Source organism: Actinoplanes sp. NPDC049599 (genome assembly GCF_044465625.1).
Lineage (GTDB): Bacteria > Actinomycetota > Actinomycetes > Mycobacteriales > Micromonosporaceae > Actinoplanes.
The window spans coordinates 1-51,875 of the sequence record NZ_JBITLX010000022.1; the positions used below are offsets into that span (position 1 = coordinate 1).

The window sequence follows — 51,875 nt, forward strand, 5'->3', positions numbered from 1 at the left end:
GATAGAAGCGTCAGAACTCCTATACTTCCAGCTCAGAGGGCATCTTCTATCTCCGGCACGCCGACGCGAACGCTATTCATCGGTGGATCCAGGCTGAGATTCATCTCCTCCAGAGCCCTCATCGACATCAGACTCTAGCCATCCCCGAGGCACAGCGCAGCAACGAATTCCGTCGCTGTCGGCGTTGACTCGGCCGACGTGGCCACACTGGTCGCCCCCATGAGGATCACCAAGGGATGTCCACCGGCACGGTAGCGAGCATTTCCAGAAGAACACGGTCGCCGACCACCCCAGTGGCCGGATCGGCGGGAACCTCCCTGACCACCCTCTCGGCCGACCCTGAGCTGACCCAGGCTTTTTGCTCGCCGACCGCTCCCCGCCCGTTCTTCCGACCAGCTGCAAACACTTCACCCACGCCCCCGGTCGCGATACGGGCGAGCTCCCGGACTGTACGGTCATTGATGTCGACGCCTTCGGTAGCTCGCCAGTCGATCGTCAGGCGCTCCGACCGCGGATGGATCAACGCCGCCAGAATGGGTGACTCCTTGCCAGATGGAATTTTAGTTCCCACGGCGCGGAAACGAAATCTGTGCACTACATCTATATGCTGCGCCCACTCCTCGAACGAGGCCTTGCTGTCCAACTGCTCCACGTTCCACTGCTGGGTTGAGTTGACGCTTCTTAGCATGTGCCGAAGGCCCCGAATGAACTCATGATCTGACATCGCTGCCGATTGGCGCTCATACACGACTACGAGATCAGTAAGCCGTACGACCAGGTTGACGGCCCGCCCCTTTCGTACTGCTTCTTCCCTGAAGTCCTTGGCGGCCGGGTCATATACGTTTTCATTTTTCTTTGTTTGGTAGCCGAGCCGGGCAAAGACGTGGTCAACGTCCGGCCGGACGCCGCCGAACATCCATGTACGAGTCCGAGCCAGATAACCACCCTCGTTCAGCAGCGTGTGGCGAACGGCATCCGACGGTGTTTGAAGCATGTCCATCTGCGCCGGCGGAAGGATCCGGGCTGATGCAAGCCGACTCACCGGAGCAGAGTCCATACCGACACGGTAATCGATAAGTAACGATGAGGTTACCTTCGGTAACTGACAGATATTGGACACGGGCCGTGGTGATTGAACAGCCCATGGCTACACCTGCACAAACCGTGCAGGCTGCCGCAGGATGGCAGCCGCGCCGTCAAGGTCAGCGAGCCGAGCAGCCAACGTTGCCATCGCGAGCCGTTCTGGCAAGGCTTGGCTGAACTTGAGCCCGTCAAGTGCCTTCTTGTTGACGTCGGGGAGGCAGAGTCGCTGGCTGGCGTCGGCGATGAGAGCCCGCCACTCGGCGGGGGTGACGTTCTCACGGAGCCGGATGTGCCGGTCGTCGAAGCGTTGGATCGGGTCGACGACCTCGGTGAGAGTGGCGGCGAGTGTGGCGTTCGCGCGGAAGCCTGCCCAGGTCCACCATCGGAGATCGTCGCCGCGGCTGTCACGCAGGATGACGCTGCCGCCCGGGTGTACCAGCGACGATCCATCCTCACGCACTTGAGCGAGACGGTCGATGGCTCGCCGGGTGAGGTTCACCGGCGGATCGGCGCCGAGGAGCACCTCGCGCATGGCGCGGCTCAACTCGAAGCCGAGCCCGGACCAACCACCGCCTCCCGTTGACCAGCGGGCCTTGCCGCCGCCGTCGGCGGGTTCGACGAAGCAGCGCCGGCGTCGCCAGTCGATGTAGGTGACTCGCCAACTGCGTCCGTTGAGCAGGAGCCGACGGTCGCCGCCCTTGACCTCTTCGGTGAGTAGCGCCGGGTCGACTCGGCCCAGTTCGTCGCGGCCTACCAGCACGGTGAATTCGGGTGCGCCGGTGAATACGGCGGTCATGCCCATGAAGTGCCGGTGCCCGAAGCGCCGTTCGGCCTCGGACCCGATGAACAGCATGCCGCTGTCGCTGTCGAGGTAGCCCTGCTCGATCAGGTAGCGCAGGATCGGGTCGGCGCTCCGGTCGAATGGGGCGAGCCCGTTCCACCATTGCGGCCAGGTCTGGTCGCCCACGCGGTGCTCCTGCAGACAGAGCGCAAGCAACTGCTGGGCGGCGATGTGCCGAGGCTCGGGCGGCGCGACCACGGGTTCCACCCACCCACGACCCCAAAGCAGCAGCAGCGCGGCGGCTTCGAGCAAGGAGTCGCCATCTCGGGTGAGGAAGAGGCAGTTGCGGGTGATGCCAGGCCGTCGGCCGGTACGACCGAGCCGTTGAAGGAACGATGCCACCGTCGCGGGCGTGTCGATCTGAATGACCCGGTCAAGGTCGCCGACATCGATGCCGAGTTCCAGGGTACTCGTGGAGACGATCACGCAGTCGCGAGCTTCGGCGAACGCCTCTTCCGAACGGCGCCGCTCATCCGCGGAGAGCGATGCGTGCGACAGGAAGGTCGTGATGCCTCGGCCTCGCAAGAGACTGCCGAGTTCTTCGACCGCCTGCCGGGACTCGCAGAAGACCAGGCGCTTCTCCCCGGCATGGAGAGCAGCGAGGACCTTGGCAGCGTTCTGGAGGGAGCCGACGTAGTCGAGCTCGATCTCTCCGGGCGGCACCGAGGAAGCCGATTTCCCCGGTACGGAGACAGGCACATCCGGCGCGACGACACGCGCCGGGCGGGTGCCCGCGCCTGAGCCCTGCAACCAGGTCAGGAGCTGGCTCGGATTGCCCACGGTCGCCGACAGACCGACCCGCTGGACCGGTCGGCCGATCAGGTGGGTGAGCCGTTCGAGTACGGCCAAGAGGTGCCAGCCCCGGTCGTCGCCGGCGAAGGCATGGACCTCGTCCACCACGACGGCTCTCAGGCCGGCGAAGAACGCCCGATGGTCGACGTTCTGGCTGACCAGCATCGACTCCAGCGATTCCGGTGTGGTCAGCAGCAGGTCCGGGCGGGCGGCCAGGATTGCCCGCCGTCGGGAAGCGGTGACATCGCCGTGCCAGAGGGCGGCCTTCCGGCCGAGCCAGTCGGCATACCTTTCCAACCGGGGGTGGAGGTTGTTGAGCAGGGCCTTCAGCGGGCAGAGGTAGAGCACCGACGTACCGGACCAGCCCTCGGCGGTCATCCGGGACAGCAGCGGAAACGCCGCTGCTTCGGTCTTGCCCCCGGCGGTGGGCGCCAGCAGTAAAGCGTCCTCGCCGGCCAGCAGGGGTTCGACCGCATCCTCCTGCAGCGGCCGCAGGCCGGGCCACTGCAAGGAATTGACAATGTGGTGCAGCAGGACCGGGTGCAACAGGTCAGCGGCGGGGGTGGTCACAGGTCGAGAGCGATCTCGTCAGCGCTGGCGGCGTTACGCTCCACGTCGGTCATCTCGGCGGAAGACATCGTGGGCGCGTAGTGCTGGCGGGGATCGAAGTCGGGGAACTGGTCAACCCGGTCCAGAACGTCACTGACCAGCTTCTTCAGGTAGAGACGAGGCACGATACCGACCTTGCCACCCAGTCCACCGGCAACGGCGCGGGCCAGCTGACCGAGGTATGCGTCATCGACGAGATCGCGGACCCGCGCGGCGGCGGATGATCCATCGGCGTACAGGTCGCGGACCCGGCCACCCAGCTCAACCAGCGAGTCGACGGTGAAGCCTGGTAGCCGGATCTGCACGGCGCGAGGGTTGTCGAACCGTGGGTCCGTATCGAAATCGACGGCAAGACGCTGTGCCAATGGTGCCAGGCGCTGCACCCCCTGCTGCCCGTCGTAGAAGGCGGGTGTGCCGGTAATGACCAGGTACAGCCCGGGGAAACGGCCGGAGTACACCTCGTCGATCAGTTGTCGCAGTGCGTTGAGGGCCTTGTCCCGGGCGTCGGAGCGGACTCGTTGCAGCGTCTCGACCTCGTCGAGCACGAGCAGCAGGCCTGGATGACCGCTGTCGCGCAGGACTGCGAGCAGTCCCTGGAGGAAGCTGAGGGCGGCGAAATGATCAAGATTGCCTTTGACGCCGGCCACTCGTCTCGCGGCTGCCGCCACGTGTGGTTGGCCGCCCAGCCAGGCCAGCACAGCATCAGCGGTCGCGGCGTCGCCGGACAGGCCGGCAGTGCGGTAGCCGCGTAGGGCGGCGGCAAAGGCTGGTGCGCTCCGGCTGACGTCGGCAAGTCGCTGATCCAGCAGGACACCCACCGCACGGTCGAGAGCCGCCGCGTCGTCAGAGTCGACCTTTCCGGCGGCCAGCACGTCCTCCTCGAGCGCGTAGAACCAGCCGTCGACGACCGGGCGCAGCGCGCTGGGCGGAAAGGTCGTGGTGGTGAGCCGCTCGGTAAGCCTGCGGTAGACCGTCTCCAGCCGGTGCAGCGGAGTCTCGTTCTCGGAGACCTGCACCTCGGCCGTGGCCAGGTTGGCGCGCTTCGCCCGTTCGGCGATCCACCGTACGAAGAAGGTCTTGCCGGAGCCGTATTCGCCGCGGACGGCTTTGAAGACCGAGCCGCCGGCAGCGACCGCTTCGAGGTCTTCGTCGATCGCCCGGTGGAACCGGTCGAGACCGACCGCGAGCAGGTCGAGGCCCGCCGAGGGTACGGCGCCACGCCGCAGCGCATCGATGACCTCTCGGCGCCGCAGGGGGCTGACACTGCTCACGACGTTTCTCCGGAAAGCCGGAACTGCTCACGCAGCAGGCGGATGTCCAGTCGTACGGTGCGCCCGTCGTCGATAAGGGTCAGCACGGGATAGTTGTCCACGTTGAAGATGCGCTGCAGCGTGCTGACGAATCCGGTCGCCCGGGCAGGGATCTCGCCGGCGCGTTCGGTGAGGACGGCAGCCGGAAGCACGCCCTTGGCCTCCACGAGCGCACGCAGTGCTGCCTCGACCTTCTTGACATCGAGACGACGGGGCGTCAGCGCATGCTGGGCAGCGAACAGCTCGCTTTTCTTCAGTTCGTCGACGAGGTCGGCCCGGTCGTCCTGCGTTGTGGGCGCCGCCGGGGGCTGGGGAATATCGAACAACGTCTCCCCGGCCGCGACGGCGGGCCTTCGGCGTGGCTTGGGAGTGGGCGATGGCACCTCAGCGGCCGTTGTGGTCGGCGCGGACTGCGGCTGCCACCACAGCGGCCTGCGCACCTCGACGGCAGACCAACCGGCCGGTACGTCGGTCACGTGAGGTAGCAGGAAAGCCAGCAGCGGAATGGTGACCTCGGCCAGTGAGGCACCGCCGTGGTAGCCGGCCTTGCTGGACTGGTAGCGCAGCAGCGGATCCCACAGGGCGATGATCCGGTTCTCCGGGGCGACAACCCTGGGACCGGACAACTCGACCTCCCCCGGCTCGGCTGGCCCCACGCCCGTCCGATGCCGGGCGGAGGCAACATCTGCCGCCCGTACCTTCTCGCCCCCGCGTTCCAGCACGTGCCCGTGGTCGCTGGTGATGATGACGGCTCGGCCCGACGAGCGGGCGAGATCCAGCAGGCTACGCAGGAAGCCGATGTCGCCGAGCTGCCATCCGGCTTCGCTGCCTTCCCGCCCGTGGGCGAGCGACTCGTCGACCGTATTGATCACCACAGCGACCAGGGAGCCCGAGTCGGCCACCGCGTCGGCCAGCTCACCGGCGAACATCTCGCCGGCCCCGCCACGCGCCGGCCCCTTGTGGAAGATCTTGGCGTCCTTGCCCCACCGGCCGCCCGCGAAGAAACGCTTCTCGTTGTCCTGAGTGCCGCTGCGCAGCGCGCCGGCGAACAGAGACGTCCGGGAAACCGCGGTCAGCGTGGGAAGAGCCGCCACGACGCCGCGCCGCCGACCGGCTTCCGGGCCTGCGAGCGGGTCGTACTCGACCCAGTGCTGCGACAACTCGTCGGCAAGTTGGATGGCGACGGCTGCGCTCATGCCGTCGAGCACCACGAGCAGGACCCGGCGATCGGCCCGGAGCAGCGGTTCCACGACCCGCGGAAGCAGGTTCTCGACCGTGAGCAGGCCGCCGTCGTTGCCGGGACCCGCGGTGGCCCAGGCCTGCAGCCTGCCCGCGAACGCTTCGTCCATGGCCCGCCGCCGTTCTTGGGCCCGTCCGTAGATCGCCCGGAACGCAGCCTGCAGCTCGGGGTGTGCGTCGTCGCCGGCCCAGACGTGATCGATCGCCACATCCGCCCAGCCCCAGTCGGCGATCTGCCGGTCCACGCCGTCGGCCACGCTGGCGGGAGGCTGGACGTCTGCACTGAGCCAGCGCACAAGTCGCTGCGCCATCTCGATCCGGCGGACCCGCTCCGATTCCGATGCGGCTAGTTCGTGTTCGGCCAGGCTACTGACAGCGGCGTCGAGCGCCTGCTCCGCAGGGTTGCGCAGCGCTGCCAGCAACGCGTGTGCCGCTGCTCCGATCCGCCGGGTGAATCCGGTACGCAGGATGGGGCTGTCAGCGGCGCTGGAGACGGCGCCGAACTGGATGAGGAGTTCTTCGGCCCGGTCCAGCACGGCGTGCCCATGCCGCCGGCCCTCCGGCTCCGACAGCATCCCGTGGACCACCTGTACGACGGCGTCGGCGAAACCGGTGATTGTCGTGTCGTCGTCGAGCTTGCCGAAGTACTGGTCGATGCGTCCCCGGGCGCGAATGGCATCGGAATCGCTGGTGCGCCAGACCGCGTGACAGACGAGGCCGAGGGGCAGGGCTTCATCGCCGTGTCCGGCGGCGACGAGTGCGAAGAGCGCCCGTGCTGGACTTCCATACTGGCTGGTGAGCCATTTCGTGAGGCCGTCGCGTTCCGCGGCACGCAGAAGCCCGAACGCCTCCACTGCCCCGGGTTCGGCACTCCACCGCAACAGCGCCTCGACGTCGAGATCGTCGGGGCCGCCGCCACGCCGGTCCAGACCGAGACGTACGGCAGCGAGGTGCCGTAGTGCGACGTCGCGGGTCAGCACCGGCGTCGCGAGTTTCGGCCAGCCGGAGGGCGGCATAGCGTCGACGAGGGCTTCTCCCGCCCACACCTCTTGTTCCAGTGCGCTGTCGGGTTGCCGGGCGCCGAACGCGTCGACGACAAGGTCCCACGGTTCCACAGCGATGACCCGGTGACGGAAGACGCGGCTTCGGACGCCGTCACCGAGGGCAGACTCGGCGAGGTCGGTGAGCAGGACCAGCACCTCGTCGGGCCGGTCGGCGACCAGTTGGTCCCAGATCGCCAGCGGCGACTCGCAAGCTACAACGTGGGCGGTACGCCCGTCCGGCAGCAGGACGATCGGGTCGTGTGGCCAGACCGGCTCCGCCCTGAGCAGCATCACCGGGTACGCGCTGCCGTTGCGATGCCGCTCAAGCTGCTGCGTAACCTTCTGCCGGAGGGCGACCGGGCTGATCCGCAGCGCCCGGGCAGGCACGGAAGCCTGAGTCACGGCACGATTCTCCAGGTCACCTCGATGGTGCCGGCACTGTGCTCGGCGGCGAACGCACGCACCTGCTCCACCGCTTGATCCACGTCGGCTGCCGACACCATGACACCCCCGGTGGACGCAGCGCCATCGCCACCGCCCGGCCTGGGCGGCTGGATGACAGGCGGCAACGGCGGCGGCGGCGGCGGTTTGCGGGTCGCACGGCGCAACAGTTCGGTGGCTGCGCTCCGAGCGCGCTGCAGGACAGGTGCCAGCGGGATGGTCAGTTCATCGGCTCGCGCAGCGGCGCGTATCTCCGAGATGATCACCGTGGCCTCGCTGGCGTGCGGATCTGGCAGGCCCGCGATGATCTCGAAGGTGTCCCAGGGGGCGCTGGACAACGCGGCGGCGACCTGGGCCGCGCTCTTGACGCTGCGGCCGGTGCGGTCCGCAGGGCCGCCGAGGTCGGCGCGGGCCAGACGTTCGATGACCTCCACCGCGGGCAGCCGCTCTTCCAGCGCGGCGAGCAGATCGGCTGCGGCACGTGCGGTTGCCAGTCGTCCGGGGCCGGCGTCCAGGTCGATCTCAAGCCACTTCGCGTGCTGTTCCAGATGCGCGACGAGATCGGCTGCGGCGGCCCGGTGCTGGGTGGCCTGCCGGGCGAGGTCCCGCCCGAAGATCGTCATCAGCCGGCCCCGCCGCAACGCGAGCGAGCGGAAGCCGAAAATCGCGGCGGCGCGGCTCTGCGCCAGCTCCCACTCCTCCGGACTGGGTAGCCGCTGTTCCCGGAGCGTGTAGTCGGCGCTGATGCGTCCTGGCTCGGGTGGCGGCGTCACCTCGCCGCCGTGTAGGAAGAACGCTCGGTCGCCCTGCTCGGCGAAGGTCGCCACGACGAGCTGGGCCACGATCGGATCGAGCCCGCGCGGATTCGGGTCGTCGATCCAACGCAGCAGGTCACCGACCCGGATCTCGCCCGGGATGCCCTCGCTGGCGGCCTTCTGCTGGAAGTGCTGGGACCAGCGTCCCTCGATGACGAATGCCGCTTCGTGCATGGTGCCGAGTTCCAGCGGGTTGGCGATGCGGCGCATGACCTGCCGGTGCGGGCGGTCCACCTCGGCGCGGCCCTCCGACGATTCGACCGCCCGGCGGACGTAGTCGAGGACGATCTTGACGTCGGCCGCCTTGATCAGGTCGCCCTTACGGTCGGGGTCGAAGTCGGGGTGGGCCGGGTACTGCTGGGTGAGCATCTGGTCGCCGAGGCTGCGCAGCGCGTCGGCGAACGCCGCGCCGATCGGGAGCTTCGGTTCCAGGACCCGGGTGAGCGAATGCAGATGGTCGTCGAACCCGAGTCGGACGTCCGCCGGTTGCTTACCCGCCAGGCCGTACGCCTGGCGCAACACGTTCTGCATCTTGGTGAGCAGCGCGCTGCGCTGGTTGGTGAGGGCGGCGTGGGCGCGGCGCCGATCGTCGGGGTTGAGGTGCTCGGCATGGCTGTCGAAACGCTGACCTTCGAGCAGCTTGTCGATGATCACAAGCTTGCCGAGTTCGTTGAGGCGCTCCACGGTCAGCGCGGCCGGGATCCAGCACACCGTGCGGGAGGTCATCCGGCTGAGCAGGCCCTGCACCCGCTGCCGATCATCGGCCGGGCCATGGCTGCCGTCGTCGAACGGGTAGTCGACGATGATCCGCCAGTTGTCAGGGTTGTCCGGGTGGAACGACTCGTCGCGAATGTCGTTCGGGTCACGCACGTTGCCGTAGACCAGCTCGATGGTGCGCCGGCTGCCCCGCCAGGTGAGACCGGCCTCGGCGAAGAAGGAGTCGGTCCACGGCACGCCGAGCTGCTGCCACAGCAGCCGCTGGACGATGTGCTTGCGGGCACCGTCGTTGTCGTAGTGCTTCGCAGTGGACAGCACACTGCCCACGTCGACGCCGACCAGCTCCAGCGAGACGACCGGATCGTCTCCCTCGCCGATCCGGACCTCCGGGAATTCACCGGCCCAGTCGCCCAGCTTCCGGGCCACCTGCGCAACCTCGCCACCGGGGATAGGGCTGGTGATGCTGCCGTGGTTGAGCGCCGACAGCCGGCGGGCGGTGAGGTTCCGCAGTGCCGGCACGCTGGGCGCCAGCGAGGCCAGGAGGAGCGTCTTGATCAGCCGGTCGTCGCCGGTGAACGCACGCACCCGCCCGGTCACCTCGGGCGGCTGGACCGCGCCGCGGCGGGCCGCGTCCAGGTCGTCGTCGGTCAGGCCGTACTGGCCGAGCAGATGCGGGCGCATCTTGAGGGCGTACAGCTTCTGAGCCATCTCGAACTCGGCCTTGAGCTTCTCGGTGAACGGCTGGTCACCACCACTGCTGATCACGTCGTAGAGGTCACCGATCGGCACCAGCTGGCCGAGGCGCAGCGTGTCGCGGCGGTCAACCAGCAGCTGGCGCATCAGCTTCAGGGCGGTACGGGACCGCTGCAACGCACTGGAGACATGCACCAGGGTGGAGAGGAAGGCCGGGCTGAACGGGTACGTCGACCGGAAGGCGTCGATGTCGGCGCCGCTAGCCGCGTCGGTGCCGAGCAGAGTGTCGAAGACCTCCCGGCGCACCTTGGTGGTGGCGTCGAACGCGCGGGAGATCGCGGCGGCGGCCTCGTCGTCGCGGGGCTTCAGGATGCGCCGGCGGGCGATCTCCGGCAGGTTCCGGTCTTCCAGCTTGATCGTGTCGAAGCGGCCACTCGCCAGGTTGAGGGTGTCCTGATAGCTCAGCTCGTTGGCGCCAGTGACCTCCTCACCGACGAGTTCCCGCAGGTCACGCTGCCGGGCGATGAAGCTGACCACCGGGATCGGCCGGCGGGTGTCGCCACCCTCGACGAAGTTGGTGATCTTCTGGATCTCCCGGGAGACGAACTGCTGGTCGCCGATCGAGTTCGCCAGCCACAGGATCAGCTCGTCCAGGAACAGGATCAGCCCGTCGTACCCGAGTTCCTTGGCGTGCCGGCTGATCTCGGTCAGGCCGCGGTCCAACGAGATGAACGCCTCGGCGTCCTCTCGAGCGTTGCTGAAGAAGCCCTTGTTCCAGGTCGTCAACAGATCGTTGACCAGCTTGCGGCGCAAGCTGTCCGAGTACGCCCCGGCGAACGCCTGGTCCAGCCGCTCACCGGTCCAGAATTTCTCGCTCTCGCCCCACTCGTCCTCGTCGTCACCCCCCGGCAGTCCGTCGATGAACTGCGGGTCACCGATCCGAGCACGCAGGTCGGCGGCCTGTTCCAGCAGTGCGTCGGTGCGGTGCACAGCCGGAATTGGCGCCTCCGGGTGCAGCGCACGCACCCGATCCACATAACCGCCGAGAACCCGCTGCTCCAGGGAACGGGCATCCAACAGGTGGTACGGCACCAGCAGGAACCGCCGCCCGTCGAGCCACATGCTGTGCTTCGCCAGCAGCGGAGCGAACTCGTCGCGGCTGCGGGCTGCCTGCTCGCCCCTCAGCAGCGCGTGCAGCACCGCCATGAAGTGCGACTTGCCGGAACCGAACGAGCCGTGCAGGTAGGCAGCCTTGGAGGCGTGCCCTTCGACAGCAGAGCGGATGAGCCCGAGTGCCTCGTCGAAGTTGCCCAGCAGCCGCTCGGTAACCACGTACTCCTTGAGCGTGGCATCGACGTCGGAGACGCTGTCGGCGAGGTGGAGCACGAAGTCGCTGGTGCTTGTGCGCTCCGGAATCTCGATGACCTCACGGAGCAGCGGCATGACGCTGGGCTGTGACATGCCGCTTACCGTACCGAGCTGTAAGGCTCAGGATGGGTTCGGGCGCGCGACGCGCACACCGGACGACGTTCCGCCACCGCAAATCGCCTATACCTGTCGGGGTGACGTGTTGGAGGCATGGTCAACCCGATTTCGGGGTGGACAGGATATTACCGGCCAGGTAGACATCAGTCGGTTCGCGTTTGCAGATCCGCACCGGCCCAGCTGGCATTCCAGACCGTCGCGACGAAGAGGCTGCCTCATGCACGTCGACCGGATCGAGCGATCCATCGGCAAACTGATCGACGAGATCTCGGACGCCGAGATCCTGCTCCCGGAGATCCAGCGGGAGTACGTCTGGAAGCCGACCCAGGTCGCCAAGCTGATGGACTCCATCTATCGCGGCTACCCCTTCGGCTCGCTGCTGTTCTGGGAGACCGACGACGCTCCGGAAACCCGGGCGATGTCCGTCAACGGCGCCAGTGCGGAGCCGACGAAGCCGCCACTCTTCCTGCTCGACGGCCAGCAGCGCCTGACCTCGCTGCACCGGGTGTTCACCGACCACCCTGATGCCCAGGTCGTCTTCAACGTGGAGAGCCAGAAGTTCCAGAACCAGAGCGCCGCCACCGGACGCGACCCCAAGTGGGTCAAGGTGTCCGACGTACTGAACCCGAAGGCCAGCATGCTGCGCCTGACGCAGCGCCTGCTCGACGCCGGCTCGGCGCTCGCCGATCACGAGATCGAAGAAAGACTGAGCAAGATCAAGGCCCTGCGTGACCGGCGCTTCGTCATGGAGGTCCTGAAGGGCTTCCCGTACGAGGAGGTCGCCGAGATCTTCGTCCGGGTGAACAGCGGCGGCCGCCGTCTCGGCACCCTCGACCTGGCCATGGCCACCCTGTCGACCCGTTGGAAGGGGGTGCTGACGCAGCTGCAGAGCGAGTCCGAGCACTGGCTCCGCGAGGGCTACGGTGGCATCGACGTCAACTTCCTGTCCCGCGCGTTGGCCGGCGTCGTCCTCGGCCGCGGCCTCTCGGTCTGGTCGCACAGCAAACTCCGCCAGACCCGCGACGATGAGCTCGAACGTGGGTGGAAGGTGGTCCAGCGCGGGCTCCGGCGGCTGATCCCGCTGTTGCAGAGCCGTCTCGGGTTGACCCGCTCGGACCCGCTGCCCTCGATGATCGTGCTGATCCCGCTGGTCGTCCTGCTCGGCGAGCGCAGCGGCGACGACCTGGATCAGGACACCTCCAACGGCGTCGTCTACTGGCTGCTGCTGGCCACCATCCGCACCCGCTACAGCGGTTCCACCGATACCCGGCTGAGCCAGGACATCCGTGCGGTCCGCCAGGACGACCCGATCCGATCCCTGCTCGAAGGTCTCGACATCGACACCTCCCGGGCCGAGGTCACCGAGCGCGCCCTGCGCGGCCGGACGAAGGAGAGCCCCTACTTCTTCCTGAGCCTGCTGGTGTCACTGGCAAACGGCGCACGCGACTGGTGGTCGGGCGCCGAACTGCTGCCGCCAACCGACGAGCTGCCCAAGCTCGAACACCACCACGTACACCCGCCGACCACGCTGGACTCGACGCGGTTCGACAAGGCGATGGTGAACGATCTCGCGAACCTCGTCTTCATCTCCACGCAGGCGAGTAAGCGGATCAGCGGGCGCAGCCCTCGGGAATACTTCGCCTCGCTGAGCGAGGCCGACCTGCGCGCACACCTGATCCCGCTGGACGACGCGCTGCACGACACCGAGAACTACGCGCGGTTCCTCAACGCTCGCCGCGCGCTGCTGGCCGAGGCGATGAACGCGCTGCTGGAACGCTTCCGCCCGAGCTTCCTCGACGAGGGGCCGGCGGAGAACGCCGACCCGAGCGCCGGGTTGGCCCTGGACCTCGCGCTCTACGGCACGTTGCGCGACGGTGGCCGGATCGTCTTCTCCGCCTCCGGTGAGGGCATTTCCTGGGCCGGGTGGGCCGCCATGGCGGAGCTCGACAGCGCTATCGAGTCTGCCCGGGTCGCTGGCCTGGACAGCGACGTGACGATTGCCGGCGAGTCCATGCCCGTCGAGATGATCGAGGAGTCGCTGCAGGTGCCGATCGGGCCGTTCCTGGTCACCGGCACCCCGGAGGAATGGCGGGCGGTGTTCGACCGCGAGCTGGAAACCGCACGGCCGCTGTCCGCTTTCCCCACGATGGAGACGAAGCAGTGGCACGGCGAGGTCACCAAGTTCCCCGTCACCAGCACCGACTGACACCGCGGCCACGGAGGACAACAAAGTGACGACAGCATGGGTCGTGCGGGCCGGCCGCGACGACAGCTACGACGAACTCGCCCTGGAACGAGAACTGATCGCGCTCGGCTGGTCCGCGGCCGGCGACCTGACAACGGTCACCACCCAGGCCGAGACCCGCGAGCGGGTGCAGGCGGCCTACCCGGACGTCGACCGGCGCACCGTGGACAACTACACGATCCAGTTGATCGCGTTCCGCTCGAAGATGGCCGTCGGGGACATCGTGCTCTTCCTCCGGCGCACCAGCCCCGACGTGGCGGTCGGCCGGCTGACCGGGGACTACCGCTACCGGACCGACCTGCCCGCGGGCATCCGGCACACCCGCCCCGTGCAGTGGGCCCGCACCGACGTACCACGCGCCTCCCTGGAAGCCGAGGTACGCGCGTTGCCGTCGCTGACCACCGTCTACCGGATCACCCAGGCGGAGAGCGTCGCCCGGCTCGAACAGCTGCTCGCCGCCGGCCAGCCACTGCCGTCGCCACCCGAGCCGTCGGTCGCGACCGACGGCTCCGCGCCGTTCACCGGCCTGCAGCGCAACCTCAGCTACGCGCGCAGCCTGGCCACCGCCGGTCAGCACCTGGATCAGCTCAAGGTCGGATCTTTCGAGGTCTCCGACGTCTACCGGGCGGCCTGGGTGCAGAGCGTCGCGGCTCTCGACCATTGGGTACGCCAGGAGATCCGCTGCCGGATGCTGGCCCTGGCAGCCCAGCCGGCGACACCGAAACCGCGCGCCTTCTCCGCGTTCGAGATGCCGCTCGGCCTGGTCGAGCAGGTGCAAGCCGGCGAGAAGACCCTGGTCGACGCCCTCGACCAGCGGCTCCGCGAACAAGGCCACCTCGTCTACCAGAACCCCGACAAGATCCGCGAAGGATTCGCGCTCGTCCACGACACGAAGGACTTCTGGAACCGGGTCGCGCTTGTCCTGACCCGGCAGAGCGACGACGGTGTCGCCTTCACCGGCAAACAGGTCCAGCTGGAACTGCGCCAGCTCGTGCAACGACGACACAAGATCGCCCACGAGTACGACGAGGACCCGGACGACGCCACCCGCAAACGCCCGATCGACGGCGCCACCGCCACCCAGGCGATCGACTACATCGAACAGGTGGCGGCGGCGATCCTGATCGTCCTCGATTCACCGGCCGCCTGACCCAACCGGCGGGCCGGACCACCGTTCGGCCCGCCGGTCACGCTGCTTAGGCTCGGGCACGCCGCCCGCGGGTAGGTTTCGGCGGGCGCCAGGAGGTCAGCGCCTCGTCGGTGAGGTGCAGCCGCCCGGCGGTCTCGGACAGGAAACCGGTGTAGGTGTCAGCCGGGGACTCACCCCAGGTGGGATCGAACTCGCCGTGCCACTGCCGCACCCACGGCAGCACCTCCCGCAACCCGGCCACCAGGGGTGTGAGCCGGTCGGCGGCCCAGCCGTCCTCCTGCTCGCGGGCCACGATCAGGGTGGCCAGGGCCTGCGCCTGCTCCCGGTGATCCCAGCCGGCCCAACCGATCAGCAGCGACGGGTCACCGTCACGCCCGGCCCCCGGATAGGACACAAACCGCTCCTTGGGTACGTCTAGCTTGCCCCGATGCCGCCAGTAACTGGTCTTGATGAAGTCCGCGGAGGCGTACTTCGGCGGCACCGGGATCTTCTTTCGGAACTCCCGCTTGGTCGCCTCGTCCGGCAGCGTGTCCTCCTGCCGCTGCAGATCCCACACGTGCTCCCAGTCAGCGCGCTTGGCCAGCCCGGAGTCCTTGTACCGCAACGCCGCCAGATGCGGCACATGCTCGTCAGCGACCAGGTCCGCGATCACCTTGCCGAGATCCTGCCCCGGCGCATAAAGACCAGCCACCGACAGTACGTCTTCGTCGCGACGTAACTCGTCAGCGAGCTGCGCGATGGTCAGCGGGTGCGGCTGCTCCAGCCCGTCAACGTGGTGAAACCACAGCTCCCGGGCCTCACACCGGTCCAGCAGCCAGTCCCGCAACGCCTTGGCCTGCATAGCGTCCCAGCCCTCGGTCGCCCAGCGGCGTTTGCACTCCGGCCGCTCGATCAGCGCGACGTTCCGGTTGCTCTCGATGACTGCGATCCGCCGCTTCACGACCGACCGGTACTCCGCTGTCCAGTGTTCCGGCAGTTCGGTAATCGGCGTCGAACCGTGCCGCGCGAACCACTGCGTCGCCAGGCCCTCGTCGCGCATTTTGCGGGCAAGCACAATCTCGAACGCCCGCTCCCCCAGACTCAACTCCGGCACCGAGTCGGTCGAGGCTGTCAACTCCTCATCCAGCAGCCCATAAAGCGAGTAGACCTGCCAGTCCAGCTCCTCCTGCAACGCGATCATCCGCCTCCGGACCGAGTGCCATTCTTGCTCGCCGGCATACAGTCGCTCCCGGTTGAGCACGCCGGAAGCCGTGATTTCTGCGGGCCTCACCGCAGCAAGCCGCTGCGCCAGATCGTCGATCTCCCCACTCAACTCCAATGGGAACGCCGGAGGAAGCGGGAATTCCCGCAGCTTGGTGCCGGTGAACTCCCAGTTCCAAGACCAAGGCTGGTCGGGCATCCCACTCGATGCCGTGGCATTACCCTTACTGTGGCTGACCTGCTTGAGCCAGAAGCAAGCAATCGAACTATTGAGCACCCCTAGCAGCCGCAGATAATCGTCCTCCGACGCCCCTCCTGGGAGCTTGATGACCGGCGCGGTCCGATTAAAGACTCTTCCACCTCGGTCCAGCACGAAGTGATTATGCGTAGCAACAAAAGCGAACGTTATCGATAGCGGGCTTCGATGCCGTCCAGGGAAATACATGCCGATGTCATACCAACGGATACCTCGCTCGCTAGGCGTCCTCCCAAAGTACAAACGCCGTGCCAAATTCGTTCGAGAACCCCAGAGGTAGCGCAAGGTCTCAGGTAACAAATTCCGCTGAGTTCCGTCAGTCTCATATGGCATTACGCTTACGTAAGGTGCCGCCAGAACGAAATCACGCACTTCCTCTCCGCTAGTTAAAGGCGTAACATCCGGAATCAACTGCATCCGCCGAGCAGCGCTCTTCGGCAACAGAAATACGTCGTCCTCAAGGGTGAGCGCTGTCATTCCGATGTCAACGCCTTCTCCAGAGAGCGATCCACCGAAGGCCTTGAGTAGGTTGGTGACATCGCCAGCTCCACCCCCCGACAAACTCCAGGGATAGGAAGCAGTATCAATCCGCGGCGTATCGGCTGCACTAACCCACGCGCTTTGAGAACCGGGATGATCAACCTGGCCGATGATTGCTTGCCATACCAAACCCTGGCGTGGATTCGGCGGGGCACCCGACTCCCCGCGAATACCCAACACGGTACGAATTGTGCCTGCTCGGCTTCGGTTCGTGTTCCGGCCGACAAGGATGATGGTTGGAGTACTATGGCCGGGGATGTACGCCCCTGAGGTGTCGATGATATGCGTCAGATTAACGTCGAGCGCAAACAACTTCTCGATCATCTTCTTGCCAAATTCGCGTTTCATGAACGAATTGGCGGTGATTTGTCCGACGTATCCGGCACCTATACCTTCTCCGTCACCCGGCTTCGCGAGCTGGAAAAAACGCTGCGCGAACGGCACCGACAAGGCGTACTTGCCTGAGCAGGCGTCGTACATCTCGCGGTATGCCTCGTTGAGGCCCTTGTCCTTGACCGTAATGTAGGGCGGGTTCCCGACCACGACGTGGTAGCTCCCGGCAGTCAGGATTCCTGAATGCTCGGCGACATCCTCAGTCGCGTAGGCGAACTCGGTCATCGGGTCTCCGCCGAAGAGCGTCCCCGCCCGGTGCTTGATCAGTGAGTCGCCAACCGCCAGATGCATCGGGAAGACGTAATCGGCCGCCTCGGGCAGGGTGGTGATACCACTGGCACGCAGCGCCGCCACCAGCAGCCGGAACCGGGCGATCGCGACCGCGAACGGGTTGATGTCGACGCCGTGCACCGCGTCGAGCGCCAGCTTGACTTGCTCGTGGGCGTCCCGGTTGGGGGCGTGCCGCTCCCACTGCTTGAGCAGCCGGTCGAACGCGCCGAGCACGAAGTGGCCCGAGCCGCAGGTGGGGTCGATCATCTTCACCTGGTCGTGGCCGAACTCGTCGATCGCCGGGGTCAGTGTCAGGTCGAGGATGAACTCCTCGACGAACTCCGGGGTTTGCAGCAGGGCGTAGGTCTTCTTGGCGTACTCGGAAAGGTCTTGATAGAGGTCACCCAGGAACCGGGTGTCCCACAGTTCGTCGCGGAAGCTGTGCACCAGGCCGCCCTGCTCGCCGCGACGGCGCCAGAATCCGATCAGTTCCTTGGCCGCGTCGTGCGACAGGGGGATCTGGTAGAGCGGGTTGTGCCGCTTGTCGAAGAGCGACTTGCCGGCTTGGGTGCCGCCGATCGCCTCGAACCCCTGGTGCAGCCAGTCGCGCAGCGTTTTGTCCGGCTGGTCGCGGAAGAACTGCGCCTCCGCCTCCTCGGCCAACACCAGTCTGTCCCCCGGCCCGGCCAGGAACGGCTCCGGTAGCAGCCCGTTGTCCTCGCAGAAGCGGACGAAGACCGTGCCGAGCACCCACGCCACCGCGGCCTGCGTGACCCGCTCGTCCCGCCACACGACCCACGTGCCGGAAGTGCGCCCGACCTTGAAGGCGCGGTCGTACTCGCCGCGCAGCCTCAGGCGCACCTCCTCGACCGACTCGGCCTGCTCCCGCAGGTCCTTTTCCAGGGTTTTGACCTGCTTCTGCAGGTCACTCAAGAGCAGTTTGCGGTCGATCACCCGATGACCTTATCGGGCGCACCGGCCAGCCAAGAGGAACCTTTTGGTCGGGATGTCCGCCGATCGGCGGAAGATGCCACCATGGCGTGGCAGGCAATGCCGGGCGGCAGGAATCAACTCGCGGCGTACAGCTGACCCAAGTCGACAAGTTGGATACCAAGTTCGGTGGCAGCCATGGCGCGCAGATCGTCGGAGAAGCCGCCGCCGCTGAACAGCAGCAGCCGGCACCGATCCGCGTGGATGTCAGCCCGGCCTGTGAGCAGGGTGCGGATGTGGGCAAGGCGCTGCAGGTGGCCGATGCCGACAGTCTCGTTCCACTTGGCCTCGCCGATGGCGAGGAGTTCCTCCCGGTCCTGGTCGTCACGGCCGAAGACGGCCACGTCCACCTCGTGCTGGGTCCGGGCGGCGGGATCGTTGACGATGCCGGCCGCGACCCTGGTCGGGTAGCCGCCGACGATGGCCGGGTCGGCTTCCCACCTGGCCCAGTTCCGGCAGATGGTTTCGAAGTGTGGGCCGACGACCTTGCTCAGGAAGGTGCGCTGCAGGCGAGGCCAGACCTGCCGGGCGCGACCGGAACGTTCGAGGTCGCCCCACGCCGGGCGCATGACGGCGTGGTAGAAGGTCAGTAGCGGTTCAGCAGTCCGGTAGACGCCCCTGTTGCTCTTGAAGGCGTCCTCCTCGCGCACCACCAGTCCGGCATCTTCCAGGACACCCAATGCATGGGCGAGGTCGGACGGCTGCCGGCCCAGGAAGTTGGCGATTTCGCCGCGGCGGGTACGTCCGTCGGCGATCGCGGCCAGGACCGAGTGGTACATGGCGGGATCGCGGATGTCGGGTTCCTCGGCGAGCAGATAGCGGGCTTCCCGGAAAAGTGGGCGGGCCGGGTTCAGCACGGCACGGACGACCCAGTCGTCGAAGTCGTCCGGCCCGTCCGGTGTGTCGTCCTGAGTGAACTCGTGCCGGTAGGCGGGTGTGCCGCCGACGATCGCGTTGACGAGCAGCGCGGTGCGCGGGTCGGCGATGTCCCAGAACCGGGCGGCTGCTCGGTAGTCCAGCGTCCGGACCACCAACTCCAACCCTGCCCGTCCCCGCAACGGCGCCGTCCCGGAGAGCAACCCGCCCATGAATGACAGCGCCGAACCACACAACAGCAGCCGTACCTGCGTGTTCAAGCGCTGTCCAGCCGGATCGAGGGCACGCTGAATGATCGAGGGCAGTGCGGGGCTGGCACGGGCCAGGAACGGAAACTCATCGATCACCACCGGCATCGGTCCGCGCTGGGCCACCGCCATTGTCCGCGTGATCGCTTCGTCCCAGTTGACGAACCGCAGCGGTGTCGCCTCACCGAGGTGGTCGCCGAGGGCCTGCCCATACTGCCGCAGCGCATCGGCCTCGGACGACTCGGTGGCGGTGAACATGAATCCGCCACCCGCCCGGACCAGCGCGTCGAGCAGGAACGTCTTGCCCTGACGCCGACGACCAGAAACCACACCCAGTGTCGCTCCAGCCTGCGGCAGGCGAGCGAAACGGACCAGTTCGTCCCATTCGACGTCCCGGTCGAAGATTTCCGTCGGCTTCTGCACAACCATCTCCATGTAAGTGTAGTTACTATAACTATACTTACATGGCCTATTACGCGACGGAAGCGCTGCGGTGCGTGTTCTCCACCCAGGCGTCGGGCAGAGCGATCCACTCGTTGTCGCCGACCCGCACCACGGTGCCGTCCAACTTGGGCAGCAGGTCCGGGTCGTCCATCGGGCAGAGCAGCCACACGTCGCCGTTCCCGGCGCGCGCTGCGTCTGCCAGTTCGTAGAGCCGCTCCATCGCCCGGTAACGCGCGAGCACGGCCGCGTCGTGCAGCAGGATCGGGCCGCTGCCTGACGCGAGTTCGGTCAGCAATGCGGGGGCGGCCAGCGACCACGCCTCGTCGACGTACTCCCCCAGTTTGATCGCCGGGCGGGAACCGGGTTCGGCGATGTCGGCGCCGAGCACGGTCTCCCACGTCGGTTTCGGGCGAGCATCAACCAGTCCGTGCAGGTGAGTCAGGAAGCGGGACGCCACGTTGACCGGCCTGGCCGAGAAGCGGCGGACGAGTTCCTCGCGGGCCAGGGCGTACCGCGACAGCCGTACCGTCAAAGCCCGGAACCCTCCGGCCGAGGCCGCACCGGTCAGGCGTTCTTCGGCGCGCAGCGCCGAGGCGAGAACCGGGGAGTCGGCGGTCCACCGGGTGGGTGGCGTGGACGCCGACGACCGGCGCCGCACGATGGTCATCGACGAGGACGCGGCGGTCCGCGCCGGCGCCGCGTAGTGGTCCCGGTTCCAGATCAGCTCGAACCCGGCGTCGGTCAGCAGGCCGTCGAGGCGGGGGTGGCCGGGTAGTGGGGCGAGGTCCGGGAAGCGGGCCGCGACCCGGTCGGCGATCTGCGCCGGGGTGAGGCCGCGTGGCTGGCCGGGCGGCCCGGCCGGGGGCAGCACGCCGGCCTGCGCCAGGCGCAGTGCCCGCACCGGGTCGAGGTCACGCGGGTAGATCTCCAGGCGGGCGGTCGCGGCGGCGTTCTCCGAGGCCACTGCGGCGAGCACGACCCGCCGGCGTTCGTCGATGGCGTCGGCGGCTCCGCCCGGCGCGGTTACCGCGCCGAGGGTACGCAACACGGTGGCGGCACTGGGCAGCACCTCGTTGCCGGCCAGCCGGTCAGCTGCCTTACCGAGCGCGTCGGCGTAGTCGAGCAGGGCCGGCGCGGCGGGGGTGTCGGGGGCGTCGTCCTCAGCCGCCTCCAGCGCCACCAGCAGCCGATCGCCGTGACGGCGCAACAGTAGCCTCGGCTCGTCGGCCAGCGCGTCGATCTCGACGGCAGCGCGTACCGCGGCGAGCGCTACGGTGCGCCGCAGGTCGTCGCCGGTGCGCATCGACCCGCGGCTGGTGAGCAGGGCGGTAGCCAGCTCGTCGACACCCATGACCCGGCCGCCGTCGCGCAGCAGCTCGATCAGCTCGGCGCGCACGCTCGACACCACCGGCAGGTCGTTCCAGCGTTTGCGCTGTTTGCCGAGGATCTGCGCCACCCGGCCCGGGGTGACGCCCAGGGCGGTGGCGACCTGAGGCTGCTGCGGCCACGGGGTCAGGCCGGGCAGCGCACCGGTGTCGTCGGGCAGGCGTAGCAAGATCCGGGTGCCCTCGACTTCGGTGGCGTTGCGGCCGTTCTTGGCCGGGATCAGCAACGTGGCGATGGCGTCCAAACCGACCCGGATCAGCTCGGCGTCGGCGGAGTCGCCGGTCGTCTCGGTGGCCGCCTCCGCGGCGGCGCTCCTGCGGGCGTTCGGCGAGGTTGGCAGGGTTTCCCGCTCGCCGAGTCGGGCCCGCCACTCCTTGACCCGCCGCTGCAGTTCCTGGCGGGTCTTCGCGCCGAGGCCGGGCAGGTGGGCCAGCTTGTTAGCCACGGTGAGCAGGTCACCGACGGTGGTGGCATCCAGCCGGTGGGCGGCGGAGACCGCTCGGGGCGTCAGCCCGGCCGCCTCCAGCGCGGTGGCCCGTGTCGCCTTGGCAGCGGCCTCATCTCGGGCGGCTTCGGCACCCTCGGCATCCGGCTCCTCCTGAGGCTCCGGATGGTCGGTGCCGACCGGTGCGCTGGCATCGGAGCGCCGGAACACCTTCTGCCAGGCGTCGCGCATGTCCTTGAGCGAGGCGAACCGGTTCCGGCTGTCGCGGTGCAGTGCGAGATGGAAGAAGTCGACCAGGCCGTCGCGGATTGCCGGGTCGAACGCCTCGGCGGCGAGGACCGGTGGTCCGTCGGAGAACTCCGGCAGGACAGAGCCGTCCTCCCAGTCCGGCAGCTCGCCGGAGGCCATCTCGTGCAGGGTGACCGCCAAGGCATACCACTCGGCGTGCTTGTCGTATACCGGACGGTTGACGCTGCCCAGGAACGGGTCCAGATAGCGCGGCGTGCCCGCGGTGATCTCCTTGACCGAGACGCCGGCCAGGGAGAAGTCGAACAGCACCAGCTGCCGGGTGCGGTTGGGGCGGATCCGGATCGCGATGTTGTCGGGCTTGATGTCGCGGTGGTAGACGCCCTCGCCCTCCAGATAGTCGAGGGCTCCGAACAGGTAGTCGCTGTAGGTCTCCAGCTCGTCGACGGTGAGCCGGCCGTCATCGCGGAGCTTGCGGGCCAGCGTCAGGTCGCCGGCGTGTTCCAGCACCACGATGGTCCGGTCCGCGATCCGCACCGGCTCCGGCCGGGCCAAGCGGATCACCCGGGAATCGGTCAACGGCCCCAGCACTCGTGCCTCGTGGCGGAGTCGGTTGTCCTTTTCGTCGGAAAGGCCGACCTTCAGCACCTCGGCGCGGCCGGTCCGCTCGTTGTCGGCGAGGAAGGCCCGACACGTGGAACCGGTACCGAGGCGTTTCCGGACGACCCATTCGCCGACCCGGTCACCGGGGCGTGCTTCCAGCGGGTCCGTCGGCTCCGGTTCGTCCGCCGGATGCACCGAGGGTGGCGTGGTTGGGGCGGTCAGCTCCTCCTCGATGACCTCGATCATCTCCACGAACTCGGCGACCGTAGTCAGCCGCTGCGCCGGCACCGGGGCCGTCGCCGCCTGCACTAACTCGTCCGCAAACTCTGACACCGAGTCGGCCACCGATGCCGCCCGCAGACCGTTGTCACGGGCGAGGCGGGCCAGCAACTCGGGCCGCTTTGTGGCAGGCGGCTGACCGGTGAGAATCAGGTACGCCAGCGCGCCCAGCCCGAAGACATCCATCGCTACCGGGTCGGGCCGGGGCGCGATCATTTCCGGCGCGAGGTAGGCCTCCGCCGACCGCTCCAGGTGCGACGCCGCGTGTGACGACAAAGCGACTGATCCACCACTGCCGTCGCTACCGGCCGCGGAGTCCGTTCCACGGGTGGCCGCCTGCCAGTCGCTGATCTGCAACTGCGGAAGTAGCCACGCCTCCTCGTCGGTGCCGCCTCGCCGTTTTTGGCCAGGGTTGACCAGGACGCTGCGGGCTGACAGCGCCCGGTGATGGAGGCGACGGCCGTGCGCGTATGCCACCGTCTCCGCCAACTGGCGGATCATGGTGAGCCGGACGGGCGCGTCCAGACGATCACCGAACTGGGCCATGTAATGGTCGAGCCGCATCGCCCGCGGGTCGTACCGGAAGATCAGCGCCGGGCCGGCCTCGTGCGATTCCATCGAGTCGACCTGGACGATGCCGGGGTGGTTGATGCCGTGCAGCACCAGCATCTCCCGCTTGGCCGCCCGCTCGATGCTGGCCCGCTCGGCCTGCACCGCGTTGCGCTCGACCAGGTAGATGCGCACCCGGCGGCGCTCGCGTTCCAGGTCCCGGTGCTTGGCCAGATGGTCCTGCCAGGTCGGGCCCACATCGAACGGGCGGGTCTCCAGCTCCCACGACCCGACCTGATAATGCCGGCGGCTGCGGGCGATGCCGACCTCAGCCAGCAGATCGGGCAGGGCTCGGGATGTCTCGGCGGTGAGCCGCTGACGCTCGTCCTGCGGCGGGCGTTGCAGCAGCGAGCCGATCGTCGGCAGCCGGTTCGGCCGGTTGGTGCCCACCGGTTCCGGCCCGTAGACCCCGTGCAGGTGATGCTCGGAAAGCTCCACCTGCAGGCCAGGCTTCGACAGGAACACCGCCGCCTGCACGAACGGGATCCGCACCGGCGCTCCCCGCCGCCGGGAAGCAGCCACCTGCAGCAACGACTTGAGCTTCTTCGCCTTCGCATCGGCCAGATGCAACGGGTTGTCGAATGTGCGCGTAGTGCTGGGCCCGTGCTGGATCCAGTTGGAGCCGCTGGAGACCAGCCGCCCGTTCAGGCTCTTGATCTCGATAAGGTAGAGGCCGCTCGGCGCGGCGACCAGCAGGTCGACCTCGTACGGATGCCCGGTCTGCGCGGTGAACGTGAAGTTCGACCACGCCCGGTACGGCTCGGTGTCCGGCAGCAGCTGCTGTACGTACGCCAGCGCCTCGCGCTCAGGCGCGAACTGCGACGGTGTGATCGTGGTCCACCGGCCTTCCTGCATGCCAGGATCCTATTGGTAGTAAGTACCCTGGACGCGGACGGTGCGCGATGTCGGCCGACGGCGACGACTACCACCGCGGCCTGCTCGACATCCATGCCGATCTCATCGGCCGCGGCCACGAGCAACCGGAGAAGGCGCTTGCGGGTGCCATGCGCGTACCGGAAGAAGCCGTGCACGCCCGCCTGCGAGTAGCGCGGCAGCGGCTGAACCCTGGCGCGTGATCGCGCCCCAACGTCCAACGATCGCCGTCTTTCTCGGAGAATCCTTGACTATGACTTCCGCCCTCGAGCTCGTCTACGGCCACGCTGAGCTGCACGATTGTCTTGCCTTCGCCGATGGCGACCTCATCGACACCCTCGACGGGCGCACATTCCAGAACTGACACCGCCGCGGTGTTTCGACCACTCCGCCATACGGTCTGACATCAGCTACGAACGACCGTCACCGGCAGCCCGAGCCTCACTCTAAGTTCGGATCAGCATGCGCATCCGTAGCGGAAGGAACACTTTGTCCGTCGTCTCAGCGAGCCGCCTCGATCGTGCGGTCCGCCTGTTCGAGTTCCTCGCCCGGGTGCAGCAGTCAGCCATCTCGACGCCGCGGACGTACGACCGCTATTTGCAGGTCGCATGGGCACACAGCATGCCCCGACATCGCGCCGTGCATTTCGCCCACTGGGGCGCGACGCCCGAGCCGGGCGAGGAGATCGGCCACGTCGACCGGCTGGACCGGGTGCCGCCGCCCCAACCGTACGAGGCGCTGACCTTGTGGCTGATCGGCGCGCTCGACGATCCGGACGTCGTGCCGGAACTTGCGCCGGACATTCCGGACCCGGACGCCGCCCAGGACGACAGCGAGGACGACGACTCAGCGGTCTTGGTCCTGCTGCTCGAGGATCACCCCGAGGTGACCCGCGCCTATCAGGACTGGCTGCCGAGGTGGACCGCATGGGCCGAGCGTGACCGGGCCGAGCGGCCGGTCCGGGAAGCGTACGGCCTGCTCTTCGAGATGCACGCCCAGGCGGAACTGAACCCGGAGGAACTCGAGCTCGTCCTCGCGGTGGGGTGCCTGGCGTGGACGCCGGCCGGCCACTCCCCGGTCCGCCGACACCTGATCACTACGCCGGTCACCATCGACCTGGACGCGGCCAGCGGCAGACTACGGATCATCGCCGTCGAAGCACCCGACCCGGTGCGGCTCGAACTCGACATGCTCGATTCGCATCTGACGAACTCCCGGCACATCACCGCCGTACGGGAGGAGGCTCGCGACTACGAGGCACACCCGCTCGACCGGCCCGCCGTCGGCGAGCTGCTGCAGCGAGTCGCGCACAGCCTCGACCCGAACGCCATTTACGAGGACTCGGAGAAGCCGGCCCAGGGAACGCCGGTCACCGCCGCCGTCACCCTGGCACCGGCAATCGTGCTGCGCAACCGCGACCGCTACGGGCTGGTGCGGCTGCTGGAGCGCATCCGACAGCAACTGATCGACACCGGCGTCGTGCCCGACGGTGTGCTGCCGCTCGTCGATCCGGATCACCGGCCGGCGGTGGTGACTGATCCGACACCCGGAGCGCTGGTCACCGTGGACGACGAGACCTACCTCCCGCTTCCGGTCAACGAGCGACAGCTTCAGGTTCTCCGGCAGGTGGACCGGCACGCTCAGACTCTCGTACAGGGACCACCGGGCACGGGCAAGACACATACGGCCGCCGCGTTGCTCAGCCACCTGCTCGCTCAGGGCAAGCGGGTGCTGGTGACAGCGCAGACCGACCGGGCACTCAAGGAGGTACGGGCCAAGCTGCCCGACGCGATCCGCTCCCTGTCGGTCGCGGTGGTCGGCGCGTCACGAGAAGACATGGCGGACCTCAAGGTCGCGGTCAACACCATCTCTCAGCGCGCCATCGACTTCGACGACGACGAGTCGCAGGAGGCGATCGACGGTCATCTCCAGGCCATCGACCGCCTACGGCGGCAGCGAGCCGAACTGCGCAAGCGCCTCGTGGAGGTACGCTCGGCCGAGGTCACCCAGCACGATCCGGGTGCCTACCGGGGCACCATCGCGGCCATCGCTACAGCGCATCAGGGGGACGAGCCGCTCTTCGGCTGGCTGCGCCCGCTGGCCGACCGCGGCAGCCGGCCACCGATGACCACGGCGGAGGTCGCGGAATGGCTTCGTCTGCTGCGCGACGTCACCCTGCAGGCGGACCAGGAAGCGGCTCGCGACGTCTTGGGAGAGCCCCGCGCGTTGCCCGCGCCCGCCGACTTCGCCGCGGCCGTGGTGGATGAGCAGGGCGCGTACGCGACACTGCAGGCTCACGCGGTCCAACTCCAGCACCCGGCCTTCGGCGCGGTCCGTGCCTTGCCCTCGGCCGAGCGCACCCGGCTGCAACAAGATCTGCACCGGCTGGCGGACATCGCCGACGAACTCGCCGGCCGACGCGAGGCATGGATGTCAGCGGCGGTCGCGGACGTCGTATCCGGTCGCGGCCGCATCTGGCAGGACCGCGCCGCGCAGGTACAGCAGCTCATCGCCCAGGCCGGTGCCCACGTCCAGCGCCTCGGCCTCACAGACGTGACCGCGCCCGCGTGCGACCTGGCGGCGTCGGTATCCGTGGCCCTGCACCTGCACCAGCACCTGGCCACCGGTGCGAAGATCAAGGTCGCGCCGGACGGCACCCCACAGGTCTCCATGCTCGCCGCAAAGCCGGTGAAGGCGGCCAAGGACCTTTTCGCACAGGTACGCGTCGACGGCCGCCCGCCAGCCACCATCGATACGGTCGAGCGGTTCTTGGCCTGGGCCGAGGCAAACCGGTTGCTCACCGGTCTCGACCGCGCCTGGCCCGCCACGACGGCGATCCCGGCGGAGGACACGCCGCAGGAGCGGCTGGCCTGGCACATGACGGAGCTGGCGGTGCTGCAGCGCGTGCTCGGCCTCGGCGCCGCCCTCGCCGAGCAGGACCAGCGGCTCACTCGGCTGCGTCTCCCGCGCCCGCAGTGGGCAGACCTGCAGGCCGTACGCATGTACGCGGCCCTGGCGGACTCGGCCGCCGCCCAGGATCAGCTGGCGATCGCCCGGTCGCAGGTCGACGCCACCGCCGCACACTTCGCGCACCTGCTGCACGATCCGGCCGCCTCTCCCCTGCTCGGCGAACTCGCCGAGGCGGTCACAGCTCGCGACATCGCCGCGTACAGCCGGGCGGCGCACCGCCTGGTCCGTCTGGACGAGGTCCGCTGCGCAATCGATCGTCGAGACAAGCTCGGCGCACGTCTGCGGCTCGGCGCACCTCGCCTGCACGATGCTGTTCTCCGCACTCCTGCCGACAACGCGTGGGATCAGCGTCTCGCCGCATGGGACGACGCCTGGGCGTGGGCAGCTGCCGGCGATTGGCTGGCCGACCGGCACATCATGGACCTGAACAAACTGCAGGCGGAGATCGCGGAGGCGGAGCGTGCCATCCGGCACCACGTCGAGGAACTCGCCGCCGAGCGCGCCTGGCGGCACGCCGCTTCCCCCGACCGCATCAGCGGGTCGGCGCGGGCCAACCTACAGCAGTACGGGCAGCTGGTGCGCCGGCTCGGCAAGGGCACGGGGAAGTACGCCGTCCAGCGTCGCGCCGAGATTCGTCAGGCCATGGACCGCTGCCGTTCGTCGGTACCGGTGTGGATCATGCCGATCTACCGCATCGCCGAGCAGTTGGAGGTCGAACCCAACATGTTCGACGTGGTAGTCGTTGACGAGGCGTCGCAGGCCGGCCTGGCCGCGACGTTCCTGCAGTACCTGGCGCCGAAGATCGTGGTGATCGGCGACGACAAGCAGGTGTCCCCGTCCGCGGTCGGCGTCGACCAGCAACATCTTCGCAACCTGGCCACGCAGTACCTGCACGACGACCCCTACCGGGCGTCCTGGCTGGACCCGCTGCGCAGCCTCTTCGACGAAGCCAAGATGCGATTCAGCGGCCTCATCCCGCTCGTCGAGCACCGGCGCTGCGTGCCCGAGATCATCAACTTCTCCAACCGGATCGCGTACGAGCCGGAGAACATCCGCCTCATTCCGGTCCGTCAGTACGGTGCCGACCGCCTCGATCCCATCAAGCCGGTCCTGGTCGAGGACGGGTACGTGCGCGGCACCACGTACAAGACCAACCCGCCCGAAGCCGAAGCCATCGCCGGCCAGATCGTGGCGTGCACGCAGGATCCGCGCTACGACGGTCTCAGCTTCGGCGTCATCTCCCTGCAGGGCACGCACCAGGCCAAGCTGATCGAACGCCTTCTGCTTGAACGGCTCGACCCGGCCGAGTGGGCACGGCGTGATCTACGCTGCGGCGACTCGGCCGACTTCCAGGGCTCGGAACGCGACGTGACCTTTCTCAGCATGGTCGCGGCAGTCGAGCCGGAAGTGCGGTTGGGTTCGGCGACGACGGACATGTACGTGCAGCGGTACAACGTCGCGGCATCGCGGGCGAAGGATCAGATGTGGGTCTTCCACTCAGTCCGGCCCAGCGACCTGAGTAACCCGACCGACATGCGGCATCAATTGCTGGACTACTGCTACGGGCTGGCGGCGCGCCCGGAGACGTACGAGGGCACGGTACTTCCGACCGCGGTTTCGGAGAACGAGCGCGTAGCGCCCTTCGATTCACTGTTCGAGCAGCGGGTGTTCAACCGGCTGGTCGAACGGGGGCACACCGTGGTCCCGCAGTATCCGGCGCTCGGCTACTCCATCGACCTGGTTGTCGTGGGCCCGCACAGCCGGCTCGCCATCGAGTGCGACGGGGACACCTGGCACGGACCAGAGCGCTACGAGGCTGATATGGCGAGACAGCGCGAGCTGGAGCGTTGCGGGTGGCAGTTCTTCCGGATTGCGCAGTCGGCGTTCACCGTCGACGAGGCGTCCGTTCTACGGGATCTCTGGGCGGCATTGGAACGTCGCGGCATCCACCCTTCCGACTGGGCTGACCCTGCCGAGGTCGTGCCCGCGCACCAGGTCGCAACCGTCTCCGAACCGGCTGCTTCCCCGCCAGTTCCCCTGCAGATCGCGACTTCGCCGGCGGCAGAGACACCACAGCCGGCCATCAGCACGACGGCAACCGAGATGGTTCCAGAAACTCCTCCCGCCAATGATCTTCCATCACCGGCCGAATCCCACACGCCGTCGCCCGGTCTCAAGCCATACGAGACCTACCACGGCTCGGCGCCCCGCCCGTCCGAACCCGCGCCTGCCGGCATGCGAGAGGCGCTGCTCGCCATAGTCGACGCTGAAGGGCCGGTGCTGGGCGCGCGGTTGCAGACCGCGTACGTCCGGGCATCCGGTGGGCAGCGCGTTACCCGGCTGTCCGCGAGCGCCATCAACAAGGTGATCAGTGCGGCGGTCCGTCGAGGCCTACTCGTTCAGGACAACCCATTGAACGAGGCCGGCGTCCAACCGACAACTTTCCGCTTGCCATCCCAGCCTGACACGCTTACGCGCGAGCTAGGACCCCGGACACTCGACGAAGTGCCGCCGGGCGAACTCGCCGCCGTGATGGCCCGGCATGCGAAGTCTTTGGGCTGGCAAGATCGAGAGCACGTCTTTCGGGCAACGCTGCAGACTTACGGGCGTAAGGCCTTGACCGAGGTTGCCGCCACTCGGCTGGCCAAGGTGGCTTCGCTCGCAAGTCTTTGAACTGAATCTCGACAAAGAGTTCTATGCCTCGCCGGGAGGAAATCGTATGCAGGACACATCGGACTCGATGGAGATCGCGGAGCCTGAGGAGAACGGCCAGGTGCCCAACGCGGACGGCTCAACTGCGGCATCGTCGGTCCTGGCGGAGGTGCTCCCTGGAATCGCCGTTGTCTTCGGTGAAGTTCCGGAGGAACTCAAGCTCGAATTGATCGACTTCGGGCTCGTGTCAGCCGCCGACCGCATGCAGATCTCAACAGTCCTCGCCTCGATCGGAAACACGGCGACCGTGGCCGGCAACCTCGGAAACGCATTCGCCAGCGCGCAAGGGCTCTACCGGGTCAGCGACGCGACGCTAGGTCTACTGAGGAACGGCGCAACGCTCGCCGTCAAGGACGGCGCGAACCTCGGAGCGGTGTTCGCTCACGGCCGTATCGTCGCCCAGGCCCGCTTCATCCCCGTGACCGCGGTGAGCGCGGCGCAGACCGTCGCTGCGCTCGGGCCGGCGCTGGCCATGATCGCCCTTCAAATGCAGCTCAGTGAGATCACTGGCCTTGCCAGAACCAACATCGCGCTGACAAGCCAGGTACTCACGACTATCCGTCACGGGCAGTGGGCCGAACTGACAGCGCTCGTCGCTACCATCGATCGCGCGGTCGAGAAGGCGCGAGAGGTCGAATCAGTCCCAAGCTCCCTGTGGGACAGCATCGCGGGCAGTGAAGCGTCACTGCGTAAGCAGCGTGACCTGTACCGACTGAACGTTGACGATCACATCCGGCAGATCCATCGGCTCGACGCGCGTGGCCGCCGTCAGTACTTCGAGACGAACGCCGAGGCGATGCTTTTCGACGCCCACGCCCTCCTGTCCTCGGTCAAGGCGTGGACCGGATATCAGGCGCTGCACGCCGCGCGAGCCCGAGCCGCTGGCCCGGAAGACGCCGGCGAAGCCCGGCTCGTCGACGCCATCGCGCGAGACACCGGGAAGGAGCTCACATCCGCTCTCGCCGAGACGACCAGTCTCGTCGACTCACTGAGGCGGGAGCTCCGAATCATTGCCGAGTTCCCCGGACGCGACGCACTGGCTCTGCCGGGAAAGCGAAGGGACTCGAACGCCGCCCGCCAAACCTCAGCTCGCCTGCTGGAAGCACTCGAGCCTCTTGCCGATGCTCTCCATCCGCCGATCGCTCCGCTTGAGGCCCCGAACGTCGTCTGCGCACCCAGATCGCTGGACTTCCAGCCATGCCTCCGTATCCTCCGCTGGTTCCTCGAGGACGGTGAGACACTCCGCGTCCTCGGCTTCCCCGATCAGGTCGACGGCTCCGGTTCAATCTCTTCGATCGTCAGCGGAGCGAAGGGAATGCTCGGAGCAGGGAAGGACAGAATGGCGACTAAGGAGCTGGTCGCAGTCACGGATCGCCGCATCATCACCGCAAAGGCGAACGCGTTCCTGGAGCAGGGCGAAATCCGCCAGGACATCCCGATCGACCTGGTGCGATACGTTCGGAGCGCGGCCCCGCAGGACAAAGAGGGGCGTTTCGTGATCGACCTGATCACGCGCGACGAGAACATCCGATGGCTCTTCCCTGCCGACATCGACAACACTGAAGTGGATACGCTCGCCGCCGTGCTCGCTGAATCGATGACGATCCCGGACGTTGAACGCGATGAGCTTCAACGGCGGCGCTCCGCCACGATCAAGGCGAGCACGAAGGAGCGCAACGCACGGATCCAGGGCACCGAATGAAGTAGGCCGCGGCCAGTCCCTGATCCAGTACGAGCCCCTGATGACCAGTGCCGCTTGACCTTGTGGTTACTGCAAGGGCCACCATGATGTCGTGTTGTCGATCAGCGATTTCAGCGAAATGTGTCTTCTGTCGCCGCAGACCCTGCGGTTCTACCACTCCGAGGGCCTGCTCGTCCCAGCTTCGGTAAACGAGCAGACCGGCTACCGCGCGTACACGTTCGACCAGGTCGAACGCGCCATGCTGATCACCGTACTGCGCGGCACCGGAATGAGCGTCAAGCTCGTCCGACGGGTGCTCGACGAGCCGGATACGGCGACCGCCCTCCTGCAGGAGCACAGCAGCGACGTGCAGAGCCGGCGACGAGCCCAGGACGAGGCGATCCGCGACGCACGCGTGCTCCTCACCTCGTGGCCGGAGGTACGCCTGCGCCACGCACCCGAGATGACCGTGGTATCGAGGCTGGTTCCCGGCCCACCGGCTCGGCACGATCAGGACGAGTGGGTGGAATCCGAGGCCACCGCCACTGTTCAAGACCTGGTCACAACCGTGAAGTCGTACGGCGCCGCCGTGGCCGGCCTCCCGTGGCTGGCCCCGGCCATCGAGACCCCGGAACAGAGACGGCGAAACATCAGCGGCGAGGGGCTGCACTGGATCGTGAAGATACCCATCACGGCGGATGCAGAAGCGGTCGCCGCCCTGTCCCGCAATATGGAGGTGCAGACCTTCGAAGCCCGGGACGAACTGTCGATCTTCATCCCGGGAAGGCCCTCGATGGCAAAGCACGCCACGGCACTCTCACGCCTGATGACACATCCCCTCGACGCCGCCTACCCCGACCTCTCCCGTACCCGTCAACTGCTGCACGACAACGGCGTCGAGACCACCGTCGCCATCTGCGAACTCGACGCGGTGGAGGATGGTCAGGTGACCTGACCGGTATCCGGAGCCCCGCAACCCGGCGGCACCGGCCGGCCGCAACCACCGGTGGGGACGGCTCGGTGAGCGAGGTCGTCCTGCACCCCGGTTCACCTCGTCGGGCCGCGGGTGATGCGCTCGTCGAGCGTCCTGCCGCGACGCAGTCGGCATGGGCGTTCCGGATGATGTCGAACGCCCGATACCGAGCACGGCGAGGTCGTCCGCCAGGTCCGGCGCGCGATCAAGAGCCCGGCTGGCGTCCCGGACGCCCCGGACATGATCCGGTAGCGGTGGGGCCGGCGCTGAGCGAAACCCAGGTACGCCGTACGGATGGCCCGGAGGCGTTCGGAACGGGTCCGGGTGGTGTTCCAGCGGGTCTCGGGGGCGCGGACGATCGCGTAGACGATGTCGAGAGATCCACGGCGGTGCCAAGCCGCGCCTCAGGGGCTCACGTCTGCTCGCCGCCGGACACCGTCCGCACGAGCAGGTACTGCTCGATGCCGAACCGCCGCCAGGTCCGCTGCAGCCGGGCCGGGATCAGCGGGAACGCCTCCTGCGCGTCGGCGATGCGCGGGTCGGTGATCACGTAATGGTGCCCGTGCACGTCGATGTTCGCCTGGCCGGCCGCGCGGATGTTGCGCAGCCAGTCGACGCCCGTGCCGTACGGCAGTGGGATCACGAAGCCGCCGCCGGCGACCGGCTGGGCCACGATCGGGGTGGTGTACGCACGGCCGGAACGACGGCCGATGTGATGCAGCGCGGCGGCATACCAGTACCGCCGGCCGGCCAGCAGCAGCATCGCCGGGTTCAGCACGTGCTTGTTGAAGGTGCGCAGAGCGTCACGCCTGCCGGACGCGGTTCTGGTCATGGTCCCTCCTCGGCAGGGTGCGGGCCACGCCGGCGGACAAGGGACGGGTCTCCGGCGCAGCACCGGAACGGGCAGCAGACACCCACCGGCGGGGATCGGCCGGCCACCGATGGCGGATGATCCATCTTGACGATGGCGAGTCAACGGCACGGATGCCGCCCATCCTGCTCCGCCACCGAGGTGTTTCACCTCTGCGCCGGTGGGCTCACCACCATCGTCGCGCCGCGCCGGAACCCGCTCCAGGGCCGAACGGCCCGGTCTGCGCCGAGCCACCGGGCCCGCCGGCTGGCCCAGCGCCAGAACGCCCGTGTTCACCATCAACGACGATGCGCCTTGCGGTACACCCGCGGATCGGGATCGGGGACGCGGACCGGGCGTCCCGGGGTCGCGGACCTCGATGGTCGTGGAGTGCCCGGCCGCGCGCCGCCGATTCTTCCGCGGGGCGCCCAGTCCATTGCCGCTGGTACGGGTCAGCGCGCGAGCGCGAGACCCTGCTTGTCCGTGAACTTGCCGACCGCGATCATGATGAAGTCGATCAGCGCCCAGAGGCCGAACCCACCGAACGTGATCAGCATGAGGATGCCGGTGCCGATCTTGCCGACGTAGAAGCGGTGGATGCCGAGCACGCCCACGAAGAAACTGAGCACCAGCGCGACGATCCAGGACTTCGAGCCCGTGCCGGTGGGGGTTTGGGTGGCAGTCATTCTGATTGAGGCTCCCTGTCAGAGATGTGTCAAAGCCGATGCAAGATAGCGGACATGGCATCCACAGGCAAGATCCATGACCGTACGGGTTCCGCCCGACGCGGCGTGCGGTAAGGACCTCGACGCCGCGACACCCTGTCCGGGCCCCGCACCTCCGCGCTGACGCGACTGGGCTGCCGGAGCGGGCTTATGCAAAAGGTCTCATGACTGCCTGCAACCTTCCGATAACACTGAGCGACCAGGTCGGCGGTTTTTCCGTCGCTGTGACCACCAGGGAGCTCTCATGCTGATCCAGCTTGCCAGTGTCATCACCCAGCACATCCGGTCTGCCATGTCGGCGCCGTCCAACGACGAGGGGGCCACCGCCGTCGAGTACGGGCTGATGGTCGCGCTCATCGCCGTCGTCATCATCGGTGCCGTAATGGCCTTGGGTGACAACATCAGCGCCATGTTCGACGGCGTCTCGGATGAAGTTTCCACCGTGACCCCATGACCTCATGACGCGGGAAGGACGCCGTGGCGGGGTTCGGTCCGGCGTGATCTCGTCCGGGGCGAAGGGGTCGGAGCCGCAGCGCTCCGATGGCGGCTCCGCAGCCGTGGAACTGGCGCTCGTCCTGCCGCTGATGCTGTTGGTGGTGTTCGGCGTCATCGACTTCGGCCGGATGTTGAACACCCAGATCACCCTCACGGAAGCGGCCCGGGAAGGCGCCCGTGCGGCTGCACTGGGCTTCGATCCGGCGGCCCGTGTCAACCGCACGGTCAACGGCATGCCGCTGGTCTCCACCAGCGTCACCGCTTGCCCGGAGGACGACCTGACCGCGGACGCCGTGGTCACCCTGACGCACGCGTTCCGGCCGGTGACTCCCCTCGGCTCGGTCATGGGCTTCTTCGGCGGCGATGGGGACAGCTCCGTCGTCATCACCGCCAGGGGAGTCATGCCATGCGTCGGTTGATCCGGCCGTCCGAGGACGACCGCGGCGCTGTCGCGGCGCTGCTCGCCGTCATTCTCGGTGGTGGCGTGCTGCTCGGCATGGCGGCCGTGGTCGTGGACGTGGGAAGGCTGTATGCCGAACGCGAGCAGTTGCAGACCGGGGCCGACGCGGCCGCTTTTGCGGTCGCGGAGACCTGCGTGCGGCTGCCGGAAAGCTGTGCCGACCAGGGCGCGGAGGCCGAGCGATACGCCGCCGCAGTGGCGGCCGACGGCGCCGCCGGGATCGCCGAGATATGTGGGCGCGGACCCGGACTGGCCGACTGCTCGGCGCCCGCCACCAACCGAACGGCCTGCCTGGGAACCGCCCCGGAGACCGGGAGCTACGCCGAGGTGCGCACCCGCACGTTGGGCCGCGACGGCAGCACCCTGCTACCGCGAACGTTCGCCAGGGCGTTGGCCGGCGATGACATGGGCACCTCGGTCGGGGCGTGCGCGAGGGTGGCCTGGGGCCCGCCCCTGCGAGCCGCCGGCACCGCCGTCACGTTCTCCACGTGTGAGTGGGAGGCCTTGACCGACGGCGGACTCACCTTGTGGCCGCCGCCCTCGGACGGGACCCCACCCGCCTCGGCTGAACGGGTCGTGCGTCTCAAGGGATCCCCGTCCGCCACGACGTGTCCGGCCGGGCCATCCGGCTGGGACCGGCCCGGTGGGTTCGGCTGGCTGGACGATACCGAGCGCAACTGCACCACCACCGTGGAGACCGACGGCAGTTTCGGAGGAGACACCGGCAGTTCGGTGTCCTCGGCATGCCGGACCGCGTTGGCGGCGCTGCGTGACGAGCGCCGGCTCATGCTGATCCCGATCTACGACGGGGTCACCGGCACCGGCTCGTCCACGACCTACCACCTGGCGGGCTTCGCGTCGTTCGTGCTTACCGGCTATTACCAGTCGGGCTTCACCGCGCCGTCCCGGCTTACCGGGCTGCACCACTGCGAGGGCAGCGAACGCTGCCTGTACGGCTACTTCACCAGGGCCCTGGTTCCGACCACCGGCGTCACCATCGGCGGGCCGGACCTGGGCGTGTCCGTCGTCAACTCGATCGGCTGAGAAAGAAGATGGGTCGCGGATGAGACGTCGATTGCTGGCGGTACTGGTGGCGGCGGTGCTGGCGGCGGCGGGCTGCCTCGCAGTCGTCACGTACGTGCGCGGCGTGGACCGGCGGACGCTGGCCGGCCAGGAGGCGGTCTGGGTGCTCGTGGCCACCCAGCGCATCCCGGCCGGGACCACCGGCGCGAAGATTCAGGCCGGCGGGTACACCCGCCGGATCGCCATGCCTGCGGCCACCGTCCCGGCGGACGGCGTCGAGGCCATCGACGACCAGCTCGCTGCCCTGTCGATCACCGCGGACGTGCAACCCAGCCAACTGCTGCTCCGGGGGATGTTCGGCGAGTCCACCCGGATCAGCGGCGGCTTGGCGCTGCCCGAGGGCAAGGTGGCCGTCAGCGTGGAAACAACCGCGGCCTCCCGGGTCGCCGGCTTCGTCCGGCCGGGGTCCAAGGTGGCGATCTTCGACACCTTCACCGTTCGCGACGGCAAGGGCCGCGTGCCCTCCGGCGCCCGGCTGTCCGACAACTACGAGTACAACCACGCCACCCGGGTCCTGCTGCCGCGCATCGAGGTCCTGGCCGTCGGCGAACGCGGCACCGCCGGTGCCGCCATCTCCACACCGTCCGCCGAGGGACAGCCGGCCAAGGACACCGCCAAGGCGGGTCAGACCGTGCTCGTCACCGTGGCCGCCGGTCAGGACGAGGCAGAAAAGCTCATCCATGCGTCGCTGACCGGCACCCTCACGCTGGTTCTGCTCGACGACACGGCCACCATCGCGCCGGGTGCCGGCGTCGACAACAACAGCCTGTTCCCGTGAGCGCTGCCATGATGACGGTCTACTGCGAGCCCGCGGACGGCACGGCATACCCGGGAACCCAGTCCCCGCGGACGGTGCCGGAGCCGGGCGACCTGGCCCGTGAACTCGCGGCACACCCGGCCACGTCGCTGGTCGTGCTAGGCCCCTCAGTGACGATCAGCGAGGCCGTGGAATTCGCCGCGGATCAGCGTTTGCGCCGCCCGGCTCTGGGGGTGGTGCTGCTACGCCACGAGGTGGCCATGGACGTGCTGTCCGAGGCGATCAGGGCCGGTGTGCGCGAGGTGGTCGCGGCCGACGATCCCGCCGGTGTCGACGACGCATGCGCCCGGTCGCTGGAACTCTCCCGCCGGCTCGGCGCCGGCCCCGCCGCGGCGGAACCGGCGCAGGCGCGCATCGTCACTGTGTTCGCCGGCAAGGGCGGCGTCGGCAAGAGCACGGTGGCTGCGAACTTGGCCGTCACCCTCGCCGACGGCGGCCGGGCGAGGGTCTGCCTGGTGGACCTGGACCTCCAGTTCGGTGACATCGGCATCCTCCTGCAGCTGGTTCCGGAGCACAGCATCACCGACGCGATCACGATGGCTGGGCGGCTTGACACCGACGCCCTGCGATCCCTCATCACGCCGTACCGGCCAGGCCTGGACGTGCTGCTCGCTCCGGCGGGGCCGGCCGAAGGCGATCACGTCGGCCGGGACGTGGTCCGGGAGGTGCTGACGGTGGCCCGTTCCGCCTACGACTTCATCGTCGTCGACACCGCCCCGTACGTCACCGACCATCTGCTCACCGCCCTGGACCTCACCGACTGGTTCGTCCTGGTCGTCACGCCCGACCTGCCGACGCTCAAGAGCTACCGGCTCACTCTCGAGATGTTCGACATGCTCGAATATCCCCAGCAGCGCCGGCTCACCCTGCTCAACCGGGCCGACTCCGATGTGGGGCTGAGCGTATCGGACATCGAAAAGGCTGTCGGGTCGCCGATGTCGGTGCTCATGCCCTCCTCGCGCGACGTGCCGATGTCGGTGAACCGTGGCGTACCGCTGGCGGTCGACAAGCCTGGACACCCGGTGTCGCAGGCGATCCGGCAACTGGCTGACCGATGCGCCGGCAACGACACCGGTCAGGCACCGAGCCGACGCCGGCTGCGGATGTTCAAGAGGAAGGGCTGACACCGTGGGTCTGACCAAGCACCTCTCCCTGCGTCAGAGCGTTGCCGATGTCACCGTGGTCCCACCGGCCGCCGACGCGGCGCCGCGCGACTCCACCACCGGGCGAACCGGCGGCGATCGTTACCGGGCCGCCGGCCGGCCCGTGGCCGACCCGGTGAACGACGTACGCCAGCGCATCCAGCGCAGCCTGGCGGAGCTGCTGGGCCCGACCCTGTACGACGACATCGCCGACGCAGACGAGTTGGAGCACCGGGTCAGGCAGACGCTCGGTGAGCTCCTGTCGCGCGAGGAGACGCCGCTGACCACGCCGGACCGGACCCGGATCGTCCAGCAGATCGTCGACGAGGTTCTCGGGCACGGCCCGATCGAGCCGCTGCTGCGCGACCCCACGGTTACCGAGGTGATGGTCAACGGCCCGCACCGGGTCTACGTCGAACGCTCCGGACAACTTGTCGCGTCCGGTGTCGAGTTCGCCGACGAGGCCCACCTGCGACGCATCATCGACCGCATCGTCTCCCGGGTCGGCCGCCGCGTCGACGAAGCGAGCCCGATGGTGGACGCCCGACTGCCCGACGGCAGCCGGGTCAACGCGATCGTGCCCCCGATCGCGTTGGACGGCTCCTCCCTGACGATCCGGAAGTTCTCGCGCGACCCCTTCACCGTGCACGACCTCATCGCCTTCGGCACACTCACGCAACAGACTGCCGAGCTGTTGAACGCCTGCGTCCGCGGTCACCTCAACATCGTGGTCAGCGGCGGCACCGGCTCGGGCAAGACCACCACCCTCAACGTGCTGTCCAGCTTCGTACCGGTCGACGAGCGCATCGTCACCGTCGAGGACGCCGCCGAGCTGCAGCTCCACCAGGACCACGTGGTTCGGCTGGAGTCGCGCCCGGCCAATGCCGAGGGCCGCGGCGCGGTGACCACCCGCGACCTGGTCCGTAACGCGCTGCGGATGCGACCGGACCGGATCGTTGTGGGTGAGGTCCGCGACGGTGCGGCCCTGGACATGCTCCAGGCGATGAACACCGGACACGACGGTTCGCTGACCACCCTGCACGCGAACAGCCCGCGCGATGCTCTGGCCCGCCTCGAGACCATGGTGCTGATGGCCGGCATGGACCTGCCCATCCGGGCGATCCGTGAGCAGGTGGCCTCCGCCGTAGATCTGATCATCCAGGTGAGCCGGCTGCGCGACGGCAGCCGCCGGATCACCCACATCACGGAGGTCCTCGGCATGGAGGCGGAGGTGGTCACGTTGCAGGATCTGTCCGTCTTCGACTTCCGGGCCGGTATGGACGCCGGTGGCCGCTTCCTCGGCACCCTTCAGCCGACCGGCCTGCGGCCGCGGTTCCTCGAAGGGCTGGCCGCCCACGGCATCACCCTGCCGCCGTCGACGTTCATGGCGGGGCCACGATGAGCCTGGCTCGCCGTCGCGTCACCTCCCTCGTCCGGCGCACGCTGGCGCTGGCGGCTGCCGGTGCGGTGCTGATACCCGCGGGTCCGGCGGATGCCGCACCGGCCCAGCCGGTGGATGTCGTGGTCAGCGGTGTCCAGCCCTCCGTGGGCGCGGTGGAGTTCTTCGTCGCCGCCCGGGGCCTGCCGGCCGGGCAGACGCTGAGCGCAGCGCAGATCAGCGTCACGGCCGCCGGCACGCCACTGCCTGCGACGGTGCGGTTCGGGGCTGCCGCCGGCCGCGACAGCCCGACCAGTGCGGTGGTCCTGGTCATCGACACGAGCGGATCCATGGCCGGTGAACGCTTGACGGCGGCACGGGCCGCGGCGGTGGACTACGCCGCGACAGCACCGAAGGCAATGATGCTGGGGCTCGTCACGGTCGCCGACCGGCCGACCATCGTGCTGCCCCCGACGGCTGACCGGGCCACGTTCACCGCAGCAGTGGCCCGGCTGTCGGCAGGGGGCGGCACCGCGCTGTATGACGGGATCCAGGCCGCCGTGCAGTTGCTCGACCCCGCGATGCGGCCGGCCGCCGCCGACTTCGTCGAACGCCGGCTGGTGGTGCTCACCGACGGCGCCGACACCGCCTCGAAGATGACCGGGGACCGCCTCACCAGAGCGCTCAAACGGTCCTCCGCCGCGACCATCGACGCGGTGGCCTTCGGCGGCGGAACCGACCGGACGCGGCTCACCGACCTCACCGCGATGACCGGCGGACGGGTCTTCGACGCGGCCGATCCGGCGGCGCTGCGATCGACGTTCATCACCCTGGCCGCCGGCCTCTCGGCACCCGTGGTGGTCACCGCCACCGTGCCACCGTCACTGAGTGGCCGCAGCTCGTTGATGTCGGTGCGGGTGTCCGTGGGCGGGGTCGTGGCTGATGCCGACGTCCCGGTCGTGTTCCGTCCCGATCCGAGGGCCGCGCCGCCACGAACGTCGTTCACCGCCACGCGCGCAGGCAACGTCGGCCTGCTGGCCACGCTGAGCCTCGTCGCCGCTGCGTTGCTCGCCGCAGGCTTTCTCGTTGTCTCCCCGGTCACCGGGCGCAACCACGTGCGACGCCGACTACAGGACCTGGACCGCTTCACCACCCGCGGAGTCACCGCTTCGGCCGGACGCGACGACACGGGCAAGATACTGCGTGCCGCGCTGGCCGTCTCCGAACGGGCCGTCACGCAACGCGGGCGGCGGGCCCGGATCGAGCTGGCATTGGACCGGGCCGGCCTGCAACTGCGGGCCTCGGAGTGGCAGCTGATCCAGATCGGCGCGGCTGCCGCAGGGGCGGCGTCGCTCGCCTTCGCGCTGCCATGGTGGGTCGGGCTGCCGACGGGCCTGCTGCTGGGTTGGTTCGCCGCCGGGTTCTACCTACGGCAACGCGCCGGCCGGCGCACGCGGCTGTTCGCCGAGCAGCTGCCCGACGCACTGCAGCTCGTGGTGGGCTCCCTGCGCGCCGGCTTCTCCCTGCCGCAGTCCATCGACGCCCTGGTGCGGGAGGGCAGCGAGCCAGTGGCCGGTGAACTGGGCCGCGCACTCGCCGAGACCCGTCTCGACGGCGACCTGGAGGACGCCCTCGAACGGGTGGGGCAGCGCAACGACAATCAGGACCTCGCCTGGCTGGTGATGGCCATCCGGATCCAGCGAGAGGTCGGCGGCAACCTCTCCGAGGTCCTGGAGACAGCGGTCGACACGATGCGCGACCGGGCCCGTCTGGGCCGGCACGTGCTCGCCCTGTCCGCCGAAGGCCGTCTGTCGGCCCGCATCCTGCTCGCCATGCCGATCCTGCTCGGCGGCTGGATGTTCGCATTCCGCCGCGAGTACCTCGAACCGCTCTACACCCAGCCGCTGGGAATCCTGATGCTGGGCACGTCGGTAGCGATGATCGGCGTCGGCGGGCTCTGGCTCCGCAAAATCGTCCAGGTACGGGTGTAGCCATGACATCGTCAATGGTCCTCCTCGCCGGACTTGGCAGTCTCGCCGGCGCTGTCGTCGTCCTTGTTCTGACCTTCCTCGGCGGCGACCGCAACCGCGCCGACGTGACTCAGGCCCTCGCCGCGCTGCGCTCCCCCGGCCCGGCCGAATCTGTCGCCCCCCGCGACCGCCCGCTGGGCGAACGGCTCGGCGCCCTTGGTCAGCACCTCGGTCGGATCGGTGGCGCGTTGACCCCGGCCGCCGCAATCGCCCGGCTGCAGCGGCAGCTGGACTACGCCGGGAACCCGGCGGGCTGGCCGGTGCAGAGGGTGGTTCCGCTCAAGGGCATCGGACTGGCCGCCGGTGCGGTGGCCGGCGGGCTGTCCGGCCTGCTGTTCGGCGGTGCGGAAGGGGCACTCTTCGGCACGCTGCCGGGCGCGGCCGCCGGATTCCTGCTACCGGATCTCCTGGTCTACAACCTGGGGCTCAAGCGACAGCAGGAACTCTTGCTGTCCCTGCCGGACGTGCTGGACACGCTGGTCATCAGCGTGGAAGCGGGACTGGGCTTCGATGCCGCGATGGCGCAGGTGGCACAGCACGGAAAGGGGCCGATGGCGAGAGAGATGGTGCGCGTCCTGCGCGAGATGCAGATCGGCGCGGCTCGGGGCCAGGCCTTGCGGGCGCTGGCGGCACGGACCACGGTGGCGGAATTGCGAACCTTCGTCACGGCGGTGGTGCAGTCCGGGGACTTGGGAGTGCCGATCGCCGGAGTGCTGCGTGAGCACGCCCGGGAGATGCGGTTGAGGCGACGTCAACGAGCGGAGGAGCTCGCCCAGAAGGTTCCGATCAAGATTCTGTTCCCCGTGTTGTTCTGCCTTTTCCCCTCCCTGTTCGTGGTGATCCTGGGACCGGGGGTGCTGCAGATCATGGATGCCTTCGCCCCATGACTTCGCATCGGGCCGCGCTTGGTCGTCCGCCTCATGTGCTCGGCGCCCCACCCGATAGGAAGCCGCGAGGACCGGGGCCGACGCCACCGGCATCTATACCACCGATCAGCCAGAACATCGCAACGAAGCTCGAGCCGCAGAGCCCTGCGCCGTGCCGCAGCAACGAGGGAGAGGCACCATGGCAAACATCCTGGTCATCGACGACGACGTCGCGATCTGTCAGCTGCTCACCGACGTTCTCGAGATCGACCAGCACGAGGTACGGGTGGCCATGGACGGCAACGAGGGCGTACGCGCCTTTGACGTGCTCCGGCCCGATTTTGTCGTCCTCGACGTGATGATGCCCGGCCTCGACGGGCACGGCGTCCTGCGAACCATCCGCGATCGACCGGGCAATGCCGTACCCGTCCTGATGCTCACCGCCTCGGCAGATGCCCGATCCGCGCAGCAGGCCTGGGCACAAGGGGCCAACTACTACCTCGCGAAGCCGTTCACGGCGGATGAGGTGTTGTACCTGATCGACGGCGTACTGCAGCACCGCATCCCGATGACCGACGCGCTCAAGGCGGTCCAGTACGCGCGCAGCCAGGGGTATCACGGCGCCGCTGACGAACGGCCGGGGACTCGAAGCCTCGGTGCCGTAAAGTCCGAGCGCTGACGGCCGATATGCGAAGCCGTGACCCGACCGCGCACCCAGGCATGGAGCATCTACCTGGCTCTGGGCAGCGTGGCGTCGGTTGTCACCGCGTTCGGCAGTCATCGCTGGTCGGCCTGGAGCGCCGCGGCGCTGCAGGTGTCGGCCGGGCTGATCGTCGTCGCCGGCATTCGCCGGCACCGTCCGGCACGTCCGGCGTTCTGGGTGGTGACGGCGGCCGCCCTGATGGCGTACGCGGTGTCGCAGCTCCTGTGGCGCACCGGCGACGACGCGTGGGAAACGATCATTCCGTTCGGTGGCATCGCCGATTGGCTGCTCTACCTGGCGTTCGGACTGTTCACGGCGGCCCTCGCGAGCTGCGCGCTGCGGGGACAACCGGCCGGCAACCGCCGGACCGACGCGATCGACGGGCTCGTGGTGGTTCTGGGTGTGTCCGCCGCCAGCTGGCACTTCATCGCCGAGCCGTTTCTGGCCATCGGCGGGCTCGACGCTTGGCAGACCGCACTGTTCTGGTTCTACGAGCTCTTCGAGCTGGCCCGGATCGCGCTCCTGGCGCTGATCCTGATGTCCCCCTCGGCGCGTGGGCACGCTCAGCGCCTGGTGCTGACGGGCATGGCCCTACCGATCGCCGGGGACGTCCTGTTCACCCACGCGGCCACGACGGATGCGGCCGTACCCGTCGGGTGGTTCGATCTGCTCTGGCTGCTGGGACCCGTCATGATCGCGGCGACGGCACTCCACCCCGCGATGGCCGTACCCGTGCGGCCGGACCGGCCGGCCGACACGGTCTCGGGCCCCCGCCTGGTCATCTTCGTGCTGCTGACCGCCGTGATCCCGGTCGTGACCGGGCTCGACGACATCACCGGAGTCGCGGCCCCGCGGAGCCGGCCGGCCGAGGGCGCGTGGGTCCAGATGATTCTCGGGGTCAGCGTCGCCATCCTGCTGGTCCTGCGGCTGGGCATGCTGAGCGCGGTGGCGCAGCGCCGGTCCAAGGCGCTCGAGGAGGCGCTGCGGCAGCAACAGGCGCTGCGCGAGCAACTCGAGCATCGGGCCACCCACGACTCGCTCACTGGTCTCGGCAATCGTGCGGCCCTGATCGACGCCCTGGACTCCGCGCTGGCCCGGCCGCCCGGCAGCCGGGGCTGGCTGATCCTGCTCGACCTGGACGGTTTCAAGAAAGTCAACGACACCTTCGGGCATCCGGTCGGTGACGCCCTCCTGGTGGTGCTCGCCGGCGATTTCGATGCCGCCGTGCCGGCCACCGGGCGGGTGGCGCGGCTCGGCGGCGACGAGTTCGCGATCGTGCTTCCCGAGGCCGACGAAGCGGCGGTGACGTGGCAGGCCGAACGGATTCTCGGGCTGGCCGCGCAGCAACGGCGGATCGCCGGCGCCACGATCACGGTATCGGCCAGCCTAGGGCTGCTGCCGCTCGAATTGATGACCGATACGGCCGACGCACTGCGGGACGCCGACATCGCCCTTTACGCCGCGAAGGACGCCGGCCGCAACCAGTACTGCATCAGCGTGCCGGCGAGATCCCGTCTGTCCGCCGGCACGCGGGTCAGCATGCGTACGCGATGACGACGTCCGCGTTGCTGGACGCGGACCGGTTACCGGCGGCATCGACCGCCTTGACCGTGACCGTGTTGGGCCCCGCGTGCGTGAATTGCAGGCCGCCCCAGACCGCCGAATTGTTGGCGTAGTCGGTGAGCGAGCCGAGCAGGACGCCGTCGGCGAACACCTCGTACCGCAGGCTCGACTGCGGCGTGACGTTGTCCGTGGCCCGCTGAATGCCGATGGTGAGCGGCATGCAGCCGGGAATCCAGCGCGCGCCCGAGGCATAGATGATGTACGGCGCTGTGGGCGGGCGGGTGTCCCCGGCGGCGGCACCGGTTGCCAAGGTGGACAGGATCGTGGCCGCTGCGATGGCCGCCACCCGGATCGACGTGGTCATCGGTCTGCCTTCCGGCCGGCCAGACGCCACAGCGCGAGAGCGCCGACGAGCAGGCCGAAGTCGCGCAGGGCCACGTCGTAGTAGTCGCCGAGAATCAGCAGGTTGACGATGATCCCGGCGAGCCAGGCGGCCACCACGACGGCGCCGTACTTGGGCCGGATCGCCACGAGGAGCCCGGCCGCGATCTCGACGACACCGACGACATACATCGCCTGTGGCGCCGTACCCGGGGCGAGCCGGTCCACGAACGGCGCCAGGTAGCCCGGCCAGTCGGTCAGCAGGTTCGCGAATTTGTCCAGGCCGAACAGGATCGGCGCGACCGTGAAGACGGTGCGCAGCAACAAGAACGCCTGCTGCGCCGGCCCGCCCACCCGATCGGCAAGCCGGGCCGTCGAGGAAGCGCCGTGCGTGCTGGTGACCATGACATGCTCCAATCTTCTAAAAACCCATTTCCTGTACGTTAGACGCTAGACCCAGCTCTCTTCTAAAGTCAAGAGAGTCGTGTTTTACACTCGGATCATGGCCCAACGCCCGCTACCCGACCGAGTCGCCGCCCTGGCCGCACTCGACGACCCGACCCGCCGAGCCGTGTTCGACCTGGTCAGCCGGGCAACGACCGCGGTCGGCCGGGATGCGGCGGCGCAGGCCCTCGGCGTCAGCCGCCGGATCGCCGCGCTCCACCTCGACCGGCTCGCCGATCAAGGCCTGCTCCTCGTCGAGTACCGCCGCCCCGCGGGCCGCAGTGGTCCCGGCGCCGGTCGCCCCGCGAAGCTGTACCGGCGGTCCGCGGACGAGGTCTCGGTGTCGGTGCCCGAACGGCACTACGACCTGGTCGGCGGCTTGCTCGCCGCGGCGGTGGCCGAATCGATCGACACCGGCGCCCCGGTGGAACAGGTGCTGCACCGCACCGCCTACGACGCCGGCAAGACCATCGGCGCGGCCTCCGAGAACCTGTTCGAGGCGCTGCAGGACGCCGGATACGAGCCACGGCCGGAAGATCCCGGCAGCGCCGCCGTCGTGCTGGGCAACTGCCCGTTCCACCGCCTCGCGCAGCAGTACACGGCACTCGTCTGCGGGGTGAACCTGCAGCTGTTGCGCGGAGTCGCCGACGGTGCCGGCGACTCCTCCGATCGGGTGGAGCTCGATCCGGGCCCGGGCCGCTGCTGCGTACGGCTTCGGCCGTGACGGTGGTCGAAGGTCTCTGGTACTGCAATCCCCAGTCAGCGTCGTTCTCTCAGAGGACGTCTGATTAACGTTTTTTGTGGTATTATGTGGTTTGGGCGTCTCGCCAGGTTGGGGTGGTTTCGTCGGTGAGTCGTCGGGCGAGGTTGTCGATCATGGCCATGGTGATCATGCTGGCGGAGTTGCCGGGCAGGGTTTCGTAGTCGCGTACGAGGCGGCGGTGTTGCATGAGCCAGCCGATCGTGCGTTCGATGACCCAGCGGCGTTTGACCACGCTGAAACCTTTGACCTGCGGATCCTTGGTGACGATCTCGACGTCGATGCCGAGGGTGGCGCCGTGCTCGACGGTTTTGACTTTGAATCCGGCATCGACCCAGGTCTTGGTCAGTGCTGGGTGGATCGTGGTGGCCTGGTTGAGCAGGTCGTTGCCGATCGCGTTGTCGCTGACGCTGGCGGCGGTGACGATCACGGCGAGCAGCAGGCCGAGAGTGTCGGTGATGATGCCGCGTTTACGGCCGACGATCTTCTTGCCGGCGTCGATGCCTTGGGTGCCGGTGGGCACGTTGGTGGATGTCTTCACGCTCTGGGTGTCCATGATGGATGCGGTCGGCTCGATGGTGCGGCCGTGGTGGTCTCGGACGAGTCCGGTGAGGTGGTAGTTGAGTTCGGTGAAGATCCCCTCCTTATTCCATAAGGCGATGTAGCCGTAGACCGTCGCGCGTGGAGGGAAGTCGTGCGGGAGGTAGCGCCAGGCGATTCCGGTGCGGTTGACGTACAGGATCGCGTTGAAGATCTCGCGCAGGTCGTGGATGGGGGTGCGGCCCTTGATCCCGAGCGCGGTACGGGCGTCGGTGCGGGCCTGGCGCCACGCGGTGAGCCGGGGTGCGATCAGGGCCCAGCGGGCGTCGGACAGGTCGGACGGATATGCGCGTCGTTCGGTCATGACCTGGGGATACGGTGGTGCAGGCAAGCGGCGGGGACGCGGGGTCCGTCGATTCCTGGTGGAAAGCTAATCAAACACGATCGAGGGATTAAAGCCCGCAGATCTACTCATAACAGAGTCATCCCGAAAGGTTCGATTCGGGTGTATAGGCCATCCAGAGCCGAGATCGCACTGCCGTAACCCGCCGATAACTCACCTAACACTACTAAAACGTCCAGTCAGTGAGTGTTTGAGAGAGGGCTACTCGGGCGTGGCGGCGAGCTGACGGCGGTGTTGCCGGGTGGCGGGTCGGCCGCGGTCGAGGCGGCGGACCATGGTGTTGATGGCGGCCCAGCGGATGAGTGCTTCGGAGACGGCGGGGTCGCGTTCGTAGTCTCGTGCCAGCCGGCGGTGTGCGGTTAGCCAGGCCAGGCACGCGTTCCACGACCCACCGCTTGGGGTGCACGGCGAAGCCGCGCTGCTCGGCCGGCTTGCGGACGATTTCCACGGTCGTCTTCAGAGTGCCGGCGGCCCAGTCGACCAGTCTGCCGGCGAAGCCCTGGTCGGCGAACATGTGCCGGATCGGTGTGCTCAGGTAGGTGCTCAGCAGGGTGGTCTTCGCGCCATCGCGGTCCTGCCAGGCCGCGGACGTCACACAGACCACGACCAGCAGGCCGAGGGTGTCGGTGACGATGAATCGCCTACGTCCGTTGATTTTCTTACCGGCGTCGTAGCCTCGGGAGTCACGGCCGACGGTGTCGGCGCCCTTGACCGACTGGGAGTCGATGATCCCCGCGGACGGCTCCGGTTCGCGACCCTCGCTGATCCGGACCAGCTCCCGCAATTCGTTCAGGATGCGTTCGGTGACCTGGCGTGCTCCCACTGCTGAAACTGCCAGTAGACCCCGAAGATGTCGCTGGCCACGGTCGACAGTTTGATCAACGCGTCTTCCAACAGTTTCTCCATGCGCTGCTTGTCCGGGTGCGTTCCGCGGTCAGGTCCAACCGCAGCCGGGTGTAGTCACGCAACCGGCGGATGTCCGCGGGTGGGACGAACGATGGACGCAGCATGCCGCGCTCGTTCAGCTTCGCCAGCCATACCGCGTCGAGTTTGTCGGTCTTCGGGCGGCCCGGAACCTGCTTGACGTCGTTGGCGTTGACCAGCCACACCGTCAGGCCGTGAGCTTCGAGCAGGTAGTAGAACGCCCGCCAGTAGTCCGACGTCGACTCGATCACGACGCGTTCGATGCCCTCGTCGACCAGATGGGCGCCCAGTTCCATGATCGCGTTCGTGGTGGACCGCACGTCCCATACTCGGGTCACCCTGCGTCCGGGCACCGTCGGGTGCGGTGTGCGGGTGCAGGCCTTGCCGAACTCCTTGCCCACATCGACCGACGCGACCCGATGCACGATCTGTTCGTGGTCGTCGGCCGGGACTTCTTGCGGTTCTTGCATCGCCACGCGGGTGCTCCTCACCTCGCCGGGTCGGGTTGGCGGGTTGCCCGCAGGGCCACGGTCAGGGAAACCGAAATTCTGATCGGCGTGCTCGAAGCGACAGTGTGCGACCCTTCAGGTCGGGCCCCGGCGCCAGACTAATTAACGGGCTTCACTACCAAGGACGTGTCGGCGTCGGCGAGCAACCCCACCATCTTCACGCCGCGGGCGGCGTCCCCGGCAGGGGATATTGGGACTAATTAGTCAGCGACCAAACCCGACGCGGCAGCAAGATCGTCCCACGACAGGGCCGGATACAGTGCAAAGCAGGCTTCGATGTTCGACTCCGCCCCCGAATTGGGACTCACGTACGTGCCGTCCACCCCGTCATATGTCAGCTGTCGGAAGCTGTCGTAGACCGGCGCTGAAGCCGCGTTGCGCCCGAAGAACCATGCCCTGGCCAAATCCGCGAGTTCTGCCGCCCGTGGGTCGCCGGACGCCCGGTGAACCGCGGCGAAGGCCCGCACCGCGCAGCTCACCTCGTACGGAACGGTCTGCGTCCGCCCGCTGAAGCCGGAGGCGACCGCTGGGCCGAAGAGCTCGAATGCCGAGGTGATCGCCACGTCGGACAGCGAGGAATGCCCGAAGGCGGCGGCGATGCGGATCAGTGCCTCCTCCTGATGGTGTGCCCAGAAGCGTGCGGTCTGCGGATCGTCGGCGAGCACCCGGCCGTCGCGATGATCCGCGATGATCTCCGCCGCCTTCCGGCAGAAGCGCGCGGATGTCGGGTCCTGGGTGACCAGCCAGTAGTCAAGCTCGGCCTGGGCGGCGAGAGCAATGGCGCCGACCAGTTCCTGCTGGTGGAGCCATTGCCGTCCGAGCTGGAATGCGCGGTCCGCCTGCTCCAGGTGAAACGTCCGGAGTGTCGCTGCGAGTGCCTGCATGGCCCGGACGGTCCACCACGGTCCGCCGGGTGACGAGGACGGCGCCGTCAGATTCGGGCGCCCTCTCCAGTCGAGGATGAAGTTGGGGAACGAGCCGTCGTCCTGCTGCATACGCGTGAGGAAATTCAGCAAGTGCGTCACCGCGGACACTAGCCAGGGGTACCGGTAATCGCGCCACAATCTGCAGTAGAACACGAGTGCTCGGGCGGCGTCGTCGACGCACGCGACGCCTTCATAGCCGGCATCAGCGGCATAGGCATGCGTGAAACCGGCATCGCTGGGTTCGGCGTACACCGCGAGTGCTGCAGCCGCCTGCGCGTCCCCGTCCAGGCGGCGGGTCAAAAAAGCCAGATGAGACAACATATGCGTCCCCCGCGGCCCATCAGCCCCAGGATCCTTGCAGATGGGCGAGATCGAACACTCCTCCGGCCGCATATATCGCGATACCGGCCTTCTCGCCCGGCATCTCCCGCGTCGTGAGACCCTCGTACGGAAGTACCGATCCGTCGTCGTAGTGATGCAAGAACCGGTAGGACCGGGACACTCCGAGTTCGCAGACGCTTCGGATGGGCAGCAGCAGCATACGGTCCTCGATCGAGGCGAGTGACACCAGCGCGGCGACCGACTCGCGAAAGGTCGGATACATCATCCCGGCGCACCCTTCGAACAGGCCGGCATTGACATGATCCCGGTACATCATGAGCAGCATTGCATGCGTGAAGTCCTCGCCGACCCTGCGGTGAAAAGGAGTCTCGCGGCTCAACTGGAAGGCGCTCTCCGCGGCCCGTGCCAGCAGCTCCGGCTGATGGAACAGTTGTTGCACGGGGAAACGCCGCATCACGGTCAGCGCTTCGGCCGCCTCGGCCTTGAATTCTTCGGCCTGGTGGGGAATGAGAGACGCGGCGGCGAGCATGACGCTGGCATAGAGCCCGCCCGCGGCCACGTTGAGTTTCCCTCCCTGGTTTTCCCGGTGCGTTGCATTGAGGAACAGGGGAAAGTTGTACCTCATCTCCCTGCCTATCGCCATCCAGGTGGCGACTGCGCGGGCGGCAAGTTGATGCAGCTGCGCACCGGGGTTCGCCGCTGCGAGGTAGAGAATGTCGCTGAGATTGCTCAATGCGTACCAGGTGTCCAAAATGACGATGTCGTCTTTTCGCGACGTTTTCCCCACGACATAGGAATTCTCGAACAAGTCCAGCACCGGATTGAAGAAGTTCGGGATGACCTTCCGGGCCAGCCTTTGACTGATCCGGCCCGCGCGGGTAAGCCCGAGGTGCTGTGCCGCCCCATGCAGCGATCGAGCGATGCTCACCTGAGGAATCAGCTCGACATAGGGCATAGGTCTTCCGTATATGTCGCGAGAACTGCCGTCCATGGATTGGTAGGCGATGCCTCCCAATTTCTTCGCAAGGGGGTGCTGCACCTCCTTTGTGTCGAGCCGGTCGAGACAGCGTGACGACAGGTCTCGCCAATTCGGCGTGAAGTCCGGTGCCGCAGGCAGGGGAGCCATCTGGAAGCTCCGGGTGACGAGAGTTTCCACCGCTTCCCATTGGCTGGGCATCTCCTCCCTCGGCGAATGCCACACCTTGAGGCTCACCAGTGGATTTATGGGCAGGGTGGAGAAGAGGCCCAGTTCGAGAACGCCGTCTCGCGGTTGGACGTCAAGTCGGCACTGCGTCCAGTCGACCGGCCCGTTGACCATGATCACCCATTGCCTGTCGGCTCCGGGGTGGTAGTAGTACATACCCGGGAAGCTGTTGCCCCGGCGACCGGAGCTACTGGGAACAGGTCCGGCGATGAGCACTTCATGCCATTGCGTTGATTGCCTGTAGGAGAGCAGACTCACCCGGTCGCGATCGGAACTCCTGTCATTGACCTCGATAACGATTCGGTCGTCGTGATATCTGACCTTGATGTCGTCCTGACCTTCTGTCATTGCGGCTCCGTCGTTGACTACGAGTTCCTCAAAGAGATGATCCCGTCACTGCAACCGATGATTAAAACCTGTGGATCCGCACAGACAGCCGCAGGCTTCGAGGGTGCAACACCATGGGTTGCAAGAAGGGGTTTCGGTTGATCGGAGTTGACCCTTGGATCCGGATCCCAGACCCGCGCGGTGTTATCATCGCCCGCCGAGATGAGCGTCATCCGGCCATCGACATGTTCTCCGAACGCGAGTGAACGCACCTTCGCGGTGTGGCCGCTGAGCGTCATTTCCGCCGACTCGGAACTGTCAACTTCGTGCACCACTATGCGCGGGCCACCGGCTGAGGCGAGTATGGTCCGGCCGTCGCTGACTCGCCCGATCGCTAGGGCGAGCACCGGCCTTGTATGACGTGCAGCCGGGTCCGGAAGTCTCGATCCGGTGTCCGGATCCCACAGCAAGATTCGGGTGTCGTCGCCGCCCGAGGCAAGCAGCGGCCGGCCGTCGGAGGTGGTACCGAAGGCCAACGCTCGTACG

At 67.9% G+C, this 51,875-nt stretch carries 34 protein-coding genes and 1 pseudogene; 17 read left to right on the forward strand and 18 right to left on the reverse strand.

What is annotated here, in order from left to right:
• Window positions 1-226: 226 nt before the first annotated feature.
• The 5 genes from ACIBQZ_RS30765 to ACIBQZ_RS30785 all read right to left on the reverse strand — a co-directional run bounded on the left by ACIBQZ_RS30765 (window position 227) and on the right by ACIBQZ_RS30785 (window position 11,044).
• Window positions 227-1,057, reverse strand: a complete 831-nt coding sequence (locus tag ACIBQZ_RS30765; protein ID WP_396092315.1) for a hypothetical protein — start codon at window positions 1,055-1,057, stop codon at window positions 227-229.
• Between the two features lie 90 nt (window positions 1,058-1,147).
• On the reverse strand, window positions 1,148-3,286 hold the full coding sequence (locus tag ACIBQZ_RS30770; RefSeq protein WP_396092316.1) for a DEAD/DEAH box helicase: 2,139 nt from the start codon (window positions 3,284-3,286) through the stop codon (window positions 1,148-1,150).
• Window positions 3,283-4,596, reverse strand: a complete 1,314-nt coding sequence (gene brxD, locus ACIBQZ_RS30775; protein ID WP_396092317.1) for a BREX system ATP-binding protein BrxD — start codon at window positions 4,594-4,596, stop codon at window positions 3,283-3,285. The genes ACIBQZ_RS30770 and brxD overlap by 4 nt, the downstream gene beginning before the upstream one ends.
• Complete coding sequence (gene pglZ, locus ACIBQZ_RS30780) at window positions 4,593-7,319, reverse strand: BREX-2 system phosphatase PglZ (RefSeq protein ID WP_396092318.1); 2,727 nt, start codon at window positions 7,317-7,319, stop codon at window positions 4,593-4,595. The genes brxD and pglZ overlap by 4 nt, the downstream gene beginning before the upstream one ends.
• Window positions 7,316-11,044, reverse strand: a complete 3,729-nt coding sequence (locus tag ACIBQZ_RS30785) for a hypothetical protein (RefSeq protein WP_396092319.1) — start codon at window positions 11,042-11,044, stop codon at window positions 7,316-7,318. Before ACIBQZ_RS30785 ends, pglZ begins: the two co-directional genes overlap by 4 nt.
• Between ACIBQZ_RS30785 and ACIBQZ_RS30790 the strand changes: the two genes are divergently transcribed.
• Both ACIBQZ_RS30790 and ACIBQZ_RS30795 read left to right on the forward strand, forming a co-directional pair.
• The gene (locus ACIBQZ_RS30790) at window positions 11,025-13,274 is read left to right on the forward strand and encodes a DUF262 domain-containing protein (protein WP_396092320.1); all 2,250 of its coding nucleotides are present in this window, start codon (window positions 11,025-11,027) and stop codon (window positions 13,272-13,274) included. The genes ACIBQZ_RS30785 and ACIBQZ_RS30790 overlap by 20 nt on opposite strands.
• Before the next feature lie 25 nt (window positions 13,275-13,299).
• Window positions 13,300-14,463, forward strand: a complete 1,164-nt coding sequence (locus tag ACIBQZ_RS30795) for a restriction endonuclease (RefSeq protein ID WP_396092321.1) — start codon at window positions 13,300-13,302, stop codon at window positions 14,461-14,463.
• A gap of 46 nt (window positions 14,464-14,509) precedes the next feature.
• Here the strand turns inward: ACIBQZ_RS30795 and pglX are convergent, their stop codons facing one another.
• The 3 genes from pglX to pglW form a co-directional block, all read right to left on the reverse strand.
• Window positions 14,510-18,076 carry a BREX-2 system adenine-specific DNA-methyltransferase PglX gene (gene pglX / locus ACIBQZ_RS30800; RefSeq protein ID WP_396092322.1) on the reverse strand — a complete coding sequence of 1,189 codons (3,567 nt, stop codon included), beginning with the start codon at window positions 18,074-18,076 and terminating at the stop codon, window positions 14,510-14,512.
• Window positions 18,077-18,189: 113 nt separating this feature from the next.
• The gene (locus ACIBQZ_RS30805) at window positions 18,190-19,671 is read right to left on the reverse strand and encodes an ATP-binding protein (protein WP_396092323.1); all 1,482 of its coding nucleotides are present in this window, start codon (window positions 19,669-19,671) and stop codon (window positions 18,190-18,192) included.
• 37 nt (window positions 19,672-19,708) lie between these two features.
• Complete coding sequence (gene pglW, locus ACIBQZ_RS30810; RefSeq protein ID WP_396092324.1) at window positions 19,709-24,103, reverse strand: BREX system serine/threonine kinase PglW; 4,395 nt, start codon at window positions 24,101-24,103, stop codon at window positions 19,709-19,711.
• A 47-nt stretch (window positions 24,104-24,150) separates the two neighbouring features.
• Between pglW and ACIBQZ_RS30815 the strand changes: the two genes are divergently transcribed.
• The 4 genes from ACIBQZ_RS30815 (at window position 24,151) to ACIBQZ_RS30830 (ending at window position 32,439) form a co-directional block, all read left to right on the forward strand.
• Window positions 24,151-24,324 (forward strand): hypothetical protein, encoded by a 174-nt coding sequence (locus ACIBQZ_RS30815; RefSeq protein WP_396092325.1) that lies wholly within the window; start codon window positions 24,151-24,153, stop codon window positions 24,322-24,324.
• A 259-nt stretch (window positions 24,325-24,583) separates the two neighbouring features.
• Window positions 24,584-29,764 (forward strand): AAA domain-containing protein, encoded by a 5,181-nt coding sequence (locus ACIBQZ_RS30820; protein ID WP_396092326.1) that lies wholly within the window; start codon window positions 24,584-24,586, stop codon window positions 29,762-29,764.
• Window positions 29,765-29,810: 46 nt separating this feature from the next.
• Window positions 29,811-31,505, forward strand: coding sequence for a hypothetical protein (locus ACIBQZ_RS30825; RefSeq protein ID WP_396092327.1), 1,695 nt, complete (start codon window positions 29,811-29,813; stop codon window positions 31,503-31,505).
• 91 nt (window positions 31,506-31,596) lie between these two features.
• Window positions 31,597-32,439, forward strand: coding sequence for a MerR family transcriptional regulator (locus ACIBQZ_RS30830; protein ID WP_396092328.1), 843 nt, complete (start codon window positions 31,597-31,599; stop codon window positions 32,437-32,439).
• A 430-nt stretch (window positions 32,440-32,869) separates the two neighbouring features.
• Here ACIBQZ_RS30830 and ACIBQZ_RS30835 read toward each other — a convergent pair whose 3' ends face one another.
• Window positions 32,870-33,289 carry a nitroreductase family deazaflavin-dependent oxidoreductase gene (locus ACIBQZ_RS30835; protein ID WP_396092329.1) on the reverse strand — a complete coding sequence of 140 codons (420 nt, stop codon included), beginning with the start codon at window positions 33,287-33,289 and terminating at the stop codon, window positions 32,870-32,872.
• 470 nt (window positions 33,290-33,759) lie between these two features.
• Entirely contained in the window at window positions 33,760-33,993 is a 234-nt protein-coding gene (locus tag ACIBQZ_RS30840) for a TM2 domain-containing protein (protein ID WP_396092330.1), read from the reverse strand.
• Between the two features lie 283 nt (window positions 33,994-34,276).
• Here ACIBQZ_RS30840 and ACIBQZ_RS30845 point away from each other — a divergent pair, with 283 nt between their 5' ends.
• From ACIBQZ_RS30845 to ACIBQZ_RS30890, 10 genes are all read left to right on the forward strand, one after another.
• On the forward strand, window positions 34,277-34,486 hold the full coding sequence (locus ACIBQZ_RS30845) for a Flp family type IVb pilin (RefSeq protein ID WP_396092331.1): 210 nt from the start codon (window positions 34,277-34,279) through the stop codon (window positions 34,484-34,486).
• 103 nt (window positions 34,487-34,589) lie between these two features.
• Window positions 34,590-34,946: a TadE/TadG family type IV pilus assembly protein gene (locus tag ACIBQZ_RS30850; RefSeq protein ID WP_396092333.1), complete on the forward strand. Its 357-nt coding sequence runs from the start codon at window positions 34,590-34,592 to the stop codon at window positions 34,944-34,946.
• The gene (locus tag ACIBQZ_RS30855) at window positions 34,934-36,031 is read left to right on the forward strand and encodes a pilus assembly protein TadG-related protein (RefSeq protein ID WP_396092334.1); all 1,098 of its coding nucleotides are present in this window, start codon (window positions 34,934-34,936) and stop codon (window positions 36,029-36,031) included. Before ACIBQZ_RS30850 ends, ACIBQZ_RS30855 begins: the two co-directional genes overlap by 13 nt.
• Window positions 36,032-36,050: 19 nt before the next feature.
• Window positions 36,051-36,848 carry a Flp pilus assembly protein CpaB gene (gene cpaB / locus ACIBQZ_RS30860; RefSeq protein ID WP_396092335.1) on the forward strand — a complete coding sequence of 266 codons (798 nt, stop codon included), beginning with the start codon at window positions 36,051-36,053 and terminating at the stop codon, window positions 36,846-36,848.
• Window positions 36,845-38,011, forward strand: coding sequence for a CpaE family protein (locus ACIBQZ_RS30865; RefSeq protein ID WP_396092336.1), 1,167 nt, complete (start codon window positions 36,845-36,847; stop codon window positions 38,009-38,011). Before cpaB ends, ACIBQZ_RS30865 begins: the two co-directional genes overlap by 4 nt.
• Before the next feature lie 4 nt (window positions 38,012-38,015).
• Window positions 38,016-39,431, forward strand: coding sequence for a CpaF family protein (locus ACIBQZ_RS30870; RefSeq protein ID WP_396092337.1), 1,416 nt, complete (start codon window positions 38,016-38,018; stop codon window positions 39,429-39,431).
• Window positions 39,428-41,398, forward strand: a complete 1,971-nt coding sequence (locus ACIBQZ_RS30875) for a VWA domain-containing protein (RefSeq protein WP_396092338.1) — start codon at window positions 39,428-39,430, stop codon at window positions 41,396-41,398. Before ACIBQZ_RS30870 ends, ACIBQZ_RS30875 begins: the two co-directional genes overlap by 4 nt.
• 14 nt (window positions 41,399-41,412) lie before the next feature.
• Window positions 41,413-42,324: a type II secretion system F family protein gene (locus ACIBQZ_RS30880; RefSeq protein ID WP_396092339.1), complete on the forward strand. Its 912-nt coding sequence runs from the start codon at window positions 41,413-41,415 to the stop codon at window positions 42,322-42,324.
• Between the two features lie 178 nt (window positions 42,325-42,502).
• Window positions 42,503-42,982 (forward strand): response regulator transcription factor, encoded by a 480-nt coding sequence (locus ACIBQZ_RS30885; protein ID WP_396092340.1) that lies wholly within the window; start codon window positions 42,503-42,505, stop codon window positions 42,980-42,982.
• 18 nt (window positions 42,983-43,000) lie between these two features.
• Window positions 43,001-44,560 (forward strand): diguanylate cyclase domain-containing protein, encoded by a 1,560-nt coding sequence (locus ACIBQZ_RS30890; protein WP_396092341.1) that lies wholly within the window; start codon window positions 43,001-43,003, stop codon window positions 44,558-44,560.
• Here the strand turns inward: ACIBQZ_RS30890 and ACIBQZ_RS30895 are convergent.
• Window positions 44,541-44,933, reverse strand: coding sequence for a hypothetical protein (locus ACIBQZ_RS30895; RefSeq protein ID WP_396092342.1), 393 nt, complete (start codon window positions 44,931-44,933; stop codon window positions 44,541-44,543). The two genes, ACIBQZ_RS30890 and ACIBQZ_RS30895, sit on opposite strands and share 20 nt — an antisense overlap.
• Entirely contained in the window at window positions 44,930-45,355 is a 426-nt protein-coding gene (locus ACIBQZ_RS30900) for a hypothetical protein (protein ID WP_396092343.1), read from the reverse strand. The genes ACIBQZ_RS30895 and ACIBQZ_RS30900 overlap by 4 nt, the downstream gene beginning before the upstream one ends.
• Before the next feature lie 97 nt (window positions 45,356-45,452).
• Between ACIBQZ_RS30900 and ACIBQZ_RS30905 the strand changes: the two genes are divergently transcribed.
• Complete coding sequence (locus ACIBQZ_RS30905) at window positions 45,453-46,118, forward strand: helix-turn-helix transcriptional regulator (protein WP_396092345.1); 666 nt, start codon at window positions 45,453-45,455, stop codon at window positions 46,116-46,118.
• A gap of 82 nt (window positions 46,119-46,200) precedes the next feature.
• On the opposite strand, the gene ACIBQZ_RS30910 is transcribed toward ACIBQZ_RS30905, so the two are convergent.
• The 6 genes and pseudogenes from ACIBQZ_RS30910 to ACIBQZ_RS30935 all read right to left on the reverse strand — a co-directional run.
• Complete coding sequence (locus ACIBQZ_RS30910) at window positions 46,201-47,058, reverse strand: IS5 family transposase (RefSeq protein ID WP_396092346.1); 858 nt, start codon at window positions 47,056-47,058, stop codon at window positions 46,201-46,203.
• A 240-nt stretch (window positions 47,059-47,298) separates the two neighbouring features.
• Window positions 47,299-47,905, reverse strand: a pseudogene (locus tag ACIBQZ_RS30915) (IS5 family transposase); the annotation flags it as partial.
• A gap of 70 nt (window positions 47,906-47,975) precedes the next feature.
• Window positions 47,976-48,491 carry a transposase gene (locus ACIBQZ_RS30920; RefSeq protein ID WP_396092437.1) on the reverse strand — a complete coding sequence of 172 codons (516 nt, stop codon included), beginning with the start codon at window positions 48,489-48,491 and terminating at the stop codon, window positions 47,976-47,978.
• Window positions 48,492-48,730: 239 nt separating this feature from the next.
• Window positions 48,731-49,777 carry a hypothetical protein gene (locus tag ACIBQZ_RS30925; RefSeq protein WP_396092347.1) on the reverse strand — a complete coding sequence of 349 codons (1,047 nt, stop codon included), beginning with the start codon at window positions 49,775-49,777 and terminating at the stop codon, window positions 48,731-48,733.
• Between the two features lie 19 nt (window positions 49,778-49,796).
• Complete coding sequence (locus tag ACIBQZ_RS30930; RefSeq protein WP_396092348.1) at window positions 49,797-51,350, reverse strand: hypothetical protein; 1,554 nt, start codon at window positions 51,348-51,350, stop codon at window positions 49,797-49,799.
• Window positions 51,351-51,367: 17 nt separating this feature from the next.
• On the reverse strand, window positions 51,368-51,875 hold a 508-nt coding region (locus ACIBQZ_RS30935), incomplete at its 5' end, for a WD40 repeat domain-containing protein (protein WP_396092349.1).

What these genes read in the sequence shown, in the direction of transcription:
- ACIBQZ_RS30920 (WP_396092437.1), bottom strand. Translation starts at nt 48,491, where the DNA reads ATGCAAGAACCGCAAGAAGTCCCGGCCGACGACCACGAACAGATCGTG.
- ACIBQZ_RS30900 (WP_396092343.1), bottom strand. Translation starts at nt 45,355, where the DNA reads ATGGTCACCAGCACGCACGGCGCTTCCTCGACGGCCCGGCTTGCCGAT.
- ACIBQZ_RS30855 (WP_396092334.1), top strand. Translation starts at nt 34,934, where the DNA reads ATGCGTCGGTTGATCCGGCCGTCCGAGGACGACCGCGGCGCTGTCGCG.
- ACIBQZ_RS30790 (WP_396092320.1), top strand. Translation starts at nt 11,025, where the DNA reads ATGACGCTGGGCTGTGACATGCCGCTTACCGTACCGAGCTGTAAGGCT.
- ACIBQZ_RS30815 (WP_396092325.1), top strand. Translation starts at nt 24,151, where the DNA reads ATGTCGGCCGACGGCGACGACTACCACCGCGGCCTGCTCGACATCCAT.
- ACIBQZ_RS30820 (WP_396092326.1), top strand. Translation starts at nt 24,584, where the DNA reads ATGCGCATCCGTAGCGGAAGGAACACTTTGTCCGTCGTCTCAGCGAGC.
- cpaB (WP_396092335.1), top strand. Translation starts at nt 36,051, where the DNA reads ATGAGACGTCGATTGCTGGCGGTACTGGTGGCGGCGGTGCTGGCGGCG.
- ACIBQZ_RS30835 (WP_396092329.1), bottom strand. Translation starts at nt 33,289, where the DNA reads ATGACCAGAACCGCGTCCGGCAGGCGTGACGCTCTGCGCACCTTCAAC.
- ACIBQZ_RS30885 (WP_396092340.1), top strand. Translation starts at nt 42,503, where the DNA reads ATGGCAAACATCCTGGTCATCGACGACGACGTCGCGATCTGTCAGCTG.
- ACIBQZ_RS30930 (WP_396092348.1), bottom strand. Translation starts at nt 51,350, where the DNA reads ATGACAGAAGGTCAGGACGACATCAAGGTCAGATATCACGACGACCGA.
- ACIBQZ_RS30925 (WP_396092347.1), bottom strand. Translation starts at nt 49,777, where the DNA reads ATGTTGTCTCATCTGGCTTTTTTGACCCGCCGCCTGGACGGGGACGCG.
- ACIBQZ_RS30825 (WP_396092327.1), top strand. Translation starts at nt 29,811, where the DNA reads ATGCAGGACACATCGGACTCGATGGAGATCGCGGAGCCTGAGGAGAAC.
- ACIBQZ_RS30785 (WP_396092319.1), bottom strand. Translation starts at nt 11,044, where the DNA reads ATGTCACAGCCCAGCGTCATGCCGCTGCTCCGTGAGGTCATCGAGATT.
- ACIBQZ_RS30875 (WP_396092338.1), top strand. Translation starts at nt 39,428, where the DNA reads ATGAGCCTGGCTCGCCGTCGCGTCACCTCCCTCGTCCGGCGCACGCTG.
- ACIBQZ_RS30905 (WP_396092345.1), top strand. Translation starts at nt 45,453, where the DNA reads ATGGCCCAACGCCCGCTACCCGACCGAGTCGCCGCCCTGGCCGCACTC.
- ACIBQZ_RS30805 (WP_396092323.1), bottom strand. Translation starts at nt 19,671, where the DNA reads ATGGAGATGGTTGTGCAGAAGCCGACGGAAATCTTCGACCGGGACGTC.
- ACIBQZ_RS30765 (WP_396092315.1), bottom strand. Translation starts at nt 1,057, where the DNA reads ATGGACTCTGCTCCGGTGAGTCGGCTTGCATCAGCCCGGATCCTTCCG.
- pglW (WP_396092324.1), bottom strand. Translation starts at nt 24,103, where the DNA reads ATGCAGGAAGGCCGGTGGACCACGATCACACCGTCGCAGTTCGCGCCT.
- ACIBQZ_RS30845 (WP_396092331.1), top strand. Translation starts at nt 34,277, where the DNA reads ATGCTGATCCAGCTTGCCAGTGTCATCACCCAGCACATCCGGTCTGCC.
- ACIBQZ_RS30840 (WP_396092330.1), bottom strand. Translation starts at nt 33,993, where the DNA reads ATGACTGCCACCCAAACCCCCACCGGCACGGGCTCGAAGTCCTGGATC.
- ACIBQZ_RS30880 (WP_396092339.1), top strand. Translation starts at nt 41,413, where the DNA reads ATGGTCCTCCTCGCCGGACTTGGCAGTCTCGCCGGCGCTGTCGTCGTC.
- ACIBQZ_RS30910 (WP_396092346.1), bottom strand. Translation starts at nt 47,058, where the DNA reads ATGACCGAACGACGCGCATATCCGTCCGACCTGTCCGACGCCCGCTGG.
- ACIBQZ_RS30895 (WP_396092342.1), bottom strand. Translation starts at nt 44,933, where the DNA reads ATGACCACGTCGATCCGGGTGGCGGCCATCGCAGCGGCCACGATCCTG.